Below are 56434 nucleotides of genomic sequence, written 5' to 3'. Positions count from 1 at the left end.
GGTCCGAACCGCGGGTTGGACTCGATGACACCGCTGATCCAGCCGTCCACGACGCCCTGTACGGCGTTGCGGGTGCCGTCCACCGTGACGATCTTGACGTCGCCGGCCTTCTTGCCCGCGCCCTTGAGGGCGGTCACCGCGCCGAGGCCCATCTCGTCGTTCTCGGCGTAGACGCCCTTGATGCCCGGCTTGGACTGGATGAGCTGCTCGGTGACCTGCTGGCCCTTCTCGCGGGAGAAGTCACCGGTCTGCTCGAAGACCACCTTCAGGTCCGGGGCCTTCTCGGCGATCCGCTCCTTGAACCCCTTGGTCCGCTCGGTGGTGACGTTGTTTCCGGCCGAGCCGAGCAGGATGGCGACCTCGCCCTTGCCGCCCGTCGCCTCGATCATCTGGTCGGCGGCACGCCTGCCCTGCTCGACGAAGTCGGAGGCGATGAAGGAGACGTAGTCCTTGCAGGGCTCGGCGTTGATCTTGCGGTCGATCGTGATGATCGGCACCTTCTTGGCGGCGGCCGCCTGGAGCACCGGGTCCCAGCCGTCGGAGTTGAGCGGCGCGATCACCAGGAGGTCGGCGCCCTTGGCCAGCAGGTTCTGTACGTCGCTGATCTGCTTGGAGAACTGCGACTGGGCGTTGGCCGTCAGCAGCTTGACGCCCCGCTTCTTCGCCTCGTCCTTGATCGACTGGGTCTCGGCGATGCGGAACGGGTTGGCCTCCTTCTCCGACTGGGAGAAGCCGACGGTGGCGTTCTTCAGGTCGATCTTCTCGGCGCCGTAGGCGTCGATGGTGCAGGTCTCGCTGCCGGGCTTCGGGGTGGCGACCTTCTGCTCGGCGCCGGCGGCCGTCTCGGACTGCTTGTTGTCCGCGGTGTCGTCCTCCGTCTTGGCGCAGGCGGTCGCGGTCAGAGCCACCGCGGCGGCGAGGGCCACGACCACGGGGCGGGCGAGGAGAGGACGACGGGAAGTGGTGCGCTGCATGGTGGTGACCCCGATCCGGGCGAACGCTGAAAGGGAACTGGGGAACCGAGCGACGACCAGAACCGACCGACCCCCCTCGGCGCAGGCAGTGTGTCCGGTGCGCCGCAAGAGCGTTTTACATCGTTGCAAGGACTCTGTAAACCCCTCGCGCAGGAGACGCGGCGGCACCCCGGCACCGTCGGATCCCGAGCGCCGCACACCTCTTGACGCAGGCCCTGCCCTGCCGGAAAACTGAGGCGTCTGTGGGCTGACAACGCTGTCATTCCGCGCGCGCCGAGCCGCTCCGCTCCCGAGACCGGCGGGGCCGGTGTCCCCTGCCTCCCGCCTCTGGCCTCGCGTCGTCTGTTCGTGCGCGTGCTCGTGCGCGTGCCGCCGGGGCGACGGTCCCGTCGTCAGCCCTTCGGGCTCCGGTCCGCAGCACGGCGCCCCAGCGTGCTCTCCCGCTCGACCAGGCGGTAGGGCGCCCGGACGCGCCGGGGTTCGGGAGCGGCGCCCCCCAGCCGGGCGAGGACCGACGCCACCGCGAGCCGGCCGATGGCTCCCTTGTCCGGAGACACCGAGGTGAGCGTCACGGCCCCGAACCGCCCCTCGACCACGTCGTCGAACCCCACCACCGCGATGTCCTCGGGTACCCGGAGTCCCCGCGTGTGGAGCACCCGCATCGCACCGATGGCCATGGGGTCGTTGTAGGCGAAGACCGCGTCGGGACGCCTCCCGGCGTCGAGGATGCGGGTCATGGCCTCCGCACCGTCCGCGTGCCCCCAGCCGTCGGTGGCGGCGACGAGCTCCTCGTCGACCGGGAGTCCGGCGGCGGTCAGTTCCTCGCGCCAGCCGCGCACCCGGAGCTGGGCGGGCTCGTTGCGCCCGCGCCGGGCGCCGATGAACGCCACCTCCCGGCGCCCCAGGGCGACCAGGTGCGCGACGGCGGCGCGGGCGGCGGCGACGTTGTCGATGGCGATGTGGTCGTAGGGCAGGTCGTAGTCCCGCTCGCCGAGCAGCACCAGGGGTACCTCCCCGGCGCGGTCGCGCAGGTCCTCGGTCTCCAGCTCGATGGGGCTGAGGATCAGTCCGTCGATGACCCGTGCCCGGAAGCCCTGACTGACCAGCAGCTCCTGCTCGCGTCGTCCGCCGGTGTGGTCGAGGAGGACGGTGTAGTCGTGCTCGGCCGCGGTGTCGATGACGGCCGCGGCCAGTTCGGCGAAGTAGGGGTTGCCGAGTTCGGGCAGGGCGAGCGCGATGATGCCCGTACGCCCCGCCCTCAGGTGACGGGCCGTCAGGTTGGGGCGGTAGCCGAGTTCGTCGATGGAGCGCTGGACGCGTTCGCGCATGGCCGGTGTGACGTGCTGGAAATTGTTCACCACGTTGGAGACGGTCTTGATGGAGACCCCCGCGTGCGCGGCGACGTCCTTGAGGCTGACCCGCACGGCGTTCCCTTCCCTGAGCGGCCCGACTCGGGTGGTCGGTGCGGGTCCGGTGTCGTCACCTTGAGCCGTGTGCCGAGCCTGTGCGCTGGTTTTGCAACGTTATACATCCGTTGTCGTCGCGCTGACAAGGCGTGGCCGAAAGCGGTCTCTCCGCTCCGCCGAAGTTCCTCCGGGCGAATGGATCGCCAGGGGCGAGACGATGCCCGGGCCTGTTCTCCCGCCCTGTTTACATCGATGTACATTCGCCTCTACCCTGGCGCGGATTTCCTCCTCGCAGGAAGGAAGACCGTCGTGATCCTCCGCCTGTTCCACTTCCTCGGACGCGCCCGCGCACGTGTCGCGCTGTGCGGTCTGACCGGCGTCCTCGGCCTGGCACTGGCCGTTCCGGCCGCCGCCGGCGTTCCCTCGCTCCCCGTCTCCTCGCTCCCTGCCTCCTCGCTCCCCGTCTCCTCGACACCCGTCGCGGCGGACACCACCGCCGCGGCGGCCACCGGGACTCCGCTGCGTGACGGCACGGGTCTCTATCCCCGTGCCGTCCGGCTCGCCCACAACGGCGCGGCGAACGGGCGTGTCCTGGCGAGCGTCGTCACGTTCGACGGAAACAACGGCGTCGGCGCCATCCACGAGAGCACCGACGCGGGCGCGAGCTTCCGCGAGGTCGGCCGCGTCGTCGATCCCGAGTCCGCCGCGGGGCAGGGCCTGTGCTGCGCCACGCTGTTCGAACTTCCCCGGCAGGTGGGCGGGCTGCGGGCCGGCACACTGCTGTGGGCGTCGTCCGCCGGCCAGGACGAACCCGACCGCCGGATGGCGCTGCGGATCTGGCGGAGCGACGACGTGGGGCGCAGCTGGTCCTACCTGTCCTCGTGCGCCGTCGCCGGCGGCACCGGCGGGCTGTGGGAACCGGAGTTCTCCGTGGCCGCCGACGGCGCGCTGGTCTGCCACTACTCCGACGAGACCGACCCCGGGCACAGCCAGAAGCTGGTCGCCGCACGCAGCTACGACGGCGTCCACTGGCAGGACCACCACGACACGGTGGCGAGCGGCTGGTCGGAGGACCGGCCCGGGATGCCGGTGGTCCGGAAACTGCCGAACGGCGACTACTTCATGAGCTACGAGATCTGCAACCCGGGCGGCCAGTACCAGTGCGTGGTGCACTTCCGGACGTCCGCGGACGGCTGGAACTGGGGAGACCCCGCCTTCCTCGGGTACCGGCCGCAGACCGTGGACGGCAAGTACTTCCGCGCGGCCCCGACCGTCGCCTGGGCACCGTCACCGGACGGCGCTCCGAACGGGCGGCTGCTGCTGATCGGCCAGCGGCTCCTCAACAGCGACGGCACGCCCGCCGCCGAGAGCGGCCGCACGATCCTCGCCAACACGGAGAACGGCAGCGGGCCGTGGTACGAGATCGAGGCGCCGGTCGCCGTAGCGGCGCCGGAGGTGAACTACTGCCAGAACTACAGCTCGCCCCTGCTGCCGTCCGAGGACGGTCGCCGCGTGCTGGAGATCGCCACCGACTGGGACGGCTCGGTGTGCAAGCCGTACTTCGCCACCGGGAGCGTCACCGGCGACGCGGCCGGCGTCGTCGACGGCGCCCTCTACCGGCTGGTCAACGCGGGCAGCGGGCACTGTCTCGACGTCGCGGCCGACGCGCGCGAGCCCGGGGGCAACGTCCAGCAGTGGACGTGCAACGGGCTCGGTCCGCAGGACTGGACGGTGCGCGCCCACGGCGGCGGCCACTTCACGCTCACCGGGCGAAACAGCGGCCACTGTCTGGACGTGGAGAACGGCTCACCCGTGCCGGGTGCGAACGTCCGGCAGTGGTACTGCAACGGGCTGGCCGCGCAGGACTGGCGGCTCGAGAACGCGGGCCGGGGCTACTACCGGCTGGTCGCCCGCTCCAGTGGCCAGTGCCTGGACGTCTCCGAGGGTTCGCGGGAACCGGGCGCCAATGTCCAGCAGTGGACGTGCAACGGCCTGCAACCGCAGCTGTGGCGGCTGGAGCGCGTCTGACTCCGGCGGCTTCCGGCGGGGGGCCGCCGGAAGCAACGCGGGTGGCCGCTAAGGCCGTTCACGGGCCGGTCCCCCGCGGTCGTCGTCGAGCCTTCGCTCCAACCGGTCGAAACGCTCGTGCAGCGCCCGGGTCGCCTGCGCGTACGCCTCCTGGGCCGCCTCCTCGGTGTGCCGCACGAGGTGTCCCCTGCGTTCCTGTTCCTTTCCGACGAACCAGGTGGCCAGCGCGGCGGTGACCAGACCGAAGGAGGTGATCCCGGCGACCATCACCACCACGGCCACGGTCCGCCCCCAGAAGGTCACGGGATACAGGTCGCCGTAGCCGACGGTCGTCGCGGTCTCCACGGACCACCACAGGGCCCGCGGATAGGTGACCAACTGCGCCCCGGGGGTGCCGCGCTCGGCGAGAACGGCGAGGTAGGAACCCACGAGGACCACGATCACCAGGACGACCGTCGCGGCACCCGCGGCCTTGAGGTGCAGCGACCTGCCGTGGCGTCCGAGCAGCAGGGTGGCCAATCTGGCCAGGAGACCGGACAGCATGCGTGGCATGCTCCGCCACCGGTCGGGACCGCGGCGCGACAACGCGCCGGAGTGAGCCGAACCCACCCGAACGGGGCCCTGCTCCCCCCCCCGTTGGACGGCGCCGACCGGTTCCCGGCCGGGAACTCCTGCCGGCGTCGCTCCGCCGCCCGGGTCCGACGCCGACCGCGGACCGTCCGTCGCCGCCACGTCGCGGGCGTCCCCATGGGCATCCGCCGTATGTAGCGTGGGGTGCATGAAGCCTGTCACCGTGTCGATCGGCGTGCCCCAGACACCCGAGCAGGTCTACGACTTCCTCGATGTCATGGCCCACCACGAGCGATTCACGGATCACTACCTGACCCACTGGCGCTACGGCGGCCCCGCCCGCGGCATCGGCTCGCGCGCCACGGTCACCGCCTCGCTGGGCGGCGCGAAGACCGACGTCGCCATCGAGGTGGTCGAGGCCGAAGCGCCGCGGCGCATCGTCGAACGCAACGTCAGCGCGGGCGGCCGGCGCCTGGCCCACGGGACCTACACCGTCGAACCGCTGCGTTCCGGCGGGACCACCGTCTCGTTCACGTACGCCTGGGTGCGCGCTCCGCTCGCCGACCGTCTGCTGGCGCCCTTCGTACGCGGCACGATGCGGCGGGCCAACCGCACGGTCATGCGCCGGCTGGCCGCCGAGCTGGACCGCCACGCGTCCGCCACCGGCGCCTGACAACGGCAAGTACCGGCCACCGCACCGCGGTGGGGGAACAGTTGGGCGGTTCCACCTCTGTCGCGCACCGCCTCGCAGGTGTACGGTCTCGGGCCGACGGCCTTTGGGAGCGCTCCCATCGACGTCCTGTCCTGTCATGCGCACGCCAGAGAAGGAGAATCGCGTTGAAACGCCTTTTGGCCCTACTCGCGACCGGCGCATCGGTCGTCGGTCTCACGGCGCTGGCCGGCCCCCCGGCGCAGGCCGCTACCGGCTGCTCGGTCGAATACACCGTCACCAGCCAATGGTCGGGCGGCTTCCAGGCCGGCGTGAAGGTCACGAACCTGGGTGACCCGGTCAGCGGGTGGACGCTCGGGTTCACGATGCCGGACACCGGACAGAAGGTCGTCCAGGGGTGGAACGCGACCTGGTCCCAGTCCGGTTCCGCGGTCACCGCCGGCGGCGTCGACTGGAACCGCACCCTGTCCACCGGTGCGTCGGCCGACCTGGGATTCGTGGGGTCCTTCACCGGCTCCAACCCGGCACCCGCCTCCTTCGCGCTCAATGGCGTGACCTGTACGGGATCCGTCACCGATCCACCGACGGACCCTCCGACCGACCCGCCCGCGACCGGCACCCCGGTCGCCGTGAACGGGCAGCTCCACGTCTGCGGCGTGCATCTGTGCAACCAGTACGATCGTCCGGTACAACTCCGCGGCATGAGCACGCACGGCATCCAGTGGTTCGGCCAGTGCTACGGCGACGAGGCCCTGGACGCCCTGGCCGACGACTGGAAGTCGGACCTGCTCCGCGTGGCGATGTACGTGCAGGAGGACGGCTACGAGACCGATCCGGAGGGGTTCACCGGTCAGGTGAACGCCCTGGTCGACGAGGCCGAGGCACGCGGCATGTACGCGGTGATCGACTTCCATACGCTGACGCCGGGCGACCCGAACTACAACCTCGACCGCGCCAAGACGTTCTTCGCCTCCGTCGCCGCCCGCAACGCGGACAAGAAGAACGTGATCTACGAGATCGCCAACGAGCCCAACGGCGTGAGCTGGGCGGCCGTCAAGAACTACGCCGAGCAGGTCATCCCGGTGATCCGGGCCGCCGACCCGGACGCCGTCGTCATCGTCGGCACCCGCGGCTGGTCCTCCCTGGGCGTCTCGGACGGCTCCAACGAGAGCGCGGTGGTCGACAACCCCGTGAACGCGGCCAACATCATGTACGCGTTCCACTTCTACGCCGCGAGCCACAAGGACGCCTACCGGTCCACGGTGAGCCGAGCGGCCGCGAAACTGCCGCTGTTCGTCTCCGAGTTCGGCACAGTGAGCGCCACCGGCGGAGGCGCCGTGGACCGGGCGAGCAGCACCGCGTGGCTGGACCTGCTCGACCAGCTGAAGATCGGCTACGCCAACTGGACGTACTCCGACGCCGACGAGGGCAGCGCCGCGTTCAGGCCGGGCACCTGCAACGGTACCGACTACAGCGGCAGCGGCGTGCTGACCGAGTCCGGGGCTCTGGTCAAGAGCCGTATCAGCACCCCCGACGACTTCCCGACGAGTTGACCCGCGGCGGGGACCCGGAGCCCGCCGGATCCCCGTCCCCGTAGGCCGGATCAGCGGTGCCGGTCGACGACGGCGCTGACGACGGCGGCCACGTCCCCGCGCTCCGTGGGCCGCAGGTCGACGGAGTTGTGGATGGAGAATCCTTCGATCAGGGCGTCGAGGGCCCGTGCCGTGAGCGGGTCGAAGTGTCTGGCCAGCGAGTCCCGGCTGGCTCCCATCCAGGACCGCATGACGGCGCGTACCTCGGGATGGCGGGTGGCGAAGGCGTAGAGCTCGTAGCTGAGCAGGAGGTTGCGGTCGGTTCCCCAGACCTTGCCGCAGATGATCTCGACGACCGCCGCCTCGGCCTCCTGCCGGGTCCGCGCGGCCTCCAGAAGGGCACCGTAGCGCGTGGAGACGGTCTCGGCGAGCCGGGTGAAGGCCTCGGTCAGCAGGTGCTGCATGTCGTCGAAGTAGTAGGTCAGTGACCCGAGCGGCACCCCCGCCGCCTCGGCGATCTTGCGGAAGGTCACTTTGATGGCGCCGTGCTCGGCGATGACGTCGAGCGCGGCGTCGAGGATCCGTTCACGGCGCCGGGGGTCGTTGGGGCCACGGGTGCTGCCTGTCATCGCTGTTGTCCGCCTTGTCTTCTCGGCCCCTCACCCGGTGTGTACATTTGTGCATACTCGGTGGGTGACGCAGGGTCGTCGCCTGCCTGTCCTCCATTGTCCCCAACACCGGCGGAGCCCTTCCTTGACAGACCGTGCCGTGCGCCGACGCCGCCGGGCGCTGTACCTCTTCTTCTTCCTCAACGGCATCGCCATGTCCTCGTGGATCACGCGCACCCCGGACGTCCGGGACCGTCTGGGCGTGTCCACGGGGCAGATGGGGCTGGTGCTGTTCGGTCTGTCCGTCGGGTCGATGGCCGGCATCCTCTGTTCCGGCCGTTTCGTGTCGCGGTTCGGGACCAGGCCCGTGACGGCGTTCGGCACACTGTTCGTCGTCGCGAGCGTGGTCGTCGTGGGCGTGGGCAGCGCCCTCGGCTCCGCGCCGCTGGTCACCGCGGGGCTGTGCTTGTTCGGCGTGGGGGTCGGATCGGGCGAGGTGGCGATCAATGTGGACGGTGCCGACGTGGAAAGGATCACCGGCGGGCCGGTTCTGCCCACGCTGCACGGGTGTTTCAGCCTGGGCACGGTCATCGGCGGCCTGGCCGGCATGGCGGCCACCGCTGCGGCGTTCCCCGCCCACTGGCACCTCCTGGCGGTGGCGGCGGTGACGGCCGCGATCTTCGGGTACGCCATCGGTGCCGTCCCGGCCGGGACCGGGGTGCGTGCCGCGGCGCCCGCTTCGAACTCCACGCGGCCCGCGGGCCCGCAGGTGTGGAAGGACCGGCGGCTCCTGATGATCGGGGCCATCGTCCTGGCCATGGCGCTCGCCGAGGGCGCCGCCAACGACTGGCTGCCGCTGCTCATGGTCGACGGCCACGGTCTCGACGCCGCCGTCGGCTCGCTCGTCTTCGTGGGGTTCGCCGCGGCGATGACCCTGGGACGCTTCGGCGGCGCGTTCTTCCTCAGTCGCTACAGCCGGGCGACCGTCGTGCGGGCCAGCGCGGTCTCCGGGGCCATCGGTCTGTGCCTGGTCATCTTCTCCGACAACGCCGTCGTGGCCGCGGCCGCCGTCCTGTTCTGGGGACTGGGCGCGTCCCTGGGCTTTCCGGTGGCCCTGTCGGCGGCGGGCGACTCGGGGCCCGACGAGACCGCCCGCGTCGGCCTCGTGGCGACGATCGGCTACATCGCCTTCCTCGTGGGGCCGCCCACCCTCGGTTTCCTCGGCGACCACTACGGCCTGCGTCCGGCGATGCTCGTGGTCCTGGCCTTCGTCGCCACGGCCGTCCTCGCGGCCCCGGCCGCCGGTACCCGCGTGTCCGCCCGAGCAAGCAGTGGTGCCGGCCGGGGCACCGACGCCGCGGGAGCCGACGTACCGGATCCACCGGCGCTTCGGTCGTGAGCCCTCGCACCGTGCGGCTCGCCCCGACCGGACGACGGGCTAGGGTCGTGACCGATCAGCGTCAACGGGAGGGGCGTCAAGGATGAGCAGCACGGTCACGGCGGTCAGCAGCAACGGCACGTACTCGTTCACCAAGCCGAACCGGGACAGCATCACGCTCCTGGCCGGACTCGGCGTGGAGGGCGACGTACACGCCGGTGTGACGGTCAAGCACCGTTCGAGGGTCGCTCAGGACCCCACCCAGCCCAACCTGCGCCAGGTCCACCTCATCCATGAGGAACTCTTCGCCGAGGTCGGCGCGGACGGATTCGAGGTGGCGCCCGGTGAGCTCGGCGAGAACATCACCACCCGCGGCATGGATCTGCTGGGTCTGCCGGTCGGCACGCTGTTGCGCGTCGGCGACGACGCCGTGCTGGAGGTGACCGGGCTCCGCAATCCCTGCCTTCAGATCGACGCGTTCCAGGACGGTCTCCTGAAGCGGGTCGTCGGCCGTGACGAGGCCGGGAACATCGTGCGCAAGGCCGGAATCATGGGCGTCGTGAAGCAAGGCGGCACGGTGCGGCCCGGTGACACGATCACAGCGGAACTTCCCAGCGAGCCGCACCGGCCCCTCGACCGCGTCTGACCCCACTCCCCCGGCTGTCGGCCCGGGGCGTCGCCTCTCGGAGTGAGCCCGGTCCGGACGGTCAGACGAACGGTGGGCGGCCCAGCCGCGTCATCCGGGCCACGGTCGCCCACCTCATCGGCCGACGCGGACCACCGGGCGCACGCACCCCTTCGGCGAACCCGGCCGCCCAGGCCCGCAGACCGCCCCACGACCGGGTCCGCGCCAGGGTCAGCAGGGTCCAGGACGCGAGGTAGGCCGGGACGAGCGGTGCGGGCAGGTGCCGTTTGGCCAGCCACACCCGGTTGCGGGCCGTCATCCGGTAGTACACGGCATGCCGGGCCGGTGACGTCCAGGGGTGCTGGAGCAGCAGCGACGGCTCGTACACCACCCGCCATCCGTCGTCGAGCGCCCGCCACGCGAGGTCGGTCTCCTCGTGCGTGAAGAAGAAGGCGTCCGGCCAGCCGCCGATGCGGTCCAGCATCCGCATCGACAGCGCGTGCCCGCCGCCCAGGAACGTGGTCACCTCACCGCCGCGCAACGGGTCCCCCGACCGCAGCCGAGGGACGTGCCGACGCTGGGTGCGGCCGCGCTCGTCGGCGATCCGGAACGACACGATCCCCAGCCGCCGATCGGCCTCGTACATCGAGGCCAGCGTCTTGAACACGTCCGTGTCGACGAGCAGTCCGTCGTCGTCCAGGTCGACGACGACGTCCACGTCCCCGCATGCCCGCAGGTGCTCGACGGCCGCGTTCCGGCCGCCGGAGACGCCCAGGTTCTCCTCCAGTACCACCCCGGCCACCCCCGAGGGCAGCTCCGGCAGCGGGCTGCCGTTGCCGATCACCACGACGCGTGTGGCCGGGAGTGTCTGTCCGGCCACCGAGTCCAGCAGCGCCCGCAACTCGGCGGGCCGGTTGCCCATGGTCAGGATGGCGATCCCCAGACGAGGGTGGCGCACGGGTGAACTCCGATCGACGTCGCGGCCGACGCAGCCTGTCGGCCCGTGCCCCGCGGCGCGTCCGGCGGCAGGGCCGCCACGTCAGTTCTTGACCGCGACTCCGCAGACGGACACCTCGGCCGTCGACTCCTCGGACCGGTCGGCGTCCGGGCGCCAGGTGGCGGTGGACACGACGCCCGGCTCCACCAGGGTCAGTCCGGCGAAGTAGGCCGCGATCTCCCGCGGGGACCGCAGGTGGTAGGTGTTGGCCGACTGCCCGTTGTAGGCCTCGACCGCCCTGTTGAGCGCCTCGTTGCCGTTGGTGCCGTCGCTCAGGGCCAGGTAGCTGCCCGCGGGCAGCCCCGAGAGCAGCGTGCTCACCAGCTCGGCGGGACGTTCGGCGTCGGAGATCTGCCCGATGATCCCCAGCATGGTCAGCGCGACCGGACGGCTGAAGTCCAGGGTCTTGGCGGCTTCGGCCAGGATCCGTTCCGGGTCCCGGACGTCGGCGTCGATGTAGGCGCAGGCGCCCTCCGGGCTGCTGGTGAGCAGGGCCTGGGCGTGGGTGAGGACGAGGGGGTCGTTGTCCACGTAGACGATGCGGCTCTCCGGTGCGATGCGCTGGGCCACCTCGTGCGTGTTGTCCGCCGTGGGCAGTCCCGTGCCGATGTCGAGGAACTGGCGGACACCGGCCTCACCCGCGAGGAAGCGCACCGCGCGGGACAGGAAGCGTCGTTGCACCCGGGCGACGGCGGCGAACTCCGGAAACGTCGTGAGGATGACGTCGCCGGCCGCGCTGTCGACGGGGTAGTTGTCCTTGCCTCCCAGCAGGTAGTTCCAGACACGGGCGGAGTGCGGACGATCGGTCTGCAGTCTGGCCCTGACTTCTTCACTCGGATGACTCATGGGCAAAGCTTCACACAGAGATGCGTGTTTTTGGGCCAAGTGCCGCGCACCCCGGCGGCATTGGGTCAGGCGGGCGGTGCGGCCGGGGGCCGCAGGCCGAGCCACTGCTCGGCGTCCCAGGCCCGGAACCGCTCGACCTCGGTGAACCCCAGTTTCGCGGCGAGGCGCATCGAGCGGACGTTGGCGGTCTGGGTGGTGAGGACCACCGGCTCGCCGGGCAGGACACCGTCGAGCCAGTCGAGTGCCGCCGCGCACGCCTCGGCGGCATACCCGAGTCCCCACACCCGCGGCAGGAACAGGTAGCCGAGATCCACCAGGCCCACGGCAGCGGGGCGTTGGTGCTCCGTCGGCCTCCTGAGCAGGACCTCGCCGACCATCGCCCCGTCGGCCTCGACGACGAAGCACCCGGGCCACCGCCCCGGCAGCCCGGGCATCTCACGCTCGAGTTCGGCACGCGGGCGGGGGCCGCCGAGGTAGGTGTGCACCTGCGGCGACGCCAGCAGCTCGACGAACACCGCTCGGTCCCGGGCCTCGGACTCGCGGAGCACGAGTCTCCCGGTCCTGATCGGCTCGGGCGGCCAGGCGACGGGTCCCAGGTCCGACATGCGGGCAGGCTAACAGTCCCGGAACACCGTCGGCCGGGGATCAGCGCAGTCCGGCGAAAAGGTCGTTCTCCGGCAGGGCCGCGCCGGTGGTGTCCCGGACGCGCACGAAGGTCTCCATGCCCATCAGCTCGCCGAACCTCTCCTTGCCCATCCTCAGGAAGAAGATGTTCTCGCCCTGGCTCGCGTGCGCGGCCAGCGCGTCGAACTTCTGACCGCTGAACGCGGTGGTGTCGACCCAGGTGGTGATCTCGTCGTCGGGCAGCCCGATCTCGGCCATGGCGGCGGCCTCGGCGGGGTCCGGCTCCGGCAGGTCCTCGTTGAACTCGCGCATGATCTCGCCGAAACGCCCCATCATCGAGCGGGGCGCCGTCGTCCAGTACACCTTCGGCGTCAGCTCGGTCAGGTCCAGTGCCGCCATCGTGACGCGGTGGGCCTGGATGTGGTCGGGATGGCCGTAGAAACCGTTCTCGTCGTAGGTGACGACCACGTCGGGCCGGTAGTGCAGCATGAGTTCCGCCAGGCGTGCGGCGCCCTTCTCCACCGGGGTCCGCCAGAAGGAGCCGGGGGCGTCGTTGCTGGGCCAGCCCGCCATTCCGGAGTCGGCGTAGTCCAGCATCTCGAGGTCGCTGATCTTCAGGACGTCACAGCTCGCCCGGAGCTCCTGACGCCGCATCACGGCGACGGCCGCCGGATCGTGCCCCGGGTCGCCCGGTTTGACTCCCCCCGGTCCGTCGCCGCACCCGCCGTCGGTACACGTCACGAGCACCGTACGGACGCCCTCCGCCGCGTAACGCGCCAGGACACCGCCCGTTCCGGTGGCCTCGTCGTCGGGATGGGCGTGCACGGCCATGAGCGTCAAAGGTCGGTCCGTCATAGGAATGTTTCCTCCTGCAAGACATACGTCTCGATCCGAGTACGGCGGTCGTTCGCCTGTGCAACAGCGCGGCCCGGCCCCGCTGTTCCCGACGCGGCGAGCGTGTGTCAGGGGGTGGGCATGGCGGAGCCGGTGGGGTCGTCCGGGCCGGGTGTGTGGGGCAGGGGGCCCAGGGAGCTGCCCTCCCAGAGCAGTGCCCGCCAGCCCCGGCCGGGCGAACCGGTGAGGATGACGATGCCCGTGTTCGCCAGGGGGTGCTGCGCGGCGTAGGTGATGTCCACGTTGTCCGCCCGCGCCGCCACCCACATGCGGATCGCGGCACCGTGGCTGACCACCGCCGCCGTCCGGGCGCCGTCCCCGTGGGCCTCGGCGACGACGGCGTCGAACCGGGCCAGTGCCTCCGCCCCGTTCTCGCCTCCGGGCATACGGAGCCCCACGTCCCCCGCCGACCAGGCGAAGGCGGTGTGCATGTAGAGGTGTGCCGCCTCGTCGTCGCCGCGCATCTCCAGATCACCGGCGGTCAGTTCCCTGACACCGGCCCGGATCCGGACCTCCAGTCCGGTCGCGGCGGCCAGGGGGGCGGCGGTCAGCTGCGTGCGTACGAGCGTCGACGCGTACAGCGCGTCGATCTTCTCCGAGGCCAGTGCGTCGGGCAGCGCCGCGGCCTGTTCCTGGCCGAGGGAGGTCAGCCCGGGGCCGGGCTCCGCGGTGTCCAGGAGGTGTTTGAGGTTGGACGGGGTCTGGCCGTGCCTGATGAGCAGGAGACGCATGCGACGGGGGCTTTCCGGGGGACGACGGGACATTCCCACTCTGCCACGCCCGCCGGGGGCCCGCGGCGCGCCGGGGCCGGGCCCGGGCGGCGCCGCGTGCGACCGCCCGGGCCGGTGCCTCACCAGTCGTGGACGGTACCGTCGCGGAGCCGGTTGACGGGGAGGTAGGCGGGCTCGTAGGGGAAGCGGGACGCGGCCGCGTCGTCGAGTTCGACCCCGAGGCCGGGGGCGTCGCCGGGGTGCAGGAGGCCGTCCTCGAAGCGGTAGGAGGTGCGGAACACCTCGAGGGTTTCCGGGGAGTGGCGCATGTACTCCTGGATGCCGAAGTTGTGCACGGCGAGGTCGAGGTGGAGGGCGGCCGCCATGCCCACGGGTGAGATGTCGGTCGGACCGTGCATGCCGGACTTGGCGCCGTACACGGCGGCCAGGTCGAGCAGTTTGCGTACGGCAGTGATGCCGCCGGTGTGTGTCACCGCGGAGCGGACGTAGTCGATCAGCCGCTCCTGGAGCAGCGTGGTGTAGTCGTGGACCGAGTTGAAGACCTCCCCGATGGCCAGCGGGGTGGTGGTGTGCTCCCGGATCAGCCGCAGTGCCCTCTGGTCCTCGCCGGGTGTCGCGTCCTCCAGCCAGAAGAGGTCATAGGGCTCGAGGTCCTTGCCGAGCCGCGCGGCCTGGATGGGCGTCATGCGGTGGTGTCCGTCGTGCAGCAGCGGCAGCTCGGGGCCGAAGGTGTGCCGTACGGCTTCGAACACCGTGGGCATGTGGCGCAGGTAGGCGCGAGTGTCCCAGGTCTCCTCGGTGGGCCGGGGGTGAGCGGTGCGCGTACGCCGGGCGGGCTCGTAGTCGTAGCGCTCGCCCTCTCCGGCGGCCGAGGCGGCGACACCGTACACGGAGTCGAGGCCGGGGATGCCGCTCTGGATCCGGACGGCACGGAACCCGTCGGCCAGGTGTGCGCGCACCGAGTCGAGCAGTTCGGGTATGTCCCGGCCGGAGGCGTGGCCGTAGGCCAGCGCGCCCGTGCGGCAGGCACCGCCGAGGAGCTGGTAGACCGGCAGGCCCGCCGCCTTGCCCTTGATGTCCCACAGCGCCATGTCCACCGCGGCCACGGCCGCCATCGTGACCGGGCCCCGGCGCCAGTACGCGCCCCGGTACAGGTACTGCCAGGTGTCCTCGACGGCGTGGGCGTCCCGTCCGAGCAGCAGCGGGGCCACGTGTTCGCGCAGGTAGGCCTCGACGGCCAGTTCACGCCCGTTGAGGGTGGCGTCCCCGAGGCCGGTGAGCCCGTCCTCGGTGGTGATGCGCAGGGTGACGAAGTTGCGGCCCGGGCTGGTGACGACGACGTCGGCTGCGGTGATCTTCACGGTGGGTGCGTCCTCGGGTCTCGGAAACGGCGGTCGGGCGGCGGGGCGCCGGCCACGCCCACCCTTTTACGTGTCGTCGGCGTCGTCAACGACGCGCCCTGGCCGGGGCGGGCGGTCCGGTCGCGTGAGGTAGCGCAGCAGGAGGGTGCCGTCCTCGGCCACCGCGGAGGCCAGGTGCAGGTGGGTGGTCCGGACGGGTGGGCCGGTGGCGATGCGGCCGGCCGGGCCCGCCGTCAGCAGGGGGGAGACGGTCAGCCGCAGTTCGTCGACCAGTCGGGCGGCGGTCAGCGCTCCGAAGAGGCGGGGCCCGCCCTCGCAGTCGATGCGTCGCAGCCCGCGCCCGGTGAGGGCCGGGACCGCCGCGGCGAGGTCGACGGTGTCCTCGCCCGCGACGACGACGTCCGCCCCGGCGTCCTGCCAGGCCCGCCGGGTCGCCTCCGGTGCCGACGCGCAGGTGAGGACGATGGTGGGGACGCGTGCTCGGGTGATGACGGGAGCGTCCGGGGGCAGGCTCCTTCCGGTGGTGACCACGGCGGTGGGCGGGGTGTCGGCCAGGTCGTGCCGGCGGCGGCGGGCGAGGGTGTGCCGGTTGGGGTGGACGCCGCGGAAGCCCTCGACCATGGCGGTGGTGGCGCCGATCAGCAGGACGTCGGCGAGGTCGCTGCCGAGTTGCAGCACCTTGCGGTCGGGCGGCGTGGACAGGGGCCTGGCCAGACCGCCGACCTCCACGGCCCCGTCGGCGCTGGCGACGAAGTTGACGGCCAGCCAGCGCTGACGGAGCGGGTAGGTGTAGAGGCGTTCCAGTTCGTCGTCGTCGAGGGGCCGGACGTGTTCGGCGGGCCAGATCTGCTGCATCATCAGGCGATCCAGGTTCCGGTGCGGGCGGGGGGACGGCTGCCGTTGATGCCGGCGGCCATCTCGACGGTCTGCCGGGTGGGCCGGACCTGGTGGGCCCGGAAGACGGCGGCGCCGTCCCGGGCGGCGACGGCCGTGGCCGCCAGGGTGCCGGTCAGCCGGTCCCCCAGGTCCACGTCCAGCATCTCGCCCACGAACGTCTTGTTGGACAGGGCCATCAGGACCGGCCACCCGGACTGTGTGAACTCCCGGACGTTGCGGAGCAGGAGGAGGTGGTCGGTGGTGTTCTTGCCGTAGCCGGTGGCGTCGATGAGGATGCCGCCACGGGGCACGCCGGCCGCTTCGGCCCGTTCCGCCAGCCGGACGACGGAGGTGCGCACGGCGGCCACCACGTCGGGGTAGCCGGGGCGGAAGGGTGCGGCGCGGGGGGTGCGGCCGCCTGTGTGCGTGCACACGTAGCCGGCGCCGTGCGCGGCGGCCACGTCGATCAGCTTGGGGTCGGCGGCGGCCCAGGCGTCGTTGAGGATGTCCGCGCCGGCCCGGCAGGCCGCGTCACCGACTTCGTGGCGCCAGGTGTCGATGCTGATCAGGAGGTCGGGGTAGCGGTCGCGGGCCCACTCCACCAGGGGGACGACACGGGCGGCTTCCTCCGCGGCCGTGACCTCCTCTCCCGGACTGGCCGCCACTCCGCCGATGTCGATCATGTCCGCGCCCTCGGCGACGGCCCGGGCGACGGCGGTCCGGGCCGCTTCGGCGGCGAAGGTGGCGCCCCGGTCGTAGAAGGAGTCCGGTGTGCGGTTGACGATCGCCATGACCAGGGGCCGGTCGCTGACGATGCGGCGGCCACGGAACTCGAGGTCGACTGCCGGGGATCGCATGGGGTCGTCGCTCCTGTCGTCGGTACGGGCGGGGGTGCTCACCGGTCGGCCGCACCGGCGGTGGCGAGGGTGTCCAGGTCGGCCTCGGCGAGTTGCCGGGCGGACACCCGCGCCCGGGCACCGACCAGGGCGGTGAGCGCGTCACCGTGGTCCCAGGAGTTGACGTTGAGGGCGGCGGTGACGCGTCCGTCGCGCAGCCAGAGGGCGAGGAACTCGCGGGAGGCGGGCTCGCCGCGCAGGACCAGCTCGTCGCGGGCGGGGTCGGCCAGGCCGCGGTACTCGCAGCCGAGGTCGTACTGGTCGGAGAAGAAGTACGGGTCGGCGCTGTAGGCGTCGTGGCCGCCGAGGAGGTTCCCGGCCACGTGGGCGCCCTGTTCCTTGGCGTTGGACCAGTGCTCGACGCGCACGCGCCCCTCGTGGCGCGGGTGGTCGTGGGCGGCGATGTCACCGGCCGCGTAGACGTCGGGGGCGGAGGTGCGCAGTGCGGCGTCGACGGCGACGCCGCCCGACGCGAGGGCCAGACCCGCGGCTTCGGCGAGCTCGGTGTGGGGCAGCGCGCCGACCCCGACGACCACCACGTCGGCGGGCAGTTCGCTGCCGTCGGCCAGCAGTACCACCCGGCCGTCGGCGCGGGTTCCGGTGCCGGTCGCCCCGACGCCCAGGCGCAGGGTGACGCCGTGGTCGGCGTGCAGATCGCGGAAGACCCGCCCGACGCGGTCGCCGAGGACGTACCGCAACGGCAGGGGCGCGGGGTCGACCATGGTCACGTGGGCGCCGTGGGCGCGGGCCGCGGAGGCGACCTCGCAGCCGATCCAGCCCGCGCCGACGATCACCACCCGGGCTCCGTCGGTCAGCTTCTCTCGCAGGGCCAGGGCGTCGTCGAGGGTGCGCAGCGTGTGCACACCGGGACCCTCGAATCCGGACAGGGTCCGCGGGCGGGAGCCGGTGGCGAGCAGGAGCCGGTCGTATCCGTGCTCCGTGCCGTCGGCGTCGACGATCACGTGGTCGGCCGGGCGCAGGGCGGTGATGGTGGTCTCGCGGCGCAGGGCGATGCCGTGTGCGGCGTAGTAGCCCGCTTCCCGGACCCAGTCCGGTTCGTCCCGCTCGCCCAGCAGGACGCCCTTGGAGAGCGGGGGCAGTTCGTAGGGGGCGTGGCTTTCCCGCCCGAACAGGGTGACGTCTCCGTCGAACCCCTGTTCACGCAGGCCGGCGGCGGCCGACGCACCGGCCAGGCCGGCGCCGACGATCAGGATCCGCCGGGGCGGACGCGGTGATGTGGTCATGAGGGACTCCGAGACGATGGGGTGGGGTACGGGCGCGGGCGCGGGTGCCGTCCGGCTACCGCTGGACGCCGGTGAGGGCGAGGAACTCGTGCCGGGACGCCGCGTCGTCGCGCAGGGCCCCGAGCATGGTGGAGGTGACGGTTCTCGAGCCGGTGGCCTGCACGCCGCGCAGCGTCATGCAGGTGTGTTCCGCCTCGACGACGACTCCCACGCCCCGGGGCTGGAGCTGTTCCGCCAGCCAGTCCGCGGTCTGCTTGGTCAGCCGTTCCTGCACCTGGGGCCGGCAGGCGAAGTGCTCCACCACCCGGGCCAGCTTCGACAGTCCGAGGATGCGTGTGCCGGGCAGGTAGCCGACGTGCGCCTTGCCCACGAAGGGCAGCATGTGGTGCTGGCAGACCGAACGCACGGGAATGTCGCGCGCGAGGACGAGTTCGTCGTATCCCTCGTCGTTGGGGAACGTGGTCATCCGGAAGGGCCGCGCGGTGAGGAGTTCGGCGTAGCCGCGGGCCATCCGTGCCGGGGTTTCCCTGGTCCCCTCGCTGTCCACCATGATCCCGAGCGCCGCCAGGAATTCCCGCGCAGCGCGTTCTGCGGCTTCCAGATCGGGTCCGGTGACGTCCTCGACCACCTGTAGCGGGACTGTGGCAGTCATCCCCTCGTCCTCCTCGTGAGCGGATCGGTGCGGGGCGGCCGACGGGATTCCGTCCGGGCCCCGCCGTGGTGGCCGGCCCCGGACGGGGCCGGCGGACGGGTGTCCTCAGCGGGTACGGGCGCCCCTGCCGCCGGGGCGGGTGGACCGGGCGGGGTCGTAGGTGGCGGCGAGCCGGGCCAGGGCGAGCGCGCCCAGGAGCAGGCCGAAGTCGCGCAGCGCGACGTCGTAGAACCCGGAGTAGGTCAGCAGGTTGACGATGATGCCGGTGAGCCAGAGAGCGACGACGTAGGCGGCGTACCGGGGCTTGATGGCCACGGCGACACCGGCGACGATCTCGATCGCGCCCACGACGTACATCGCGGTCTGCGCGGAGAACGGCAGCACGTCGACGATCCACGGCGCGAGATAGGACGGCCAGTCGGTGAGGGCGTTGACGAACTTGTCGATGCCCATCCAGATCGGCAGCACGGCGTACCCGGCGCGCAGCAGCCAGTACGCGCCGTAGGCGGGCTCGTCCAGGACGCGCCGCCGGCCCGAGGCGAGGGACGGAGTGTGCGTGGGGACGTGAGCAGGAGCAGCCATGACAGCCTCCTTGTATCAACAAGTTTTGTTGTTTTTACAGGCTGGCCACGTTCGCGGACGTTTGTCAAATCTCATTGGTGTTACATTGACGGTGTGGGTACGAACGAGGACCGTGACAGGGACGCCATCAGCGACCTGAGCAGCCTGGACGACGCGGTGCGGCGTCGGCTGTACGACTACGTGCGGACCCGCGACGAGCCCGTGGGCCGCGAGGAGGCCGCGGGGGCGGCCGGGGTCAGCCGCACCCTGGCGGCCTATCACCTGGACAAACTGGCCGACGCGGGCCTGCTGGCGACCAGCTACGCGCGTCCCGCCGGACGCGGCGGGCCCGGCGCGGGCCGCCCGGCGAAGCGCTACGCACGCACCGACGAGGAGTTGTCCGTCAGCGTGCCGCCCCGCGACTACGGTCTGCTGGCCGGGGTGCTGGCCGAGGCCGTCGCCGCCGACGGCTCCGGGACGGTACGGGAGGCGGTGGCCGCGGCCGCGCACGCGGCAGGCCGGTCGGCCGGCGGCGAGGACCTCACGACGGCCCTGCGCGGCTGCGGCTACGAACCGGCGACGACCGCCGAAGGGGGCGTCGACCTGCGCAACTGCCCCTTCCACCGGCTCGCCCGGGAACACACCGAGCTGGTGTGCTGGCTGAATCTCCATCTGGTGCGGGGCCTGCTCGAGGCGGGCGGACAAGCGGCCGGGCGCGCGGTGCTGGCGCCCCGCCCCGGCCACTGTTGCGTGGTCGTCGACCCACCCGCGCCGGACGGCGGGGCCCCCCGCGCGGGTGGGCTGCGCGCCGGGAGCGGGAAGCCCGCCGAAGGAAACTGAGCGTCGCACTCGTGGGCCTGGCTCGTCAGCGGGTCACGCGCGCCCGGTGGGCTTCACCGGGTCCGTCGGCCAGGTCCGGCCCGGGGTGTGAGTTGGTCCCCTCCCCTGTCTCGTCTCAGGGCGCGCTCGACGACGGTGTGCCCTGCCCCTGTGGTCCCACTGGCTCCGAGTGCGGTGGCACGACCCGGACGATCGTCCTGCCACGCCTGCCGCGGCCGGGCGCGAACGCCGCTGGCGCTTCGGCGAGCGGGCACACCTCCCCCACGGCCGGCCTGAGCCGCCCGTCCCTGACCCGCCGCATCAGGGCGGCGAGGCCGTTCCGGTCGGGTTCGACGACGAAGAAGACCGCTCGGCCGTTCTCCGGTTTGGCCTCGGGCGGCTCGGCGATGGTGACGAGGGTGCCGCCGTCCCGTACGAGCGCGGTCGAGCGACGGAGGATCTCACCGCCGATCACGTCGAAGACGACGTCGGCCTCTCCCACGGCCTCCAGCCGCTCGGACTCGAGGTCCAGGAAGACCTCGGCCCCGAGACCGAGACAGGTGTCCCGGTCGGCGGAACGGCCGGTGGCGATCACCCGCGCGCCCGCCTCGCGTGCGAGTTGCACCGCGACCGACCCGACGCTTCCGGCGGCGCCGTGGGTCACGACGGTCTGTCCCGTGGTGAGCCGCCCGTGCTCGAACAGGCCCTGCCACGCGGTCAGCCCGGAGACGGGCAACGCGGCGGCCACGACGTGGTCGACGTCCGCGGGGAGGGGTGCCAGGTTACGGGCCTCCACGGCGGTGTACTCGGCGAGCGATCCGTTGCGCGTCCAGTCGGCCATGCCGAACACCCGCTGGCCGACGGTGAGACCGGTGGTGCCGTACCCCAGTTCCTCGACCACCCCCGACAGTTCGTGGCCGGGGACGCTCGGCGTCCGGTCGCGGCCGGCCCGGTCCGTCCACGTACCGGGCCAGGTGAGCTCTCCGCGGGTGAAACCGGCGGCGTGCACACGCACGACGACGTCGTTCTCGGCTGCGTGGGGACGGGGCAGCTCCGTGAGGGACAGCCCGTCGGCGCCCGCGTCACGGTCATGGACGGTGATGGCTTGCATGTGGGTCCTCGGAGGATGCGGTGGTCGTCGGACGTACGGTGCCCTCGGGCGGAGCGGTGGGCACGCCGCGCCCCGTGAATTCGACCGTACGCGCGTGACGCTCCCCCTGTCTGGGCCACTTCCGCGGCGACGGGACGAGCCCATCGCGGACAGTGCGCCGGGAGCGCGGACGCCATCCCAGGGTGCGGGACCACGCTGGAACCTGTGCAGGTGAACTTCAGGGCGCGGGACGACGCGGCGCTCGGCCGGTTCTGGGCGCAGACGCTCGGCTGAAGTGTGTCGAGCGAGGGGCCCGCGTCACCGACCTGGAACCCGTGGGCTTCGACTCCAGCCGTAGTTAGTGATCTTCATACCTGCGCGGCTCGTTGTCGCTGGTGGCCGGCCTGAGATCGGGCCTGGTGGCGGCGTCGCCAGTGGGACCAGCTGAGCCGGTGTGCTGTGTCGTGGACGGGTCGGATGACGACGGTGAAGAACAGGCGCTGGATTTCGTTGCAGGTGAGCGGTATGAGGGCGGCAGGACCGGTGCGGGGTGGCGGGCGTGTTCGTCGCCGCGCAGATGCTCCACCACGTACTCGCGCACGTCGTCGCGTGCCTGGTCGGCGTCCCACTTGGCACGGCTAAGCCCTGTTCTCCGGGAGCTATGGCGAAGTGACAAGTAGCTCTCTGTAGGCTGATCTGGGGCACGCTTGTCAGGGTTTTGATCTCCTGGGCTCATCGGGGGCCGTGCTCGGCGGCCGTCCCCCTTTAGAGTGGGCTTCTGTGCTCTACGGAAGATCTTCGGAAGTCAGTGCGCTCGACGAGGTGATCGCACAGGCCCGCCATGGCTGCGGCGGGGCGGTGGTGCTCCGGGGTGAGGCCGGGACGGGCAAGACCGCCCTGCTCGACGCAGCGGCCGCGCGGGGCGAGGCGATGGGGGTGCTGCGGACCGGCGGCGTCGAATCCGAGTCGGACCTGGCGTTCGCGGCGTTGCACCAACTGTTGTGGCCGGTGGCCGGATTGCTCGACGCGCTGCCCGGTCCGCAGCGCGACGCCGTGCGAGCGGCCCTGGGGCACGTTGCCGGTGGCGCGGGCGACCGCTTCCTTCTGGGCGCCGGCGTGCTGTCGTTGCTGGCCGAGGCCGCCGGGTCGGAGGGCCTCATCTGCGTGGTCGATGACTTCCAGTGGGTAGATCGTGCCTCGGCCGACGCGTTGCTGTTCGCCGCCAGGCGGTTGGGCGCCGAACGGATCGCGATGGTGCTCGCTCTCCGCGGCGACGCTCCGGTCAGGGGCGTGACGTCGACGGTGGGCGTGCGCGGCCTGCCCGAGGATGCCGCGGCCGAGCTGTTGGAGTCCAGGCACGGGGTGACGGCCGGCCCGGTGAGAGGGGAACTCATCAGGCTGACCGGGTCGAACCCTCTGGCCCTGAACGAGATCGCCGCCCGGCTGACGCCCGCACAGCTCGCGGGCCGCGAACCGCTGCCCGACCCGTTGCCCGGTGGTACCCGGCTCTTCGGCGATCGGGTGACCGGGTTGTCGGCCCCCGCTCGGCTGGTCGCCCTGCTCGCCGCCGTCGAGACCGACCTCGAGGTGGTCATGAGCGCCGCTGAGCGGCTGGCGGCGGGGTCGGGGGAGGTGGCTCTGGCGGAGTTGGAGGGGAGTGGGCTGGCCGAGGTGTCAGGCTCAGGTCTGCGCTTTCGTCACCCGCTCGTGCGATCCGCGATTCACGAGGCGGCCGCCCCGGCCGAGGTCCGACACGTGCACGCCGTCCTGGCGGAGTTGACCGGGGGCGACCGCAGGGCCTGGCACCTGGCCGGAGCCGCCCTGGGCCAGGCCGAGCCGGTCGCCGTCGCGCTGGAGGAGGCCGCCGAGCGGGCTCGCGACCGCGGCGGGTACGGCGCCGCCGCCGCTGCCCTGATCAGGGCTGCCGAGCTGACCCCCGAGCCGCGCGCTCGTGCCGTCCGGCTGAAGGACGCCGCCACGGCGGCCTGGCTCGCCGGCCGGCCGGGACAGGCGGAATCGCTGCTGGCCGAGGCAGACGAAGGGGGCGGCGGGGAGATCACACTCGCGACGGAGATCGCCCAGCTCCGGGGCCGGTTCGAGCTGAACTCGGGAAACGCGGCCGAGGCCGTGCGGATCCTGGCGGCGGGCGACAGCCTGGGCATACTGGCCGATGCCGTGGAGGCGGCCTCGTACGTCGGCGACACGGCGGCCGTCGTCGAGTTCGGCCGACGCGCGGCGGCGCACCCCGAAGGATTCCTGCGGGACACGGTGGCGGGGATCGGCCTGACTCTGGACGGCGACGTTGCCGGACCGGCCTTGCTGCGGCGGGCACTGGCGCGGACGGACGGGCTGGAGGACGCGGCCGGCTACCTGTGGGCGGCGGCCGCGGCCAGCGCTCTGGGCGAGTCGGATGTGGCGACCGAGATGGCCGAGCGGGCCGGGCGAGTAGCCAGGGTGTCGGGGATGGCCGGGCAGTTGCCCGTCGTGCTGGAGTTCGTGGCGAGCGCCGAACGCCTCGCCGGGCGGCTCGCGCGCAGCCGGGCAGTCTCCGAGGAGGGCCTGGCACTGGCGCGGGAAGCCGGGTACGAGAACACGGTGGCCGCGCACCTGGCCAATCTGGCGGTGCTGGCGGCCCTGCGTGGCGAGGAGGAGCCCTGCGAGCGGCAGTCCCGCGAGGCGCTGGCCATCGCCCTGCCACACCGGGTGGGGCTGTACGCGGGGGTGGCCGCGTACGCGCCGGCCCTGCTCGACCTGTGTCTGGGCCGCTACGCGTCGGCCCATGACCGCTTCCGGGCGCTCGCGGCGGCGGGGCCGGGCGCGGGGCATCCGACCGTGACGTGGCGGATCATGCCGGACCGGGTGGAGGCCGCGGTGGGTGCGGGGGACGAGGCCGGTGCCCGGGCGGCGGTTTCGGCCTATGCGCGATCGACCGAACACGCCGCGACGCCCGAGTCGCGCGCGCTGCTGGCCCGCTGCCGCGGCCTGGCCGAATCGGACGAGGAAGCTCTCGGTGAGGCTCTGCGGCTGCACACCAACCCGTTCGAGGCGGCCAGGACGGCCCTGCTGCTGGGCGAGCGTCAGCGCCGCGCGCAGCGGCCGGGCCAGGCGCGAGCCCATCTGCGGAGGGCGTGGGAGATTTTCGAGCAGGCCGGCGCCCGGCCGTGGGCACGCCGCGCGCAGGAGGAGCTGCGGGCGGCGGGCGAGAACGCCGGCGCCCCGCCCCCCAGCGCGCTCGACGCGTTGACTTCGCAGGAACTGCGCATCGCCGGCCTGGTCGCCGAAGGGTTGTCGAGCAAGGAGATCGCCGCTCAGCTCTTCCTGAGCCCGCGTACGGTCGAGTACCACCTGTACAAGATCTATCCGAAGCTGGGCATCGGCTCCCGTACAGATCTGGCACGGCTAGTAGTTCTACGGAAGGCACCCGTAGCTGCGGACGACATGCTGTGACGCATGCGAAACGTAACCATCTGGAGTGAAGAGTTCGGTGCCGAGACGGACACGCCGATCCTTTTGATCATGGGGTCGATGTCGCAGGGCATCTTGTGGCCGGACGAGTTCGTCGGCCGCCTGGCCGCCGGAGGCCGCCGGGTGATCCGGTACGACCACCGTGACACCGGCAGGTCGGGCACCGTCGACTTCGCGACCGATCCGTACACCTGGGACGACATCAAGAACGACGTCTACCGCGTACTGGCGGCCCACGGTCTGGACAGCGCCCACCTGGTGGGCCATTCGGCGGGCGGGCTGCTCAGCCAGCTCATCGCCGTGGAGGCCCCGGAGCGGGTGCGCTCGCTGACCGTCATCGCCTCCTCGCCGCTCGGTCGCGGTGAGGGCCAGGTGCTCCTGCGCGCCCTGACGGGCCAGCCGCAGCCCAAGGGCAGCCTCCCGGAGCCGGAGCAGGAGTTCGTGGAATTCCTGCGCGCGCTGATGGCCGCACCGCCCGCTCGAGACCGCCCGGCGCTGATCGACAGCATGATCGCCGAGCAGCGCGTGCTGCACGGCACCGGGCTGCCCTTCGACGAGGACGCGGCGCGCCGACTGCAGGAACGCGTCTACAGCCGGGCCCGCGATCTGTCGGCGGCGTCCCATCACCGGCTGGCCGCAGGGGCCGGCCCTGACTTCGAACCGGTGGACGCGCTGCACCGGGTGAAGGCGCCCACGCTGGTCATCGAGGGCAGCCATGAGCCAGTCAAACCGGGGCACGGTGCGCTCATCGCCGAACAGATTCCGGGGGCAAGGCTGATGACCGTGGCGGGCATGGGGCACACTCTGCCGCTGGAGACCCACCAGGAGCTGGCAGACGCGATCCTCACGCACACGGCCGAGTGAGGAGTCTGTTGCAGAATCCCTGTGTTCATCCCTGTGTTCATCCCTGCGTTCCCGCCATCGAAGTGGCGAACCTGACTCAGCGCTTCGGCGCCAGGCTCGCCGTCGACCGGCTCAGCCTGAGCATTCCGCCCGGAATGTTCTACGGCATCGTGGGCCCCAACGGCGCCGGCAAGACCACCGTCCTGACTGCCATGTGCGGCTGCGCCGTCCGACGGCGGGCTCGGTCAGGGTCGCCGGTCACGATCTGCGCACCGCGCGGGAGGCCGCGCTCGCGCAGCTCGGCGTCATGATGGACGGGCTGTCCTTGCCCGAACGGCTGACCGCCGGCGAGGTCCTGCGCTACAGCGCGGGGCTGCGCGGTCTGGACGGCGGCTGGCGTGCGCGGGCGAGCGACCTGCTGGAGATCCTCGGACTGGACGCGGTTCCACGCACGCTGAGGGCACGGCTGTCCGGTCTGACCGTCACGGCTCCGTCCCGACAGCCGTTGGTCAAGTCTACGGCCGAGATTGCCCATCAAGATCATCGGTACGACCAAAGGGCGTGGTCTTGCTTGCGCTGACGCAAGGTCTATGGCTTCCCCGATGATCTCTGCGCCGATGGATGGTGCGGCCCCCTCGTTGGCAGCACGCTGACGCCCGGGGCTGGTGGCCTCGTCGGTCTCGGCCGACAGGCGGACAGGCGGACAGTGCACGGGTCTGGTCGGTCTTCACGGACCCGTGTGAGTTCTGCGTCCTCGGGCGGGGCTGACGCGGCACCCCCACGCGCCGCGAGAGGCCTGCGAATTGACTGATTGACAGCGTCTCCCGGCGGGCAGGGGAGGCACGGTGGAGCGGGCCGCGCGTGGAAGCCGTGAAGAGTTCGGGCACGCTCCCCCCGCCGCGCCCGTGGCGGAGGAAGACTCGAAGCACTCGCGCGGCGCTTCCGAATGGCGGGGCGCCGGCCATCCCGTTGGGAGACCATCAGCCATGTTCACTCCGGTTCGCAGAAGGGTGCGGACGGCTGCGCTCGCGCTCTCGGCCGCCGCGGCCCTCGTCCTCGGTTCCACCGCCGCGAGCGGCGCGTCAGCGACACCCGCACCCGCTCCGGCCCCGGCCCCGCTGAAGCAGGGGCCGACCTCGGTGGCCTACGTCGAGGTGAACAACAACAGCATGCTCAACGTCGGCAAGTACACCCTGGCGGACGGGGGCGGCAACGCCTTCGACGTAGCGGTGATCTTCGCGGCGAACATCAACTACGACACCGGCACGAAGACGGCGTACCTGCACTTCAACGAGAACGTGCAGCGCGTTCTTGACAACGCTGTCACGCAGATACGGCCGTTGCAGCAGCAGGGCATCAAGGTGCTCCTCTCGGTGCTCGGCAACCACCAGGGCGCCGGGTTCGCCAACTTCCCCTCACAGCAGGCGGCTTCGGCGTTCGCGAAGCAGCTCTCGGACACCGTGGCGAAGTACGGCCTCGACGGCGTCGACTTCGACGACGAATACGCCGAGTACGGCAACAACGGCACGGCGCAGCCCAACGACAGTTCGTTCGTGCGCCTGGTGACGGCACTGCGCGCGAACATGCCCGACAAGATCATCAGCCTCTACAACATCGGCCCGGCCGCGTCCCGCCTGTCGTACGGCGGTGTCGACGTCTCCGACAAGTTCGACTACGCCTGGAATCCCTACTACGGCACCTGGCAGGTCCCCGGCATCGCCCTGCCCAAGGCGCAGCTGTCACCCGCGGCCGTCGAGATCGGCCGGACCTCACGGAGCACCGTCGCCGACCTCGCCCGTCGCACCGTCGACGAGGGGTACGGCGTCTATCTGACGTACAACCTCGACGGCGGCGATCGCACCGCCGACGTCTCCGCGTTCACGAGGGAGCTGTACGGCAGCGAGGCGGTCTACGCGCCGTAGGGGCGTCAGGGCCTGCCGTCAGTCCAGTACGAAGGTGCCGCCGGCGGTGGTCGCCAGGTCGTGCCCGAAAGCGGCCGCCGGCGTCCAGGCCCCCGGTCTGCCGGCGCCACGGACCAGCAGGTCGGTGACCGTGGCGGTGACGCCGGTCGTGAAGGCCATGCCCTCGCCGGCCCGGAGCCATCCCTCGCGCCGGGTTCCGTCGGCCCACTCCACGACGGCGTGCCCCCAGGAGTGCTCGCGCGGCCGGGCCGCGGCCTTGACCGTGACCCGGCCGAGACGGTCGACGGCGAGGCGTCGCAGCGCCGGGACGGAGAGCAGGCGGCCCAGCAGCGGAACCACGGCACGCAGCAGCGGAGAGGTCGGCGCGAGACTGGAGGCGGCGGTGACGAACGGTGCGTCACTGGCCGCCCGCGCCGCGAGGAGCTCGCCGGAAGCGACGCCCGCCGACTTGGCCGACGTCCCGTCCGGGAAGACGAGTCGCCGCGGGTCGGCGCCCAGGCGCGAGGCCACCAGCCGCCCGTTGTCGTAGCGCCGCCCGCCGGAGGTGAGCGTGTCCACGATGCCGGTCGCGAGAGCGACGCCGAGCGCACCCGCCTCGACGGCCACCGAGGCCACGGAGTCGACCCTCACCCGGTGCGGCACGGGCCGCTCCTCGCACAGCTTCGCCACCACCGCCTCCGTCGCCAGCACGCCGAAGCCGGCGCCGGTGACCAGGGTGCTGCCCGCCCGCGCGGCTTCGTCGTGCAGGGCGAGCAGCCCCTGCACGGCGACCACGTCGTTGGCCTGATCGACGTAGTGGCCGCCGACGGACACGCAGGCACGGGCGATCACCGGTGCCGTGGCGGCGTAGGCGCCCATCGTGTTCACCACCACGCGCGGACGCTCCCGGACGACCTCGTCCGCGATCCGCTCCGCCGAGTCGGCGACGACCATCCTGACGCCCGCGGGCAGCCCGGCCTCGGCACCGGCTGCGCTCATCCGCTCCCTGCTGCGCCCGACCGGGACCACCCTCAGCCCCCGCGCGGCCAGCCGCGCCGCCACACCCCGGCCCACACGGCCGGTCGCCCCGACGATCCACACCTCGCCGTCCGGACTGCCCCCGTCTGTCGCCTCGAAGGTCCCGCCGGTCCTGCCGGTCTCGCTCATGTCGTATCCCTGCCTGCTCCACACCGCACCGGGGCGGACACCTCAGTGATGACACACCGTGTCATGACTACAGGCTAGCACCGACGACACAGCGAGACATCACCTGTTAGGGTCGTCCCCATGGCAAGGTGGGATCCGGGTGCGGAGCAGCGCCTGAAACGGGCGGCTCTCGAGCTCTACCTGGAGCGCGGCTACGACCACGTGACCGTGACCGACATCGCCGAGCGGGCCGGACTCACCCGGCGCTCCTACTTCCGCTACTTCCCCGACAAGCGCGAGGTCCTGTTCGGCGGCTCGGAGCACCTGCCCCCGGCACTGGCGGACGCCGTCCTGGCGGCAGACCCCGACGCGGCTCCGCTGACCGCGGCTCTCGACGCCCTCACCCTCGTCGGCACCCGCCTCGTCGAGCAGGTTCAGGGCGCGGCGGAGCGCCGGGCGGTCATCGACGCCAGTCCGGAACTGCAGGAACGCGAACGGACCAAGGGAGCCGCGGTCACCCGGGCGATCCGCGACGCCCTGGTCCAGAGGCAGGTGGAGGCCGAGACTGCCGAACTCGTCGCGCAGCTCGCCACCGTGGCCTTCGGCAACGCCTTCCGGCGCTGGATCGACGCCGAGGGACACGCCGGTTTCGCCGAGTGCCTGGACACGGTGACCGACCAGCTGCGGGCCGCCCTCACCGCGACGTGAGCGGCCCGGAGCGCCGTCGGCCTAGGGCCGTCCCTCCAGGACCGTGGGGACGTACTCCAGCAGCTGGAGCCGGCCGTCGAAGGTGCGGCTCTCGACCAGGTCGAGGGTGACGTCCGGGTACTCGTCGAAGATCCTTTCCCTGCCGGTCGCGCCGGTGATGACCGGGAAGACCACCACGCGGAAGCGGTCGACCAGACCGGCTCGGAGCAGCGACCGGCACAGGGTGAGACTGCCGAGGGTGCGCAGCGGGCGCGTCCCCCGGTGTTTCATGTCCCGCACGGCCGAGACCGGGTCGCCTCGCACCAGTTCCGTGTTGTCCCAGGTCAACGGCGTCTGAAGGGTCGAGGAGAACACCACCTTGGGCATCGCGGTCAGTTCGGCGAAGCCGGGCTCACCGGGCATCTCGGCGGCGAATTTGGACATCAGGCGGTAGGTCGTGGCCCCCATGAGGCTGGTGTGCCGCTTCTCGGCGTCCTCGTCGAGCCAGGCGAGATATTCGGGCCCCTCCATGCCCCAGAATCCGGGCCAGCCGTCCGCGGCCGCGTACCCGTCGAGCGAGATGATGAAGTCGACCATGAGGCCTGCCATCGGTCCGTACCTCCTTCGGTAGCGCGCCTGCGTGTTTCCCACCGGATACGACCGGTGCCGGGCCCGGAAGTCATCGGCCCCGGCGAAGGGGAGGGCATCCGGCCGACACGGTCGTCGCGGCCATCTCGGTCGTCGCGGCCATCTCGGTCGTCGCGGTCGTGCCCGCGAAAAGGGGTGGACGCGGTGACGTGCGCGCTTGTAGCTTTCGGTGGACCGTGACACCGCCCGAGGAGGTGAGACCCATGAACGCTGTATCGACGTGGGTGCTCCCCCTTTCCGTCATGGCCGGCGACTGACACAGGTGTCGCCGGGAGCGCCTCGACACCAAGGCACTCCCGAAAGGCAACACCCATGGACTCTGGGCAGTTCACCGCCGAGCCGTCGTCCGACGGAACGGCCCGGCACGACTTCGACGTGATCATCGCCGGATGCGGACCGACCGGCGCGACGCTGGCCGCCGAGCTGCGGCTGCACGATGTGCGGGTACTCGTTCTGGAGCGGGACACCGAGCCCGCGCCGTACGTCCGCATCGTCGCTCTGCACATGCGCAGCATCGAGCTGATGGCCATGCGCGGACTCCTCGACCGTCTGCTCCGGCACGGCAGGCGGCGCCCGCTCGGCGGGCTCTTCGCCGCCCTTCCGGGGCCGGAGCCCGAGGGTCTGGACTCCGAGTACGCCTATCTGCTGGGCATTCCGCAGCCGGTCGTGGTCCGGCTCCTGGAGGAGCACGCGGTCGCCCTGGGCGCGCGGGTGCGGCACGGGGCCGCGGTAGCCGGTTTCGAGCAGGACGACGCGGGTGTGACCGTGGAGCTGGCCGGCGGGGAACGGCTGCGTTCGCGCTACCTCGTCGGCTGTGACGGCGGGCGCAGCACCGTGCGCAAACTGCTGGGCGTCGGCTTCCCCGGCGAGCCCTCGCGCAACGAGACGCTGATGGGCGAGATGGAAGTGGGCATGCCGCCGAAGGAGGTCGCCGCCAGGGTGGCCGGGGTCGGCGGGACCCGGCACCGGTTCTGGCTGCGGCCCTTCGGTACGGAGGTGTACAGCGTCGTGGTCCCCGCCGCCGGGGTCGGCGACCGTACGGCGGCGCCCACGCTGGACGACTTCAGGGAACAGCTGCGCGCCGTCGCCGGAACCGACTTCGGCGTGCACTCCCCGCGCTGGCTGTCCCGCTTCGGGGACGCCACCCGGCTGGCCGAGCGCTACCGGACCGGGCGGGTACTGCTGGCCGGCGACGCGGCGCACATCCATCCGCCCACCGGCGGACAGGGCCTCAACCTGGGTGTCCAGGACGCCTTCAACCTCGGCTGGAAGCTCGCCGCGCGGATCCGCGGCTGGGCGCCGGACACCCTGCTGGACACCTACGAGGCCGAACGCAGGCCGGTCGCCGAGGACGTCCTGGACAACACCCGGGCCCAGATGGAACTGCACTCCACCGACCCCGGCCCGCAGGCCGTACGCAGGCTCCTCACCGAACTGATGGACATCGGCGAGGTGAACCGCCGCCTCACCGAGAAGATCACCGCCACCGGCATCCGTTACGACTTCGGTCCGGGCCACGAACTGCTCGGCCGCCGCCTGCGGGACGTCGACCTGGCTCAGGGCCGTCTCTACGCCCGGTTGCACCGGGGCCGCGGTCTGCTGCTGGACCGCACCGGACGCCTGACCGCGGGCGGCCGGTCGGACCGGGTCGAGCACCTCGCCGACCCGGCGGCCGCGCTGGACGTTCCGTGCGTCCTGCTGCGCCCCGACGGCCATGTCGCCTGGGTGGGCGACGACCAGCGGGACCTGGACGCCCACCTGTCCCGCTGGTTCGGCGCCGGCTGACGGGGACCGGGTGAGCAGCGCGGGCCGCTGCTCACCCGGTCGGCTGGACCTGGTCGAAGAGGGCGAGGGCCTCGGCGGGGTCCGGGCTCACGAGGCGGTCCAGACCTGCCGTCGTGAACCTCGCCCACCTGCCGGCCCGTGCCCACATCCGCTGCTCGAAGGCGCGGACGGTCTCGTCCAGGTCGTCGGTGCCGGCGGCGACGGCCTCGGCGAGTTCGGCGCCCTCCAGCAGGGCGAGGTTCGCGCCCGCCCCCAGCGGCGGCATCAGATGGGCGGCGTCGCCCAGGAGCGTCACGCCGGGGACGTGGGTCCAGGTGTGCGACACGGGCAGGGCGTAGAGGGGTCGGTGGACGAAAGCGGTGCCGTGGCGGAGGAGGTCGAGGACGGGAGCGGCCCAGCCGTCGAACAGGGCCAGCAGAGCCGACCGCACGGCCCCGGCGTCGGCGCCGTCCAGTTCCGGGTGCCGGTCGAGCGGCGCACGGAACTGTGCGTACACCTTGACGTGGCCCCCGCTGCCGCGCTGGGCGACGAGCGCCCGGTTCGCTCCGTACACGGCCACGGAACCGTCGCCGGTCAGCCGGGCGAGGCCCGGATGGCGGGTGTCGACGTCGTCCAGGGAGGTCTCGACCGCGGTGACGCCCGTGTAGTGCGGTGTCACGGCCGAGACCGCCGGGCGGGTTCGCGACCAGGCGCCGTCCGCGCCGACCACGAGGTCGAACGACTCCCGCCGTCCGTCCGTGAAGTGGACCCGCACTCCGTCCCGCGGTGCCGGGTCCACCCTCGTCACGTCCTCGCCCCAGCGGACGTCCAGCGGGCCGAGCAGCAGGTCGCGGAGTTGGCCGCGGTCGATCTCGGGGTTGGCCCGGTCGTCCGGACCCGGCCGCCAGTCGCGCAGGACGGTCCCGTCGGTGTCCAGGATGCGCATGGCCTGCCCCTCCGGACGGGACAGTGCCTGGAACTCCGCCAGCAGCCCCGCCTTGGCCAGCGCGAGCTGGCCGAGCCCTTCGTGCAGGTCCAGGGTGCCGCCCTGCGGTCGGGCGTCGGGGGCCGGCTCGCGTTCGAGGACGGTGACGGGGTGGCCGTGCCGGTGCAGGACGCAGGCGAAGGCCAGTCCGGCGGGACCGCCGCCGATCACGGCGATACGATGCCTCATACCGATACACTGTATTTCCGCCGTACGACGCATCACAACGGTTCGACGCGGTCAGTACGGTGTGATCATGACTGTGTGGGACCGGCCCGAGCCGCCGAATCGCCCCGTTCCGCTCGACCGGGAGCGGATCGTCGCCGCCGCCGTCGCGCTCGCCGACGAGGGCGGACTGACCGCGGTCTCCCTGCGCAAGGTCGCCGCCCGGCTGGACGCCGGTCCGATGCGGCTGTACGGATACATCTCGACCAAGGACGAACTGTTCGACCTCATGGTGGACGCGGTCTACGCCGAGATCCTCCCCGGAGAACAGCCCGGTGACTGGCGGGAGGCGCTGCGCGTCCTCGCCCATCGCACCAGGCGGTCGGCGCTCCGCCACGAATGGCTGGCCGACCTGCTCGGCGGCCGCCCGGCGCTCGGCCCGAACGGCCTGGCCGTGTCCGAGTCCACGCTGGCCGCCCTCGACGGACTCGCCGACGTCGACACCGTCATGCGCGCCGTGGAAACGGTCAGCGCCTACTTCACCGGCGCGATCAGGCGCGAGGTCACGGATCTGCGGGCCGAGCGCGCCACGGGCCTGTCCAAGAGCGAGTGGCAGCGGGCGCGCGGTCCGCACGTGACGCGCATGCTGGCCACGGGCCGCTTTCCGGCGCTGGCGAAGGCCGTGTACGACGGCACGCACGTGGACGCCGAGGAGTCCTACGCGACCGGTCTGGAGTGGGTCCTCGACGCCGTCGCCGCCAGACTCGCCTGAGGCGTTTCCGGTGCCCGCCGCTCTCCTCTGGGTACGGAACCGGGCAACAACGCCTCGACGAGAGACTGGACATGACTGGACACCAAGCCGCTCACCAACCACCGCAACGCGTCGGCGTCGTCGCCGAGTCCCTGCCCGGGGAGACCCGCGTCGCCGCGACGCCCTCGACGGTGCGCCTGCTGCTCGGCCTCGGTTACGAGGTCGTCGTCGAGCCGGGGGCCGGCGCCGCCTCCGGCTTCGGCGACGAGGCCTACGCCGAGGCAGGGGCGAGCGTCGGCGGGGCCTGGGCCTCGGATGTCGTACTGAAGGTCAACGCGCCGACCGACGAGGAGATCGCCGAACTGCGCGCGGGGACGACGCTGGTGGCGCTCGTCGCGCCCGCGCAGCGGCCCGAGTTGCTGGAGGCGCTGGCCGCACGTGGCGTCACCGTGCTCGCCCTGGACGCGGTGCCGCGGATCTCGCGGGCCCAGTCGATGGACGTGCTCAGCTCCATGGCGAACATCGCCGGGTACCGGGCGGTGATCGAAGCCGCGCACGCCTTCGGGCGCTTCTTCACCGGGCAGGTCACCGCGGCGGGCAAGGTGCCGCCGGCGAAGGTACTCGTCGCCGGGGCCGGTGTCGCCGGGCTCGCCGCGATCGGGGCCGCGTCCAGTCTGGGCGCGATCGTCCGCGCCACCGATCCCCGCCCCGAAGTCGCCGACCAGGTGCGGTCGCTGGGCGGTGAGTACCTCGCGGTGAACGTGGTCCAGGAGGAGAGCGCCGACGGCTACGCCAGGGCGACGTCGGCCGACTACGACCGGGCCGCGGCCGCGCTCTACCACGAGCAGGCCCGCGACGTGGACGTCGTCGTCACCACGGCGCTGATACCCGGGCGTCCGGCACCGCGGCTGCTGACCGCCGCCGACGTGGCGGCGATGCGGCCCGGCAGTGTCGTCGTCGACATGGCCGCCGCCCAGGGCGGCAACGTCGAGGGGACCGTCGCGGGCCGGAGTGTGGTGACCGACAACGGTGTGACCCTCATCGGCTACACGGACCTGGCGTCCCGGCTGCCCGCCCAGGCGTCGCAGCTGTTCGGCACCAACCTGGTCAACCTGCTCCGGCTCCTCACCCCCGGCGAGGACGGCCGGATCGCCGTCGACTTCGACGACGTGGTGCAGCGGACCGTGACCGTGGTCCGGGCGGGCACGGTCACCTGGCCTCCCCCACCCGTTCCCGTGTCGGCGGCCCCGCCCGCCACCGCACCGGCGGCGCCCCCCGCCGCAGCGGTGAGCGCGAAGCCCCGGCTCACCGCGGCAGGACGTTCCGGACTGATCGGTCTCGGCATGGCGGCGGTCTTCCTGATGGTCGCCTTCGCCCCGGCCCGGTTGGCGGAGAACTTCACGGTGTTCGCGCTGGCGGTGGTCATCGGTTACTACGTCATCGGCAAGGTGCACCACTCCCTGCACACCCCGCTGATGTCGGTGACCAACGCCATCTCGGGGATCGTCGTGATCGGTGCCCTCCTTCAGATCGGGCACGAGAGCGCGCTCGTCACCGTGCTGTCCTTCGTGGCGATCCTGCTGACGAGCGTGAACATCTTCGGAGGGTTCGCCGTCACCCGCCGCATGCTGTCCATGTTCTCGAGAGGCGGCTCCCGATGACGTCCATGACCGCCTCCCGCGCCGCCGACCTGGTCGCGGCCCTGCTGTTCGTCCTCAGCCTGGCCGGTCTGTCCCGGCACCGGACGTCACGCGCCGGCGTCGTCTACGGCATCGCCGGCATGGCACTCGCCCTGGCCGCCACCGTCGTGGTCGCGGCGCGGAACGTCTCCGCCGGTCCGGTCGCGTTGATCCTGCTCGCCATGGTGATCGGCGCCGCGTCGGGACTGTGGCGGGCGCGGCGCGTGGAGATGACGCAGATGCCCGAGCTGATCGCGGTGCTGCACAGCTTCGTCGGTCTCGCGGCCGTCCTGGTCGGCTGGAACAGCTACCTCGAGGTCGAAGCCCACGGCTCGACGGGCCGGATCGCCGCCGACCTCGTCGGCATCCACCACGCCGAGGTGTTCATCGGCGTCTTCATCGGCGCGGTCACCTTCACCGGTTCCGTGGTCGCGTACCTGAAGCTGTCCGCGCGGATCAGGTCCCGGCCCCTGATGCTGCCCGGCAAGAACGCCCTCAACCTGGGGGCGCTGGGCGTGTTCGCGGTGCTGACGGTCTGGTTCACCGTCAGTCCGAACCTCCCGCTGATGGTGGCGGTCACGGTCCTGGCGCTCGCCCTGGGCTGGCACCTGGTGGCCTCCATCGGCGGCGGCGACATGCCCGTCGTCGTCTCGATGCTCAACAGCTACTCCGGCTGGGCCGCGGCCGCCGCCGGGTTCCTGCTGGACAACAACCTGCTCATCGTCACCGGGGCGCTGGTCGGGTCCTCCGGTGCGTATCTGAGCTACATCATGTGCCAGGCGATGAACCGTTCCTTCCTCTCCGTCATCGCCGGCGGCTTCGGCATCGAGGCCCCGCCGGGCGGCGACGAGGAGCAGGGCGAGCACCGCGAGGTACGGGCGCACGACGCGGCCGAACTGCTCGCGCGGGCCCGGTCGGTGGTGATCACCCCCGGCTACGGCATGGCCGTGGCGCAGGCACAGCACCCGGTGGCGGAGCTGACGCGGCGGCTGCGCGAGCGCGGGACCGAGGTGCGCTTCGGCGTCCACCCGGTCGCCGGGCGGCTGCCCGGGCACATGAACGTGCTCCTCGCCGAGGCGAAGGTGCCGTACGACATCGTGCTGGAGATGGACGAGATCAACGACGACTTCGCCGGCACGTCGGTCGTGCTGGTCATCGGTGCGAACGACACGGTCAATCCCTCGGCGACCGAGGACCCCGCCAGCCCGATCGCGGGCATGCCCGTGCTGCGGGTGTGGGAGGCGGAGCAGGTCGTCGTCTTCAAGCGCTCGATGGCCTCCGGCTACGCGGGCGTGCAGAATCCGTTGTTCTTCCGGGAGAACAGCAGCATGCTCTTCGGCGACGCCAAGCAGAGCGTCGAGGGGATCCTCCAGGCGCTCGACGCGATGACCGGGCCGGGCCCGGCGGAGGCCGCGCAGGGGGCGACAGCGGTGCGGTGACCGGGCCGTCCTCGACGGTGAGGTGCAGGGCGAACCGGGCGCGGTAGGCGCGTCCGGTGAGCCGGGCCGTCTGGCGGATCTCGCCGAGCACCACCGCATGGTCGCCGTCCACGAGCTTGGAGTTCCGGCGCCGCTTCCATGGACATGGACACGGTCGGCCCCTCCCCCGGCCCGCGCCACGGCGAGGCAGGTGGGCGCGGACTTCCGTCAGGCCCCGTCCAGCCACTCGGCCAGGGCGGCGGCCCCGCTGTGGTCCACGTCCTTGGTCGCCGTCAGCAGGGTGACCTTGGCGTGCGCCGACAGGTCCCGCAGCCGCCGCAGCGGGTCCTGGTGGTCGGAGTCCTCCAGTTCGGCGTAGTAGCGGCGCCGGAACTCCTCGTAGCGCTGGGGTTCGTGGTGGTACCAGCGGCGCAGATCGGCCGACGGGGCGACGTCGCGCAGCCACTCGTCCAGATCGGCCTTCTCCTTGCTCACGCCGCGGGGCCACAGGCGGTCGACGAGCACCCGCTTGCCGTCCTGCGGTGTGGGATCCTCGTAGATCCTCCGGTACGCGACCCGTGCAGCCATGACCCGCCTTTCCGCAGCGACCGGGGACTCCTGGGGACCGGGCGGCTTCCAGCGGCCGGCCGACGTGCTTCCGGTTCAAGTGAACCGCCTCGGCGGGCCGCAAACACGGGCGGGGTGCCGGCCGCGTCAGCCTCGCACGGCGGGCCAGTCGGCGAGCCCCTCCGCCCCGGGCGGCCGCGCGACGGCCTGCTCCACGGAGTCGTGGAAGGAGTAGACCGCCCCCAGGCCGCCGAGGGTGAAGACGTTCAGGAGCCGGTGGTCGGAACAGGCGATCCGCAGCGACCCGTGATGGCCCCGGATGCGCTTGGTCACGGCCACGATCATGCCGAGGCCCATGGAGTCGATGAAGGGCGCGTCGCACAGGTCGAGCACGAAGTGCCTGTGGCCCTCGGCGAGGCGCCGGCCCACCTCGGCCCGGACCAGGGGCGCGAAGGCGATGTCGATCTCCTGGTCCGCCCTGACGACGGTCCAGCCGTTGGCCACGTGGCAACCGACCCGCGTGTCCGGTCCCGCGATGCCCTGCTCGCTCACTTCTCGCTCCCTTGCAACCCTGTCCGATTTGCCCGCCATATCCAGGAAACGCGGTACGGCCCCCGTGCCACAAGAGCCCGGTTTTCAGATGGTGAGCGAGAGCCCCCGGGAGACCCGTTCCGCGGTGTCGAGCAGCGTCGCCACCGCGTCGTCGAGGCAGGTCGTGCGGTTGACGTCCACGGAGATGCCGAGCGATCCGATGGTGTCGCCCCGGCGGACGGGCACCGCGACACAGGCGGTGCCCAGACGGTACTCCTCGATGTCGGTGACGGCCGTGCCCGGCGGGGAGGCGTCGAGACGCCGCAGCAGCTCGGCGCGGTAGGTGACGGTGCGCGGGGTGAGGTCGTTCAGCGCGTGGCGGGAGAGGTAGTCGGCGCGGGCGTCGGCGTCCAGCTCGCGCAGCACGCTCTTGCCGAGCGCCGTGGCGTGTCCCGCGTCCTCGAAGCCGACCCACAGATCGACCCGGGGTGCTTTGGGCCCGTCCACGATCTCGGCGACCCGGATCTCGCCGTCCTCGTACAGGGTCAGGTAGGCCGCGGCCGACAGGCCGTCCCGCAGTTCCGTGAGCGTGGGGCGGACCCTGCTGAGCGCCGTCTGGTCGCGGCTCCCCGCGTGCAGTGCGCCGAGCCGCTCCCCCAGGACGAACGTGCCGTCCTCGAGTTTGCGCACGTAGCCGTCGTGCACCATGGTGCGCAGCAGGTGGTAGGTGGTGCCCAGGGCCAGCCCCGTCTCGCGCGCCAGCTGCTTGGCCGGTGCGCCGCTCTCGTGGGCGCCCACGGCTTCCATCAGCCGAAAGGCTCGCTGCACCGAGGAGATGAGCGTGGGGCCCTCCTGACCGCTCATTCCTCCACCCTGCGCCACGGCGGAACGGTCCGGCAAGTGCGGCCGCCGCGGCGGCACGCGCCCCGCGGGGAACCGCGTCAATGAGTACGGGCTGAGTATCCGCGCTCATGTCACGGCACGTGGCGGGGGCCACACTCCGAGGCATGACGAACCTTCCGCCCCCGGCCGAGGAGCTGCGGCTGCTGGACGCCGAGCTGCGGCAACTCGACCTGCGCCGCGCGGTCCTGCTGCGACGCCGTGAGTGGCTGATCCACACCTTGCGGGCGGCCGCCGCCCCGCCGTCCGCCCAGGGCACTGGCACCACGCCGGTGCCCGGCCGGCCGGACACCGGCGTGAGCGGCGCCGTCCGGCGGCCGGAGGCCACCGCGCCCGGCGTGCAGAACGTACTGCTGGTGCTCGGGGGTGTGCTGCTGGCGGTCGCGGCGATCGCCTTCACCCTGGTCAGCTGGGGTCACATGGGGATCGCGGGACGTGCGCTGGTACTCGGCGCGCTGACCGTCGCCGCGCTGGGCGTTCCCGTGGTGCTGCTGCGGCGCGGGCTGCGGTCGACCGCCGAGGCGGTGGCCGCCCTGGGGACGATCCTGACCGTGCTGGACGCCTACGCCCTCCACGAGGTGGCGTTCGCCGGCACGGACGGCCTGGGGTACACGGCGGCCGGGTCCGCCGTCCTGGCGGCGGTGTGGGCCGTGTACGGGGTGGTGGCGGGCGCTGCGGTGCCCCCGCCCGCCCCGGCGGCGGAGCGCGGCACGGCGGCCGGGGGTGCGCGCTCCGGACTCCGGCATCCCGTCCCGCTCGCCGTGGCCACCGCGCACCTGCCCCTGCTGCTGTGGGCGCTCGCCGTCGGCGCGGGTCCGCACACGGTCACGGCCGTGCTGCTGCTGACCGCGGCCGGCGGCACCGCCGTCGCCCTGCGGGCGGCCCCGGCGCCGGTGCGTGTGGTCGCCGTGGTCGGTGCGCTGGGCATGGGTGTCGTTGGTGTCCTGTCGGCCGGATGGCTCTGCTGGAGCGCGTCCGACGCGGGCGCGGCTGCCCGGGCGGCGGCGCTCCTGGTCGTGGCGGCGGTGGTCGCCCTGGTCGCCGGCCGTTCGGTCCGCGACCCGGGGACGGGGATGGGCGCCGCCCTGGCCGCGGGCCTGTGTCTGGTCGCCGGGGCCGGCGGGGTGCTGCGGGCTTCGCTGCCGGGCGAGTGGACCGTGCCGGGGTGTGTGGTCTGCGCGCTCGCCCTGCTGGCGGCGGACCGGACGCCGCTGTCCCGGCCGCTGCGTCGGGGACTGGTGCGTGCTTCGGCGGCTGTCCAGTGCTTCGCCGTGCTGTGGTCGGTTCCGCTGGTCGCCGGGACCGTGCTCGGCCCGGTGACGCAGGTCGCGCGGCCGTGGTCCGGCGCCCCGGGAGACGTCCGGGACGCCGTGTTCACGGACGTGCCGTGGCCTCCGTACGCAAGCACCGGGCCGCTCGTCCTCGCCGCCGTGGCAGCCGTGGTGCTGGTTGCCGGACGGAACACGGCCCGCAGCGCCACCTCCGGGGTGGTGGCGCTCGTCCTCGGCTGGGCGGCCGTCATCACCGTCCCGGTGGTGCTGCAACTGCCGTACCCGGCCGGGCTGGTGGGGCAGGGGGTCGTGGTCGTGGCGGTGCTGGGCCTGGCGGAGTGGTCCGGCCGGGCCGGGAACCGGCCGTCGCCCCTGCCCCTCACGGCCCTGTTGCTGGCTCTCGTCACCTCGGTCGACCTGGCCTTCCTCGCGCTGGCCTCCGAGTCCGCGACGATCGGTGTTCTCGTGTGCCTGACGGTCCTGTTCGGTGCCGCCTGCCGCGGCCGGGTGGCCGCCCCCTTCGCCGCGCCCGCCGCCCTCGGCCATGCCACGGCGCTGGCCTGTGCGATCGGGGCGTCCGCCGGCTGGCGGCCGCACGACACGGCGCTGCTGGTTCTCGTCGTCCCCGCCGTCGCCGCCCTGGTCGCCTCGCGTACGAGCGGCTCGCGCGCGACGGTGCCGGTCGAGGTGGCGGGCGCGGCCGCGGGACTGCTCGCCCTCGCGCTCGCCGTGACGGATCCGCCGATGCTGGCCGTGGTGCTCTCCCTCTGCGGTGTCCTCACGGCCGGCACCGCGCTGCGTCCGGAGCGACGGGCGGCCGGATACGCGGCTGCCGCCCTGTTCCTGCTGGCCACCTGGGTGCGCCTGACGGCCTGGGAGGTCACCACGCCGGAGGCCTACACCCTGCCGGTGACAGCACCCGCGCTGATCGTCGGGTTGCTGCGCCGACGCCGCGACACGGCCGTCTCCTCCTGGACGGCGTACGGCGCCGGCCTGGCGCTCACCCTGGTGCCGAGTCTGCTCGCGGCCTGGGACGACCGGCACTGGCTGCGGCCCCTGCTGCTCGGCGTGGCCGCGCTCGCGGTGACCCTGGCGGGCGCCCGGTACCGGCTCCAGGCGCCGCTGGTCGTCGGAGGGGGTGTGCTCGCGCTGGTCACACTGCACGAACTCGCCCCGTACCTCGTCCAGGTCGTCGGCGCGCTCCCCCGTTGGGCACCTCCGGCCCTCGCCGGTCTGGTGCTGCTGGCACTGGGGGCCACCTACGAGCAGCGGCTGCGTGACGCGCGGCGACTGCGGGAAGCACTGGGGCGGCTGCGTTGAGCCCGTCACGTGCACAAACGAGGGGCCCGGTGTCGAACCGGTGCAGCTTTGCGGCCGGGGTCATGGAACCCGGACGAGGCCGCACATCTTGCCGTGGGCCGCTGATCGGCTTCGTGATAACACGAAGTGATCAACTCGAAAGGCCTACGACCATGGGTATCTTCAGCCGTCGCCAGACCGCCACCGACGAGCCGACCGCGGCTGCGGGCCAGGACCGGCCCGCCGCGCGGTCCGCGACAGCGGGGGCCGGACCCGATCCGGCCCTTCGCGCCCTGACCGGGCACTGGACCATCGACCGCCCCCACAGCCGGATCGGGTTCTCCGTGCGGCATGCCATGGTCACCACGGTCCGCGGGGCCTTCACCGACTACGACAGCACGCTCTACTTCGACGGGGCCGACCCCTCCGGCTCCCGGGCCGACATCGTCATGCGCGTCGCCAGTGTCGACACCGGCGTGGAGCAACGGGACGCCCACCTCGTCGGCAAGGACTTCTTCGACGTACGCCGCTACCCGGAGATGACCTTCCGCAGCACCCGGGCCGTCCAGGAGTCGGCGGAGACGTTCCGCATGACGGGAGACCTCACCATCCGGGACACGACCCGGCCCGTCGAGCTGCAACTGGACTACCTCGGTTCGGTCGTGGACCCGTTCGGGTACGAGCGGGCCGGTTTCGACGGAACCACCACCATCGACCGCAGGGACTGGGGCCTGGTCTACAACCAGCGGCTCGAGGCGGGCGGCAGCATGGTGAGCGAGAAGGTCCGCCTTCAGTTCGACATCTCCGCGATCCGCTCCTCCTGAGTCCGCGGTCCCGGACTCCTGGTGGACCCCACGGTGGTGGACCGCACGGTCAATAGACTGCTCGCCGAGGCAGCGAGAAGGGACCGCATGTGAGTCACGATGACCGGACAACGATGTCGGAACTGCGCGTCGGCGTGATCGGGGTGGGCCAGCGCGCGCCCATGGCCGCGTTGGCCAACCGTCCCGGTGTCGCCCGGGTCGTCTCCTGCGCCGATCCGGACCCGCGGGGCCGGGACGACGCCAGGAGCCTGTTCGGACCCGACGTGGTGCTGCACGAGCGGTACGAGGAGATGGCCGACGACGGCCTGGACGCCGTGTTCGTGCTCACGCCCGACCACGTGCACACGCGGCCCGCGCTGTTCTTCCTGGCCGCCGGGGTCCCGGTGTTCGTGGAGAAGCCCCTGGCGATCACCGTCGAGGACTGCGACGCCCTGCTCCGGGCCGCGTACGACTCCCGCAGCCGCCTGTACGTGGGCCACAACCTGCGTCATCTGCCGGTGCTGCGGCGGATGCGCGCGCTGATCGACGACGGTGCGATAGGCCGGGTGCGCGCGGTGTGGTGCCGCCACTTCGTCGGGCACGGCGGGGACTTCTACTTCAAGGACTGGCACGCGGAGCGGGCCAACACCACGGGACTGCTCCTGCAGAAGGGCGCCCACGACCTCGACGTGATCCACTGGCTCGCCGGGGGCTGGTCCAGGAGTGTCGTGGCGCAGGGCGCCCTGTCGGTGTACGGCGACAATCCGCGGCGCGGGGCCGGTGATCCGGCACCGGCGGGCGGGCGCATGCCCGACTGGTTCGACGCCGACGTCTGGCCGCCGTCCGCGTTGCGGGACCTGAACCCCGTCGTCGACGTCGAGGACATCAGCATGATGCTGACGCGGCTGGACAACGGCGTTCTGGCCAGCTACCAGCAGTGCCACTTCACGCCGGACTACTGGCGCAACTACACCGTCGTCGGGGACGAGGGGCGGCTGGAGAACTTCGGCGACGGCATCGACGGCGACGACGCGACGATCCAGGTGTGGAACCGGCGCCGCTCCGGCTACCGGCGCGACGGCGACCTCACCGTCCCCGTCGCCACCCCCTCCGAGGGCGATCACGGCGGCGCGGACCGCGCGCTGGTCGACGAGTTCCTCCGCTTCGCCGCCGCAGGGGGGCCGACGGAGACGTCTCCGGTGGCGGCCCGCGAGGCGGTCGCCGCCGCGGTCGCCGCGACGGCCTCGCTCCGCTCGGGCGGCACCCCGGTCGAGGTGCCCGCACCGCCCGCGGAGGTCGTCGACTACTTCCGGCGGCACCAGCCCGCGCGCCCGCCGGTGTGACACGGCGCCCCCGGCGGCCGTCGCGCCCGTCCCGGGCCACTCCGCGGCGGCGTCAGCGGTCGTCCACGAGACGGTCCAGCGCCGGTGCCAGGACCGGGGCGAGTGCCTCGGCGTACGCCTCCGAGAGGTGGCTGTCGTCACGGTGCACGGCGGTGTCGGCGACGACCACGGGGCACAGGCCGGTGCGCGGTGAGCAGACCCAGGGGGCGGGGTCGAGGACCGCGGCGCCCGTGGCCAGGGCTGCCGCGCGGACGGCACGGCGGCGCGTCGCGTCCCGGGTCGCCTCCGGCAAGCGGTGCGCGCAGGCGTGCAGTTGGAGCGAGTTCCCGGCGGCGCAGTCGATCGGGTCGGCCTGGGGCCACGGAGTGTCGAGCAGGGCGGCGACCCGGGCGCCGGAGGCCCCCAGGGCGCGGAAGGTGTGCTCGAATCCGGTGGTCCACTGGCGTGCGGGGTCGGCGGCGGGGTGGGCCGGATCGCCGGCTTCGGAGGAGGAGACGACCACGAGGGCCGGGCGCAGGGCGCCGATCGTCCGGACGGCGTGGGAGCGCCAGGTGTCACAGGCGGTGTACGGCTTGTGGCCGTGGACGACGGTCACGTCGGCGGCCTTGCAAGAGGCCTTGGTCAGGGAGACCAGCCGCCAGCCGCGCTCGCCCGCGAGCCGTCGCAACGCCGGGAACCACTGGGCCGCGTGGGAGTCGCCGAAGAGGACGACCGTACGGGACGAGGTGCGGTCTCCGTAGACGCAGCGCCGCGGTCGGGTGGCCGCGTAGTCGGCGTGGCAGCCGTCCCGGTAGACCGCGGAGCGCGAGGACTTGACCTCCGTGAGGGGCGGCGCGAGGTTGTCCGGCAGCGCGGTCGGGGACGACGTCAGGAGTTCGGCGAGGCGGCGCGTCGGGTCGGGGGCGTCGGTCAGGGCCCGCGCCAGGGCGGGTGCGGGGCCGCCCACCTCGATCGTCGGCGGGACCACCGTCGCCGTCAGGGACAGCGCCGAGACGCTCGCGGTCAGCGCGGCCCCGAGGGCCAGGGCCCGGCGCGGGCGTCCGTGGAGGGCCCGGTGGAAGCGGACGGGGTTCTCGACCAGGAGCAGGGTGAGCCGGGCCAGGCCCAGCGCCACCGCCGACAGCCCGAGCGCCAGGGGCACTTCGGCGGCGCCGTCGGTGCTGCCCAGCGCCGACGGCACGACGACCAGCAGCGGCCAGTGCCACAGGTACCAGCCGTAGGACAGTCCGCCGAGCCGGACCAGCGGCCGTCGCTCCAGCAGCCGCCTCGCGCCGAACCGGGTGGGCGCGCAGCCGCCCGCCAGGACGAGGAGGGTGCCCGCCACCGGCAGGAGGGCGTGGTGGCCCGGGAAGGGCGTCCGGTCGTCGTACCAGAGCGCCGCCCACGTGACACAGGCCAGGCCGAGCCAGGTCAGCGGGGCGGCGAGGCGGGCGGGCAGTCGTCGCAGCCGGGCGTCGGCCAGGGCCAGGAGGGCGCCGGCGCCCAGTTCCCAGGCGCGGGTGGGGGTCGCGAAGTACGCCCAGGGCGCCGAGGCGTTCGTCACCAGGACGCCCGCCGTGAACGAGATCAGGCACAGCGCGGCGAGCGGCACCGCGACGACCGCGCGCCGCCCGCGGGCGATCCGCCACGTGAGGAGCAGGAGCACCGGCCACACCAGGTAGAACTGCTCCTCCACGGCGAGCGACCACACGTGCTGGAACGGCGACGGCGGGCCGTTCTGGGCGAGGTAGTCCGTACCGGACGCGGCCAGCCGGAAGTTGACCGTGTACAGCGCGCCGGCGAGGGCGTCGCCCGCGTACTCGGCGAGCCGGGCCTTCGACAGGAACAGCCACGCTCCGCCGAGCGTCACGGCGATGACCAGGGACGAGGCGGGGAGCAGCCGCAGTGCCCGGCGGGCGTAGAAGGAACGGAGCGACACCCGGCCGGTGGTGGCGAGTTCACGCAGGAGCAGTGACGTGATGAGGAAGCCGGAGATCACGAAGAAGACGTCGACACCGATGTAGCCGCCGCCCACGAGGGGCACGCCGGCGTGGGAGAGCACCACCAGCCCGACGGCGACCGCGCGCAGCCCCTGGATGTCCGCCCGGAGGGCGCGGCCTCCGGAGGGTGCGGTTCTTCCGGCCGCCGGGACGGGGGTCCGTGTCGTGGCGGGTGTGGTGCTGGTCATCGGGGACGGCTCCTCCGGGCGGCTGGCACTCTGCGCCCGGCAAGATCAGTGAGCCGCCGCCCCCGGTTCCGCCGTCGGCGGCGAATCCGGCCCCGGCCGCCAAGGTTCAACGGCGCGAAACCGGTGGTTCAGCCCCCTGCGGCCAGGGCGACCGGAAGCCGCCTTCATCCGGCCTGCGGAGCAGGGCCGGGCGGGGGCCGGTCCGTCACGGCGGCCGTGAAGCGTGCCGCGAGGGCGGCGGCCGCGGCACGCAGTTCGGCTCCGCCCTCGACGCGGAAGGCGAACGGCATCCTGGCGAGCCATTCCTGCGCGTACATGTCCGGGTTGCGGGTGCTGCCGACGAGGACGCAGCCGTCTGCCAGGGGTTCGAGCCGTCCCATGGGCGGGCGGATCCAGGGGGCGACCTCGGCCGGGGGAGCGTCGAACACCACCCGGGTGGCGAACCGCCATCCGCTGCCCAGGTTCTCCTCCAGGGCCGTCACCGGGTCGAAGGCCACCGGTGGCTCGAACCCGTGCTCGGTGGTCCCGACCCGGCAGACCCGGTCGACCCGGTAGGTGCGGACCGCGTCCGCGCGGTGGGAGTGGCAGAGCAGGTACCAGCGCCCGTGTCGGACGACGAGGGACCAGGGGTCCGCCTGCTCCTCCCATTCCCGGCCGGCCTCGCTGCGGTAGGTGAGCAGCACGCGGCGCCGGTGGGCGACGGCCTCGACGAGGGAGCTGGTGACGGCCGGGTCGGGGTGCGCCGCGTACGGGTCGGGAGCGGCGGACGCGTACTCCCGCAGCAGTGCCGCCTGCCGTCCGACGCGCTCCGGCAGCGCCTTGACGACCTTGCCCAGGGCGGTGCCGACGAGGTCGTCGACGTCGGTCACGGCCGGTCGGCCGCTCAGCGCCGCCATGACGAGGCCGAGGGCCTCGGCCTGGGTGAAGTGCACGGGCGGCAGTCGCGTCCCACGTCCCAGCCGGTAACCGCCGTGCGGTCCGCGGGACGACTCCACGGGGATGCCCGCCTCCCTCAGGATCCCTACGTAGCGGCGCGCCGCTCGTTCCGTCACGCCCAGCCGCACGGCGAGTTCGTCGGCCGTCGTGGCCGGACGGGTCCGGAGGATCTCCAGGGCGCGCAGCGCTCGCGCGGTGGGACTGACGTCGTTCGGCACGGGGACAGGCTAGTGCGCGACCCGGAGGCGGACGAGGGACCCGGAAGAAGATCCGGCGGTGGATCGTCCGGATCTCCTCCTACGGTGGGGCGAACGGAGAAAGGGAAACGATCATGGACATTCTGCTCATCGGCGGTCTGTGGCTGAACGGAACCGTGTGGGACCGTGTCGCGTCCACGCTGGAGTCGCTCGGCCATCGTCCCGTGCCGCTCACCCTCCCGGGTCAGGGGGACGGCGCGGCGACCGCGACGCTCGACGATCAGGTGGCGGCGGTGCTGGGCGCGGTGGACGCGGTGGACGGCAGGCCCATGGTGGTGGGGCATTCCGCGGCCTGCTCACTGGCCTGGCTGGCCGCCGACCGGCGACCGGAGCGGCTGGCGAAGGTCGCGCTCGTCGGCGGTGCCCCGACCTCCGACGGGCAGCCGTACGCGGACTTCTTCGAGATCACGGACGGTGCCATGCCGTTCCCGGGCTGGGAGCCCTTCCAGGGGCCGGACGCCGCCGACCTCGACGGGGAGGCGAGGCGTGCGCTGGCGGCGGACGCGGTCCCGGTGCCCGAAGCCGTGGCCCGCGGCGTGGTGCGGCTGACCGACGAGCGCCGGTTCGGCGTGCCGGTCGTGCTGGTGTGCCCGGAGTTCACGCCCGCGCAGGCGCGCAAGTGGATCGACGCGGGCGATGTTCCGGAACTCGCCCGGGCCAGGCGTGTCGACTTCGCGGACATCGACTCGGGCCACTGGCCGATGATCACCAAGCCTGCCGAGCTGGCCCGCATCCTGGCCACGGCGGCGGAGGCGCCCTGACGGGTGCCGTCCGGCCGGCGCCGGTGCCGCCCGGCGGGTTCAGTGCGCGCAGAGGCAGAACGGATGGCCGGCCGGGTCGGCGTAGACCCTCCAGTTGGCTTCCGGGCGGAGCTGGTCCGTCCGTTCCAGCACGGTCGCGCCGAGTGCGAGGGCCCGCTTCTCCTCGCCTTCGAGGTCGTCGACGTCGAAGTCCAGGTGCAGTTGCTGGGGGCGGTCCTGGCCGGGCCATTCGGGCGGCCGGTAGCCGTCCACCCGCTGGCAGGCCAGCGGTGTCCCCTCGAAACCGTGCACCTCGACCCACTCGGGTTCGTCCGGGTCCGCGACCACCCGCCCGCCGAGCAGTTCCGCGTAGAACTCCGCGAGCCGGGCCGGGTCGGCGCCGTCCAGCGCGACCGCCTGCAGCTTTCGAATCACGTCCGTCACTCCTCGCTCTTCGGGCGCTTGCACCGCCTCCGCACCAGGGTCCTACCCGGGGCGGGGGCGCGCATGCGGGCCCCGACCGCTTCTCCCGGGGTGCCGCCGGCCGGTGGGGCCGTCGGCCCGGGGCGCCGGCGCGTCAGCCGGTGTGGAGGACGCGGAAGCGAGCGGGGTCCGCGGGGTCCCGGTCGACGATCTGGACCGGCGCACCGGACCATTGCCACACGCCGGTGTCGGGCGCGCGGGAGAACCGGATCCGCCCCCGGGTGCCTTCGACCGAGACACGGGCCCAGGCCTCGGCGGCCGGCGCCCGGTCGACGCCGTACGCACGCAGCACCTCGGCGAGGACCGTCACCGTGTCGTAGCCCTCGAAGGCGACGAAGGAGGGCGCTTCGGCCGGCCGCTCGCCCAGGGCCGTCCGCACGCGCGCACCGAGTTCGCCGAGGCGCTCGGGCAGGTAGCGCAGGAACGGGACCGCGGCGCCGTCCCCGCCCAGCGACGTCGCCCACTCCGTGAACTCCGGCTGCCCGGCCGGAGCGCCGATCAGGATCCCGGCCAGACGCGGGTCCCGGCGGACGGACCGGACGATCGACACGGCCGGCTCGGGGTGGCCCACCAGGAGCAGCAGGGCGCTCGCGTCCTGCTCGACGAGCGCGTCGCACACCGACGCGGGGGCCGGCTCGCGGAGGCCGAGATCGACGAGGGTGCCGTCTCGCTCGGCGAGGCGGTCCCGCAGGATGCGGGCACCGGACGCCCAGTAGAGGCTCGGCTGGGCCGCTACGGCGACCCGGCGGTGGCCCGCGGCGAGGAGGAAGTCCGCGTAGATCCGCCAGCCGTGGGACTGTGCCGGCGGGAGGCGTGCGATCCACCGCGCCCGCTGCTCGGTGAGGGCGTCGAGCACGGCCGACGAGCACAGGAACGGCAGACCGAGGGCGTCGGCCCTGGTCGCGACGGCGCGGGCGACGACGCTGTGGTACTCCCCCGCCAGGGCGGCCACACCCAGCCGGGCGAGTTCGTCCACGGCCGCCGCCGCCCGGTCCGGATCGGCCGCCGTGTCCCGGACGACCAGCTCGAGGACCCGGCCCGCGATGCCGCCGGCCTGGTTGACCTCGCGTACGGCCAGTTCCATTCCGGCGAGCAGGTGCCGGCCCGCCTCGCTCCAGCCGGGTCGGGTCAGCGGCACGAGGGCGCCGATCCGGACGTGCGTGTCGGTGTCGTCCCGCCCCGGCGGGCGCGCCTCGGTGACCATGCCGGACATTGCATCCGCGGCCGGGGCCGGCCGGCAACCGGTTTTGCGGTCGTCCGGGCCTCAGGTCACGTCCAGGTCGGTGTACAGCATGTCGTGGTCCGAGTGCGTGGTGGCGGCCACCCGGTGGTCGACCGGGGCGATGCCGCGCAGGAAGACGTAGTCGAACTTGCTGCGCCAGTCCGTGGTCGTGTCGCAGGCGCCGACGGGTGCGGGACGGCACTGCGGGTCGGTGTCCATGGCCAGTGCCCACAGGGGGTCGAGTTCGGGGGCGTCGGGCACGGCGTTGAAGTCGCCGAGGACCACGGCGCGGTCGTGCCGGGCGACTTCGCCGGCGAGTACGCGGACCTGGCCCTCGCGGAACTCCTCCTGACGCCGCTGGGCCAGGTGCGTGTTGAAGACCCGGACGGACCGGCCGCCCACCTCGGTGGTGACCGCGAGGTAGCCGCGGTCCTCGGATCCGCCCTCGGGGTACTCGACGTTGACCCGGTCGGTCATCGGTGCCGCCGAGAGGATGGCCTGGCCGAAGCCGCCCGGGTTCCACGGTGCTCCCCCGCAGCGGCTCCAGTTCTCGAGGACCGTCCCGTATTCGACGTGGTAGACCAGCCCGTGGAAGACCTCCAGGTAGTCCCGGATCCTGTCGACGTCACGTGCGCAGGCTTCCTGCATGCCGACGACCTGGGGTGCGTGCCTGGCTATCTCCGCGGCCCGGTCGAGGTTGCTCGCGTCGCAGGGGTTGCACAGGTTCCACGTCATGACCCGGTTGGGTACGGCGTCCTTGACGGCCTTCACGGGCAGTGGCGCGCCGGACAGCGCGCCGCCCGGGGCGCTGGGGCCCACCAGCGCCAGGCAGGCCAGCGCCACGGCGCAGACGAGCAATCGTGAGCCGCCCCTGTTGAGCACCGCCGCCTCCTCGGTGTGGACACACATGGCAACCGACGTTTCCACGCACGAGGTTATGGCACGGCGGGACGGGCCCCGGAGCCGCGGTGCGGCCCCGCGTCCGTGGGGCACGCCTATGCTCGCCCGCATGGATACGGAGGCGGTGCGGTCGTTCGTCCGCGCGGCGGAGCTGGGGCAGCTGCGGCACGCGGCCGACGAGCTCGGCGTGACGCAGCAGGCGGTCTCGAAGCGGATCGCCGCCCTCGAGCGGGCACTCGACGTCCGGTTGTTCCGCCGTACCGCCCGAGGGGTCGAGCTGACCCTCGACGGACAGGCCTTCCTGCCGCACGCGCGGAACATCGTCGCGGACGTCGATCGCGCCGTCGCCGCGATCCGGCGGGGTTCGCGGGCGCTGCGGATCGACGTGCTCGGTCTGCGGACCGCGCAGGCCGTCATCCTGCACGACTACTGGCGCTCGCATCCCGGCACCGAGCTCGACGTGGTGACGCTCAAGGTCGACGATCCGCTACTGGCGGTGGCCGCCGTGCAGGCGGGCGACGTCGACGCCTCCTTCCGTTCGGTCACCGACCCGGCCGCGCTGCCGCCCGAGGTGCGGATGATCCACGCGTTCCACTCCCCGCTGGAACTCGTCGTCGGCCCGCGGCATCCGCTCGCCCCGGCCCGCACCGTGACGCCGGCCCGGCTGCGCGGGCACCGGATCTGGGTGCCGGGTATCGCGCCGGGCAGCGAATGGGCGGACTTCTACGATCAGCTCGCCGCCGCGTTCGACCTGCGCGTGGACGCCGCGGGCCCGAACTTCGGCAACGAGGTGCTCCTCGACATCCTCGCCGACTCGGACGACGTGGCCACTCTCGTGGGCTCGCGGGACCGGTACATCTGGCCGACGGGCCACGACCTGCGCCGCATCCCGATCGCGGGTCCGACGCTCGCCTACCCGCTCTCGCTGCTCCTCCCCCGGGAGAACCCGCACCCTGGGCTCCGGGCCGTCGTCGGCCACTTCGCGAATCTGGCCCCCCTGCCCGGGGACACCTGGCTCCCCTCCTGGGCCACGGCACCGCCGGGCGACGACGGCCCTGGCACCGGACACGCCCCGCGCTGACGGTGCCCAGCGGCGGCAGCGGGCGGGTCAGTCGCGCGGGACGGCCCGCACCCGGGTCGGCGCGGTGGTGTCCGGTGCCGCCTGCACGGCCGTGCCGTCGGCTCCGTCCGCCGCGAGCACCAGTCGGGAGACGGCGTTCGTGAGCGTCAGCGCGCCCCCGCGCGGCGTCAGTTGCCAGCGCTGGGTGCGCTTGTCCGCGTCGCACGTCTCCTGGGTGAGCTCCGCGCCGGGCTCCAGCGGGGCGCCCAGGTAGCGCTTGCCGCGGTTGGCGTCCAGGCACAGTCCCGTCCGAGCCGAACGGAGCGTGTAGTAGCCGTCGGCGGTGGCGGTGGTCTCCCAGGCTGAGGTGTCGCCGGACGTGAAGGCGACCGTGGCGCCGGCCGCGTCGGCCGTGGGCCCAAGATGCCGGTCGCCGGCGGCCAGGGCGTAGCTGCCGTCGGGCAGGGGTGTGCGGTCGGTGTCCGACCGGCCGGGGGCGTGTCCGATGCTCCGCGCCAGGTGCTCGAACCCCTCGTAGGAGGCGCTCGGGCGCGGTCCGCCCCAGGTGGCCTGTGCGATGAACCGCAGGGGCATGAACGCCTTGGCCTCGACCTCGTTCTCCGTCTCGGCGGCACCGTTGTCCGGCCACAGGGAGATCTTGGCCCCGGTGAGGTTGGCGGGCCGGGTGGTGAGTGTCTCGCCCTCGAAACGCAGCGGCGTCCAGCCGGAGTCGTACAGCTGCCGGGTGTTCATGGTGAAGCCGCCGCGCACGAGGTAGAGGGCGTACGCGGAGTTCATCACCGGGCGGCCCTCGGCGAGGAGGGCCGACGGCTTCTGCGTGCTGCCGCCGCCCAGCCAGTGCTCGACGGCGATGTCCGGGTCGAGCGGGACGACCGTGTTGCGGCCCAGCAGCCCGTCGTTCCAGACGCGGAGGGTGCGGCCGTCCGCGCGGACGTGCTCGCCCACCCGGTTCACGAAGTCGGCGAACGCGTCGTCCGGGGTGGCCCCGGCGCCGAACTCCTCGGTGGCGTAGTCCTGGAGCTGCGGGAAGTCGGGGTAGGCGGAGCCGATCATGTACTCGTCGGCGCCCATGTGCCAGGACCTGGTGTCCCAGACCTCGAGCGCCTCGTCCACGAGTGAGGTGTAGTACGTGAACGCCTCCGGCCGGGTGATGTCGAGGCGTGACGGGGAGGCCTTGCCGTTCTTGTCCTTCAGTTGCAGCTCGGGGTGGTTCTCCAGGTACGGGTCCATGTGGCCGGGCGAGTTGATCTCGGGGATCAGCTCGATGTGGTGGCGTTCGGCCATCGCGACCAGGCGGCGGACCTCGTCCTTGGTGTAGTAGCCCCAGACCGCCGACGCCGGGTCGACGTCGCTCTTGACCTTGGCCTCGATCCAGAGCTGGTTGAGCTTGTGGTGCGCCATGTCGCGCATGAGCCGCTCGAACCAGTCCAGGGAGATGTGGATGTAGCAGGCGCAGACGCCGACGCCGCGCTCGCGGTACTCCGGCACGTCGCGGGTCGCGCCGGCGGGTGCGGTGCCGTCGGCGCGCAGGAGCTGGAGGACGGTGCGGGTGCCGTAGAAGACACCGGTGGAGGTGGCGCCGGTGACGGTCAGCCGGTCGCCGGAGCGCAGCCGGTAGCCCTCGGCGCCCAAGTCCCCCTCGGCGGTGGCGTCCTGGCGCAGCACGATGTCGCCCGGTCTGCCGGTCCGCGCCGTCACCACCGCGAGGTTGCGCCCGGTGACCTCGCGCAGCTCCCCCGCGAACCTGCGCGCGTCGGCGGCGGTCGTGGGGTCGGCGTGGGCGAGCACGATCCTGGCGCCCGGCGCGAGCCCGAACCGCCCCGGCTCGGCCCGCCATTCGCGCGGCGTGGGGAGCACCTGCGGGACCTCGGCCGTCACCCCGGTCATCGCCGCGCCTGGATCCGGTACTCCGGCGGCGGTCGCGCCCGGTTCCGGCACTCCCGCGGCGGTCGTGGCCGGGAGCAGCGCGGCCGCGAGGGCCGTCACCGCGCAGACCGCTCCCGCGACACCGCGTCGTCGTCCGAATTTCATGGCCACCCCTCCATGAGCCTCAGCCCCTTGCATGAGCCGGGCATGCCAAGCCAGCGCCCGGGGAACGATGTTGGCCAGAGTAAAGCTGAGACTCCAAGAGGTCTAGACCCCATACGTCTTACGTCTCGTCCCGACCGTGTCGCATCATCCCTGGGTGAACGGCTGATCAGCTGGTCCAGACCAAGCCTGGAGAACTCATGGGAAGACGCACGAAGACTCTGACAACGCTCGGCGTCAGCTTTGCACTGGCAAGCACCCTGGCGATCGAGACGCTTCCGGCCTCCGCCGACGACTCCCCTCCCGCCGCGGCGTCCGCGGTCCCACCGGTCTCGCCGAACCCACAGTCCCTCGGCCGCGCAGGTGACGACGTTCCGGTGACCGACCGGGTGCTCGTCGTGGCGGACCACGACACGGACGCCGCCGCCCGGGCCCGCCTCGTGCGGGAGTTGAAGGCCCACGGCGCGGACCGGGTGGACATCGTCACCCCCGGAAACGTTCCCCGGGCATCCGGGGGCCTGCTCACCGTGCGGCTCGGCCCGGCCACGCGGCCGGACATCGCCCGGGCGCTCGGCGACACGGCGGTGCCGGACCACGCGGAGGGCTACGCCCTGCGCATCTCCGGCGCGGATCGGGCGAAGCGGATCACCCTCGGCGGCACGGACGCCGCCGGCCAGTTCTACGCCGTGCAGACCCTGCGCCAGCTCTTCGTCCGGGCGGGCGGCGACCACTGGAAGGTGGCGGGCGTCCGGGCGAGCGACTACCCGTCGATGCCGCTGCGCGGCACCATCGAGGGGTTCTACGGACAGCCTTGGACGCACGCGGAGCGCCTCGACCAGATGGACTTCTACGGGGACGTCAAGGCCAACACCTACATCTACGCGCCAAAGGACGACCCGTACCACCGGGGCAAGTGGCGCGAGCCCTACCCCGCGGACAAGCTGGCGGAGCTGGGCGAACTGGTGAACCGGGCCACGGCGAACCACGTGCGCTTCACCTTCGCCGTCTCCCCCGGCGAGTCGATCTGCTACTCCGACCCCGGCGACCGCACGGCGCTGAAGGCCAAGCTCCAGGCCCTGTACGACCTGGGGACGCGCGCCTTCTCCATCCCGCTGGACGACATCAGCTACACCCGCTGGAACTGCGAGGGCGACGAGGCCGCGTACGGCGCACCCGGCCGCGCGGCGGCCGCCAGGGCCCAGGTCGACCTGCTCAACGACGTGCAGCGCGACTTCGTCGCCGGCCACGAGGGCGTCCAGCCGCTCCAGATGGTGCCCACCGAGTACGGCGACCTCACCGACACCGCGTACAAGCAAACGATGCGCGAGACGCTGGACCCGGCGGTCGTGGTGATGTGGACCGGCACGGCCGTCGTCCCGCCGAAGATCACCAACGACGAGGCCGACCAGGTCTCGAAGCTCTTCGGCCGCAAGGTCTTCGTCTGGGACAACTACCCGGTCAACGACTTCGGCAACACCAGCGGGCGGCTGCTGCTCGCCCCGTACGACAAGCGCGAGGCCGGTCTGTCCGAGCACCTCTCCGGCATCGTCGCCAACCCCATGAACCAGCCGTACGCCAGCAAGGTCGCCGTCTTCGGCACCGCGGACTTCACCTGGAACGACCGGGCGTACGACGCGGACACCAACTGGCCGCGTGCCATGTCCTACCTGGCGGGCGGCGACCGCGAGGCCACCGACGCGCTGCTGGTCTTCGGCGACCTGGAGCACATGGCCCCGACCTTCGGCGCCACGCCCTGGCAGCCGCAGGCGCCCGAACTCGCCCGGCGCGTGGAGCGGTTCTGGGCGGCGTGGGACGAGGGGAAGCGCGCCGAGGCCGTCGAGGCGCTGCGTGCCTACGCGACCGCGGTCGAGGGGGCGCCGGCCACGATCCGCGGCGGCGCGGTGGACCAGGGGTTCACCGTCGACGCGGCGCCCTGGCTGGACGCCACCGAGCTGTGGGGCGGGTCGATGAGGACCGTGCTCGACGCGCTCGCGGCACGGCAGCGGGGCGACAAGGAGACGTCCGACCGGCTGCTCGCCAAGTCGAACGGCCTCCAGGAGCGGGCCCGGGCGGTGCGGGTCGATCCGCCGCGCAACTCCTGGGGGAAGGTCCAGCCCAAGGTCGGCGACGGCGTGCTCGACGCCTTCCTGGTGCAGGCGGAACTCCGGCTGCGGCTGTGGGACTCGGCGGGCGGCGGGGAGAACCTGGCGCTGAAGGGCACCGCCTCCGCGTCCAGCGTCGAGCAGGACCTCGACCGGCTGGCGGCCCGGTACGTCAACGACGGGCAGCTGGGCACCCGTTGGGCCTCCGGCTACTCCGACGACGCGTGGGTGCAGGTGGAACTGGCGGCCCCGGCGAAGGTCGCGGCGGTGACCCTGGCGTGGGAGGGCGCCTGCGCGACGGAGTACGCCGTCCAGACCTCCCCCGACGGCGTGACCTGGCGGACCGTGTCCACCCGGCGGCCGGACGCCTGCGGCAACGACGTCGTCCGGATCGACCCCGACGAGGCCGTGCGGTACGTCCGCATGCAGGGTGTGGAGCGCAGGACGACCTGGGGCTACTCGCTGTACGAGATGGGCGTCTACGGAACGCCCGCCTCCTGACCGGTCGAGGCGCGGTGCGGTGACGCCGCCGCCGTCACCGCCGGCCCCCGGTGCCTACGCCGGGGGCCTCTTGGCGAGCATCCTCCGCTGCACCCTTCTGCCCTGCGCGACCGCCAGCGGGATGCCGCGCAGTCCGAGCGAGGGAAGGGCGTCGGCCAGACGGGCCTGCACACCCCGCCAGCCCGGCACCGCCGTGACCGGGCGGGGGCGGTCCAGCACCTTGCCGACGGCCGCGACGACCTCCTCCGGCCTGAGCAGTTTGCCGGAGAACGACAGCGCCGAGGCGGGGTCGGCGAGCTTGTCGTGGAGCATCGGGGTCCAGATGCCGTCGGGACAGACGCAGGAGATGTCCACGTTCTTGATTCCGGCCAGGCGCAGGTCGGCGAGTGTGCTGAGGCTGAAGCCGATCGCGGCGTGCTTGGAGGCGGCGTACACCGCCTCGCCCGGTACGGCGGTCAGTCCGGCGAGG

The 56434-nt window shown here is 72.7% G+C and carries 50 protein-coding genes and 2 pseudogenes (2 of these 52 cut by a window edge); 21 read left to right on the top strand and 31 right to left on the bottom strand.

Features of this window, described 5'->3' with window-relative positions; translation table 11 throughout:
• Together OHA99_RS35560 and OHA99_RS35555 are read right to left on the bottom strand one after the other, a co-directional pair.
• Positions 1 to 974: the 5' portion of an ABC transporter substrate-binding protein gene (locus OHA99_RS35560; RefSeq protein WP_153181526.1), read on the bottom strand. The gene continues 121 nt to the left of window position 1, outside the view; the window shows 974 of its 1095 coding nt (coding positions 1-974); it begins with the start codon at positions 972 to 974; its stop codon lies beyond the left edge, outside the window.
• 392 nt (positions 975 to 1366) lie between these two features.
• Positions 1367 to 2398, bottom strand: a complete 1032-nt coding sequence (locus OHA99_RS35555; protein ID WP_153181525.1) for a LacI family DNA-binding transcriptional regulator — start codon at positions 2396 to 2398, stop codon at positions 1367 to 1369.
• Positions 2399 to 2689: 291 nt separating this feature from the next.
• Here OHA99_RS35555 and OHA99_RS35550 point away from each other — a divergent pair, with 291 nt between their 5' ends.
• Positions 2690 to 4408: an RICIN domain-containing protein gene (locus OHA99_RS35550; RefSeq protein ID WP_405698832.1), complete on the top strand. Its 1719-nt coding sequence runs from the start codon at positions 2690 to 2692 to the stop codon at positions 4406 to 4408.
• A 48-nt stretch (positions 4409 to 4456) separates the two neighbouring features.
• On the opposite strand, the gene OHA99_RS35545 is transcribed toward OHA99_RS35550, so the two are convergent.
• Entirely contained in the window at positions 4457 to 4960 is a 504-nt protein-coding gene (locus OHA99_RS35545) for a potassium channel family protein (protein WP_405698830.1), read from the bottom strand.
• Positions 4961 to 5186: 226 nt separating this feature from the next.
• Between OHA99_RS35545 and OHA99_RS35540 the strand changes: the two genes are divergently transcribed.
• Together OHA99_RS35540 and OHA99_RS35535 are read left to right on the top strand one after the other, a co-directional pair.
• Positions 5187 to 5651: an SRPBCC family protein gene (locus OHA99_RS35540; protein ID WP_153181522.1), complete on the top strand. Its 465-nt coding sequence runs from the start codon at positions 5187 to 5189 to the stop codon at positions 5649 to 5651.
• A gap of 164 nt (positions 5652 to 5815) precedes the next feature.
• The gene (locus tag OHA99_RS35535) at positions 5816 to 7201 is read left to right on the top strand and encodes a cellulase family glycosylhydrolase (RefSeq protein ID WP_405698828.1); all 1386 of its coding nucleotides are present in this window, start codon (positions 5816 to 5818) and stop codon (positions 7199 to 7201) included.
• A gap of 50 nt (positions 7202 to 7251) precedes the next feature.
• On the opposite strand, the gene OHA99_RS35530 is transcribed toward OHA99_RS35535, so the two are convergent.
• A complete protein-coding gene (locus tag OHA99_RS35530) occupies positions 7252 to 7809 on the bottom strand; it encodes a TetR/AcrR family transcriptional regulator (RefSeq protein WP_153181520.1) in 558 nt (185 codons plus the stop codon).
• A gap of 124 nt (positions 7810 to 7933) precedes the next feature.
• Here OHA99_RS35530 and OHA99_RS35525 point away from each other — a divergent pair, with 124 nt between their 5' ends.
• Together OHA99_RS35525 and OHA99_RS35520 are read left to right on the top strand one after the other, a co-directional pair.
• Positions 7934 to 9187, top strand: a complete 1254-nt coding sequence (locus tag OHA99_RS35525; RefSeq protein ID WP_153181519.1) for an MFS transporter — start codon at positions 7934 to 7936, stop codon at positions 9185 to 9187.
• An 82-nt stretch (positions 9188 to 9269) separates the two neighbouring features.
• Positions 9270 to 9812 (top strand): MOSC domain-containing protein, encoded by a 543-nt coding sequence (locus tag OHA99_RS35520; RefSeq protein WP_153181518.1) that lies wholly within the window; start codon positions 9270 to 9272, stop codon positions 9810 to 9812.
• 61 nt (positions 9813 to 9873) lie between these two features.
• On the opposite strand, the gene OHA99_RS35515 is transcribed toward OHA99_RS35520, so the two are convergent.
• From OHA99_RS35515 to OHA99_RS35465, 11 genes are all read right to left on the bottom strand, one after another.
• The gene (locus OHA99_RS35515) at positions 9874 to 10749 is read right to left on the bottom strand and encodes a glycosyltransferase family 2 protein (protein ID WP_381497636.1); all 876 of its coding nucleotides are present in this window, start codon (positions 10747 to 10749) and stop codon (positions 9874 to 9876) included.
• 81 nt (positions 10750 to 10830) lie between these two features.
• Positions 10831 to 11634 (bottom strand): SAM-dependent methyltransferase, encoded by an 804-nt coding sequence (locus OHA99_RS35510; RefSeq protein WP_153181517.1) that lies wholly within the window; start codon positions 11632 to 11634, stop codon positions 10831 to 10833.
• A 65-nt stretch (positions 11635 to 11699) separates the two neighbouring features.
• Entirely contained in the window at positions 11700 to 12239 is a 540-nt protein-coding gene (locus tag OHA99_RS35505) for a GNAT family N-acetyltransferase (RefSeq protein WP_007446251.1), read from the bottom strand.
• 40 nt (positions 12240 to 12279) lie between these two features.
• Entirely contained in the window at positions 12280 to 13113 is an 834-nt protein-coding gene (locus OHA99_RS35500) for a PIG-L family deacetylase (RefSeq protein WP_381497639.1), read from the bottom strand.
• A 107-nt stretch (positions 13114 to 13220) separates the two neighbouring features.
• Positions 13221 to 13883 carry a histidine phosphatase family protein gene (locus OHA99_RS35495; protein ID WP_381586969.1) on the bottom strand — a complete coding sequence of 221 codons (663 nt, stop codon included), beginning with the start codon at positions 13881 to 13883 and terminating at the stop codon, positions 13221 to 13223.
• Positions 13884 to 14002: 119 nt separating this feature from the next.
• Positions 14003 to 15244, bottom strand: coding sequence for a D-mannonate dehydratase ManD (gene manD, locus OHA99_RS35490; RefSeq protein WP_153181514.1), 1242 nt, complete (start codon positions 15242 to 15244; stop codon positions 14003 to 14005).
• A 66-nt stretch (positions 15245 to 15310) separates the two neighbouring features.
• Entirely contained in the window at positions 15311 to 16102 is a 792-nt protein-coding gene (locus OHA99_RS35485; protein ID WP_153181513.1) for a pyrimidine reductase family protein, read from the bottom strand.
• Positions 16102 to 16977 (bottom strand): dihydropteroate synthase, encoded by an 876-nt coding sequence (gene folP / locus OHA99_RS35480; protein WP_153181512.1) that lies wholly within the window; start codon positions 16975 to 16977, stop codon positions 16102 to 16104. The genes OHA99_RS35485 and folP overlap by 1 nt, the downstream gene beginning before the upstream one ends.
• Before the next feature lie 38 nt (positions 16978 to 17015).
• Positions 17016 to 18260, bottom strand: a complete 1245-nt coding sequence (locus tag OHA99_RS35475) for an NAD(P)/FAD-dependent oxidoreductase (protein WP_405698824.1) — start codon at positions 18258 to 18260, stop codon at positions 17016 to 17018.
• Between the two features lie 55 nt (positions 18261 to 18315).
• Positions 18316 to 18912 carry a GTP cyclohydrolase I FolE gene (folE, locus tag OHA99_RS35470; protein WP_153181510.1) on the bottom strand — a complete coding sequence of 199 codons (597 nt, stop codon included), beginning with the start codon at positions 18910 to 18912 and terminating at the stop codon, positions 18316 to 18318.
• A 105-nt stretch (positions 18913 to 19017) separates the two neighbouring features.
• Positions 19018 to 19494 carry a DoxX family protein gene (locus OHA99_RS35465; RefSeq protein WP_345964473.1) on the bottom strand — a complete coding sequence of 159 codons (477 nt, stop codon included), beginning with the start codon at positions 19492 to 19494 and terminating at the stop codon, positions 19018 to 19020.
• A 93-nt stretch (positions 19495 to 19587) separates the two neighbouring features.
• Here OHA99_RS35465 and OHA99_RS35460 point away from each other — a divergent pair, with 93 nt between their 5' ends.
• Positions 19588 to 20313 carry a helix-turn-helix transcriptional regulator gene (locus OHA99_RS35460; protein ID WP_405698822.1) on the top strand — a complete coding sequence of 242 codons (726 nt, stop codon included), beginning with the start codon at positions 19588 to 19590 and terminating at the stop codon, positions 20311 to 20313.
• Between the two features lie 115 nt (positions 20314 to 20428).
• Here OHA99_RS35460 and OHA99_RS35455 read toward each other — a convergent pair whose 3' ends face one another.
• Positions 20429 to 21403, bottom strand: a complete 975-nt coding sequence (locus tag OHA99_RS35455) for an NADP-dependent oxidoreductase (protein ID WP_405698819.1) — start codon at positions 21401 to 21403, stop codon at positions 20429 to 20431.
• Positions 21404 to 21750: 347 nt separating this feature from the next.
• Positions 21751 to 21959 (bottom strand): annotated as a pseudogene (locus tag OHA99_RS35450) (IS701 family transposase); the annotation flags it as partial.
• Positions 21960 to 22162: 203 nt separating this feature from the next.
• Between OHA99_RS35450 and OHA99_RS35445 the strand changes: the two are divergent.
• From OHA99_RS35445 to OHA99_RS35430, 4 genes are all read left to right on the top strand, one after another.
• A complete protein-coding gene (locus OHA99_RS35445) occupies positions 22163 to 24829 on the top strand; it encodes an AAA family ATPase (protein WP_405698818.1) in 2667 nt (888 codons plus the stop codon).
• A gap of 78 nt (positions 24830 to 24907) precedes the next feature.
• Positions 24908 to 25711 (top strand): alpha/beta fold hydrolase, encoded by an 804-nt coding sequence (locus OHA99_RS35440; protein ID WP_242705909.1) that lies wholly within the window; start codon positions 24908 to 24910, stop codon positions 25709 to 25711.
• A gap of 193 nt (positions 25712 to 25904) precedes the next feature.
• Positions 25905 to 26270, top strand: a complete 366-nt coding sequence (locus OHA99_RS35435) for a hypothetical protein (protein WP_405699064.1) — start codon at positions 25905 to 25907, stop codon at positions 26268 to 26270.
• 406 nt (positions 26271 to 26676) lie between these two features.
• The gene (locus tag OHA99_RS35430) at positions 26677 to 27612 is read left to right on the top strand and encodes an endo-beta-N-acetylglucosaminidase H (protein WP_405698816.1); all 936 of its coding nucleotides are present in this window, start codon (positions 26677 to 26679) and stop codon (positions 27610 to 27612) included.
• Between the two features lie 18 nt (positions 27613 to 27630).
• Here the strand turns inward: OHA99_RS35430 and OHA99_RS35425 are convergent, their stop codons facing one another.
• A complete protein-coding gene (locus tag OHA99_RS35425) occupies positions 27631 to 28758 on the bottom strand; it encodes a saccharopine dehydrogenase NADP-binding domain-containing protein (protein ID WP_205616790.1) in 1128 nt (375 codons plus the stop codon).
• A gap of 120 nt (positions 28759 to 28878) precedes the next feature.
• On the opposite strand from OHA99_RS35425, the gene OHA99_RS35420 reads away from it, so the two are divergent.
• The gene (locus OHA99_RS35420; protein WP_405698814.1) at positions 28879 to 29445 is read left to right on the top strand and encodes a TetR/AcrR family transcriptional regulator; all 567 of its coding nucleotides are present in this window, start codon (positions 28879 to 28881) and stop codon (positions 29443 to 29445) included.
• A 21-nt stretch (positions 29446 to 29466) separates the two neighbouring features.
• Here the strand turns inward: OHA99_RS35420 and OHA99_RS35415 are convergent, their stop codons facing one another.
• Positions 29467 to 30033, bottom strand: a complete 567-nt coding sequence (locus OHA99_RS35415) for a dihydrofolate reductase family protein (RefSeq protein ID WP_405698812.1) — start codon at positions 30031 to 30033, stop codon at positions 29467 to 29469.
• A gap of 351 nt (positions 30034 to 30384) precedes the next feature.
• Between OHA99_RS35415 and OHA99_RS35410 the strand changes: the two genes are divergently transcribed.
• Complete coding sequence (locus OHA99_RS35410) at positions 30385 to 31857, top strand: FAD-dependent monooxygenase (protein WP_153181497.1); 1473 nt, start codon at positions 30385 to 30387, stop codon at positions 31855 to 31857.
• 31 nt (positions 31858 to 31888) lie between these two features.
• Here OHA99_RS35410 and OHA99_RS35405 read toward each other — a convergent pair whose 3' ends face one another.
• Positions 31889 to 33010 (bottom strand): FAD-dependent oxidoreductase, encoded by a 1122-nt coding sequence (locus OHA99_RS35405; protein ID WP_405698809.1) that lies wholly within the window; start codon positions 33008 to 33010, stop codon positions 31889 to 31891.
• Positions 33011 to 33077: 67 nt separating this feature from the next.
• Between OHA99_RS35405 and OHA99_RS35400 the strand changes: the two genes are divergently transcribed.
• The 3 genes from OHA99_RS35400 to pntB all read left to right on the top strand — a co-directional run bounded on the left by OHA99_RS35400 (position 33078) and on the right by pntB (position 36855).
• Positions 33078 to 33758, top strand: coding sequence for a TetR/AcrR family transcriptional regulator (locus OHA99_RS35400; RefSeq protein ID WP_405698808.1), 681 nt, complete (start codon positions 33078 to 33080; stop codon positions 33756 to 33758).
• A 71-nt stretch (positions 33759 to 33829) separates the two neighbouring features.
• The gene (locus OHA99_RS35395) at positions 33830 to 35398 is read left to right on the top strand and encodes a Re/Si-specific NAD(P)(+) transhydrogenase subunit alpha (RefSeq protein ID WP_405698806.1); all 1569 of its coding nucleotides are present in this window, start codon (positions 33830 to 33832) and stop codon (positions 35396 to 35398) included.
• Positions 35395 to 36855 carry a Re/Si-specific NAD(P)(+) transhydrogenase subunit beta gene (gene pntB, locus OHA99_RS35390; protein WP_164386094.1) on the top strand — a complete coding sequence of 487 codons (1461 nt, stop codon included), beginning with the start codon at positions 35395 to 35397 and terminating at the stop codon, positions 36853 to 36855. The genes OHA99_RS35395 and pntB overlap by 4 nt, the downstream gene beginning before the upstream one ends.
• Here pntB and OHA99_RS35385 read toward each other — a convergent pair.
• The 4 genes and pseudogenes from OHA99_RS35385 to OHA99_RS35370 all read right to left on the bottom strand — a co-directional run.
• Positions 36851 to 36970, bottom strand: a pseudogene (locus OHA99_RS35385) (ketosteroid isomerase); the annotation flags it as partial. The gene pntB and the pseudogene OHA99_RS35385 sit on opposite strands and share 5 nt — an antisense overlap.
• Positions 36971 to 37062: 92 nt before the next feature.
• Positions 37063 to 37422, bottom strand: a complete 360-nt coding sequence (locus OHA99_RS35380) for a DUF488 domain-containing protein (RefSeq protein WP_153181493.1) — start codon at positions 37420 to 37422, stop codon at positions 37063 to 37065.
• Between the two features lie 126 nt (positions 37423 to 37548).
• On the bottom strand, positions 37549 to 37953 hold the full coding sequence (locus OHA99_RS35375) for an STAS domain-containing protein (RefSeq protein ID WP_153181492.1): 405 nt from the start codon (positions 37951 to 37953) through the stop codon (positions 37549 to 37551).
• 84 nt (positions 37954 to 38037) lie between these two features.
• Positions 38038 to 38796 carry an IclR family transcriptional regulator gene (locus OHA99_RS35370; RefSeq protein WP_153181491.1) on the bottom strand — a complete coding sequence of 253 codons (759 nt, stop codon included), beginning with the start codon at positions 38794 to 38796 and terminating at the stop codon, positions 38038 to 38040.
• A 143-nt stretch (positions 38797 to 38939) separates the two neighbouring features.
• Between OHA99_RS35370 and OHA99_RS35365 the strand changes: the two genes are divergently transcribed.
• The 3 genes from OHA99_RS35365 to OHA99_RS35355 all read left to right on the top strand — a co-directional run bounded on the left by OHA99_RS35365 (position 38940) and on the right by OHA99_RS35355 (position 43548).
• Positions 38940 to 41423 carry an SCO7613 C-terminal domain-containing membrane protein gene (locus OHA99_RS35365; RefSeq protein WP_405698804.1) on the top strand — a complete coding sequence of 828 codons (2484 nt, stop codon included), beginning with the start codon at positions 38940 to 38942 and terminating at the stop codon, positions 41421 to 41423.
• Positions 41424 to 41575: 152 nt separating this feature from the next.
• Entirely contained in the window at positions 41576 to 42226 is a 651-nt protein-coding gene (locus OHA99_RS35360) for a YceI family protein (protein ID WP_164386090.1), read from the top strand.
• 113 nt (positions 42227 to 42339) lie between these two features.
• Entirely contained in the window at positions 42340 to 43548 is a 1209-nt protein-coding gene (locus tag OHA99_RS35355; RefSeq protein ID WP_153181488.1) for a Gfo/Idh/MocA family protein, read from the top strand.
• Between the two features lie 52 nt (positions 43549 to 43600).
• Here the strand turns inward: OHA99_RS35355 and OHA99_RS35350 are convergent, their stop codons facing one another.
• The gene (locus OHA99_RS35350; RefSeq protein WP_405698802.1) at positions 43601 to 45715 is read right to left on the bottom strand and encodes an acyltransferase family protein; all 2115 of its coding nucleotides are present in this window, start codon (positions 45713 to 45715) and stop codon (positions 43601 to 43603) included.
• Positions 45716 to 45879: 164 nt separating this feature from the next.
• Entirely contained in the window at positions 45880 to 46869 is a 990-nt protein-coding gene (locus OHA99_RS35345; protein ID WP_405698800.1) for a helix-turn-helix transcriptional regulator, read from the bottom strand.
• 113 nt (positions 46870 to 46982) lie between these two features.
• Between OHA99_RS35345 and OHA99_RS35340 the strand changes: the two genes are divergently transcribed.
• The gene (locus tag OHA99_RS35340; protein ID WP_366472723.1) at positions 46983 to 47669 is read left to right on the top strand and encodes an alpha/beta hydrolase; all 687 of its coding nucleotides are present in this window, start codon (positions 46983 to 46985) and stop codon (positions 47667 to 47669) included.
• Positions 47670 to 47708: 39 nt separating this feature from the next.
• Here OHA99_RS35340 and OHA99_RS35335 read toward each other — a convergent pair whose 3' ends face one another.
• From OHA99_RS35335 to OHA99_RS35325, 3 genes are all read right to left on the bottom strand, one after another.
• Positions 47709 to 48083, bottom strand: coding sequence for a VOC family protein (locus OHA99_RS35335; protein ID WP_405698798.1), 375 nt, complete (start codon positions 48081 to 48083; stop codon positions 47709 to 47711).
• 142 nt (positions 48084 to 48225) lie between these two features.
• Positions 48226 to 49344 (bottom strand): ABC transporter substrate-binding protein, encoded by a 1119-nt coding sequence (locus OHA99_RS35330; RefSeq protein WP_405698796.1) that lies wholly within the window; start codon positions 49342 to 49344, stop codon positions 48226 to 48228.
• Positions 49345 to 49395: 51 nt separating this feature from the next.
• Positions 49396 to 50262 (bottom strand): endonuclease/exonuclease/phosphatase family protein, encoded by an 867-nt coding sequence (locus OHA99_RS35325; RefSeq protein WP_405698794.1) that lies wholly within the window; start codon positions 50260 to 50262, stop codon positions 49396 to 49398.
• Positions 50263 to 50362: 100 nt separating this feature from the next.
• Between OHA99_RS35325 and OHA99_RS35320 the strand changes: the two genes are divergently transcribed.
• A complete protein-coding gene (locus OHA99_RS35320) occupies positions 50363 to 51334 on the top strand; it encodes a LysR family transcriptional regulator (RefSeq protein ID WP_194280228.1) in 972 nt (323 codons plus the stop codon).
• Between the two features lie 27 nt (positions 51335 to 51361).
• Here the strand turns inward: OHA99_RS35320 and OHA99_RS35315 are convergent, their stop codons facing one another.
• Positions 51362 to 53365: a family 20 glycosylhydrolase gene (locus OHA99_RS35315; protein WP_405698792.1), complete on the bottom strand. Its 2004-nt coding sequence runs from the start codon at positions 53363 to 53365 to the stop codon at positions 51362 to 51364.
• Positions 53366 to 53562: 197 nt separating this feature from the next.
• On the opposite strand from OHA99_RS35315, the gene OHA99_RS35310 reads away from it, so the two are divergent.
• Positions 53563 to 55965, top strand: a complete 2403-nt coding sequence (locus OHA99_RS35310; RefSeq protein ID WP_405698790.1) for a beta-N-acetylglucosaminidase domain-containing protein — start codon at positions 53563 to 53565, stop codon at positions 55963 to 55965.
• A 54-nt stretch (positions 55966 to 56019) separates the two neighbouring features.
• Here OHA99_RS35310 and OHA99_RS35305 read toward each other — a convergent pair whose 3' ends face one another.
• Positions 56020 to 56434 carry the 3' portion of an SDR family oxidoreductase gene (locus OHA99_RS35305; protein WP_405698788.1) on the bottom strand. 410 nt of this gene lie beyond the right edge of the window, so only the last 415 of its 825 coding nucleotides appear in the window; its start codon lies beyond the right edge, outside the window — the gene reads right to left on this strand; its stop codon occupies positions 56020 to 56022.

Origin of the sequence: Streptomyces coelicoflavus (assembly GCF_045041415.1) — a bacterium.
Lineage (GTDB): Bacteria > Actinomycetota > Actinomycetes > Streptomycetales > Streptomycetaceae > Streptomyces > Streptomyces coelicoflavus.
Note: the sequence above shows the minus strand (reverse complement) of the source record. Positions and strands in the feature narration are given on the sequence as shown.

Bases quoted from the DNA above. Each gene is read 5' to 3' on its own strand.
- OHA99_RS35465 (WP_345964473.1), bottom strand. From the start codon at position 19,494: ATGGCTGCTCCTGCTCACGTCCCCACGCACACTCCGTCCCTCGCCTCG.
- OHA99_RS35485 (WP_153181513.1), bottom strand. From the start codon at position 16,102: ATGATGCAGCAGATCTGGCCCGCCGAACACGTCCGGCCCCTCGACGAC.
- OHA99_RS35365 (WP_405698804.1), top strand. From the start codon at position 38,940: ATGACGAACCTTCCGCCCCCGGCCGAGGAGCTGCGGCTGCTGGACGCC.
- OHA99_RS35400 (WP_405698808.1), top strand. From the start codon at position 33,078: ATGACTGTGTGGGACCGGCCCGAGCCGCCGAATCGCCCCGTTCCGCTC.
- pntB (WP_164386094.1), top strand. From the start codon at position 35,395: ATGACGTCCATGACCGCCTCCCGCGCCGCCGACCTGGTCGCGGCCCTG.
- OHA99_RS35395 (WP_405698806.1), top strand. From the start codon at position 33,830: ATGACTGGACACCAAGCCGCTCACCAACCACCGCAACGCGTCGGCGTC.
- OHA99_RS35505 (WP_007446251.1), bottom strand. From the start codon at position 12,239: ATGTCGGACCTGGGACCCGTCGCCTGGCCGCCCGAGCCGATCAGGACC.
- OHA99_RS35495 (WP_381586969.1), bottom strand. From the start codon at position 13,883: ATGCGTCTCCTGCTCATCAGGCACGGCCAGACCCCGTCCAACCTCAAA.
- folE (WP_153181510.1), bottom strand. From the start codon at position 18,912: ATGACTGCCACAGTCCCGCTACAGGTGGTCGAGGACGTCACCGGACCC.
- OHA99_RS35340 (WP_366472723.1), top strand. From the start codon at position 46,983: ATGGACATTCTGCTCATCGGCGGTCTGTGGCTGAACGGAACCGTGTGG.
- OHA99_RS35380 (WP_153181493.1), bottom strand. From the start codon at position 37,422: ATGGCTGCACGGGTCGCGTACCGGAGGATCTACGAGGATCCCACACCG.
- folP (WP_153181512.1), bottom strand. From the start codon at position 16,977: ATGCGATCCCCGGCAGTCGACCTCGAGTTCCGTGGCCGCCGCATCGTC.
- OHA99_RS35310 (WP_405698790.1), top strand. From the start codon at position 53,563: ATGGGAAGACGCACGAAGACTCTGACAACGCTCGGCGTCAGCTTTGCA.
- OHA99_RS35455 (WP_405698819.1), bottom strand. From the start codon at position 21,403: ATGCAAGCCATCACCGTCCATGACCGTGACGCGGGCGCCGACGGGCTG.
- OHA99_RS35415 (WP_405698812.1), bottom strand. From the start codon at position 30,033: ATGGCAGGCCTCATGGTCGACTTCATCATCTCGCTCGACGGGTACGCG.
- OHA99_RS35540 (WP_153181522.1), top strand. From the start codon at position 5,187: ATGAAGCCTGTCACCGTGTCGATCGGCGTGCCCCAGACACCCGAGCAG.
- OHA99_RS35325 (WP_405698794.1), bottom strand. From the start codon at position 50,262: ATGTGTGTCCACACCGAGGAGGCGGCGGTGCTCAACAGGGGCGGCTCA.
- OHA99_RS35425 (WP_205616790.1), bottom strand. From the start codon at position 28,758: ATGAGCGAGACCGGCAGGACCGGCGGGACCTTCGAGGCGACAGACGGG.
- OHA99_RS35320 (WP_194280228.1), top strand. From the start codon at position 50,363: ATGGATACGGAGGCGGTGCGGTCGTTCGTCCGCGCGGCGGAGCTGGGG.
- OHA99_RS35545 (WP_405698830.1), bottom strand. From the start codon at position 4,960: ATGCCACGCATGCTGTCCGGTCTCCTGGCCAGATTGGCCACCCTGCTG.
- OHA99_RS35315 (WP_405698792.1), bottom strand. From the start codon at position 53,365: ATGAAATTCGGACGACGACGCGGTGTCGCGGGAGCGGTCTGCGCGGTG.
- OHA99_RS35370 (WP_153181491.1), bottom strand. From the start codon at position 38,796: ATGAGCGGTCAGGAGGGCCCCACGCTCATCTCCTCGGTGCAGCGAGCC.
- OHA99_RS35500 (WP_381497639.1), bottom strand. From the start codon at position 13,113: ATGACGGACCGACCTTTGACGCTCATGGCCGTGCACGCCCATCCCGAC.
- OHA99_RS35530 (WP_153181520.1), bottom strand. From the start codon at position 7,809: ATGACAGGCAGCACCCGTGGCCCCAACGACCCCCGGCGCCGTGAACGG.
- OHA99_RS35350 (WP_405698802.1), bottom strand. From the start codon at position 45,715: ATGACCAGCACCACACCCGCCACGACACGGACCCCCGTCCCGGCGGCC.
- OHA99_RS35420 (WP_405698814.1), top strand. From the start codon at position 28,879: ATGGCAAGGTGGGATCCGGGTGCGGAGCAGCGCCTGAAACGGGCGGCT.
- OHA99_RS35330 (WP_405698796.1), bottom strand. From the start codon at position 49,344: ATGTCCGGCATGGTCACCGAGGCGCGCCCGCCGGGGCGGGACGACACC.
- OHA99_RS35355 (WP_153181488.1), top strand. From the start codon at position 42,340: ATGTCGGAACTGCGCGTCGGCGTGATCGGGGTGGGCCAGCGCGCGCCC.
- OHA99_RS35475 (WP_405698824.1), bottom strand. From the start codon at position 18,260: ATGACCACATCACCGCGTCCGCCCCGGCGGATCCTGATCGTCGGCGCC.
- OHA99_RS35430 (WP_405698816.1), top strand. From the start codon at position 26,677: ATGTTCACTCCGGTTCGCAGAAGGGTGCGGACGGCTGCGCTCGCGCTC.
- OHA99_RS35520 (WP_153181518.1), top strand. From the start codon at position 9,270: ATGAGCAGCACGGTCACGGCGGTCAGCAGCAACGGCACGTACTCGTTC.
- OHA99_RS35410 (WP_153181497.1), top strand. From the start codon at position 30,385: ATGGACTCTGGGCAGTTCACCGCCGAGCCGTCGTCCGACGGAACGGCC.
- OHA99_RS35360 (WP_164386090.1), top strand. From the start codon at position 41,576: ATGGGTATCTTCAGCCGTCGCCAGACCGCCACCGACGAGCCGACCGCG.
- OHA99_RS35405 (WP_405698809.1), bottom strand. From the start codon at position 33,010: ATGAGGCATCGTATCGCCGTGATCGGCGGCGGTCCCGCCGGACTGGCC.
- OHA99_RS35440 (WP_242705909.1), top strand. From the start codon at position 24,908: ATGTCGCAGGGCATCTTGTGGCCGGACGAGTTCGTCGGCCGCCTGGCC.
- OHA99_RS35510 (WP_153181517.1), bottom strand. From the start codon at position 11,634: ATGAGTCATCCGAGTGAAGAAGTCAGGGCCAGACTGCAGACCGATCGT.